Origin of the sequence: Chryseobacterium sp. JV274, from assembly GCF_903969135.1 — a bacterium.
In the GTDB taxonomy this organism is placed as follows: Bacteria; Bacteroidota; Bacteroidia; order Flavobacteriales; family Weeksellaceae; genus Chryseobacterium.
In genome coordinates this window covers 4701174-4758212 of record NZ_LR824569.1, presented here as the reverse complement: position 1 = coordinate 4758212, position 57039 = coordinate 4701174, and the positions used below count along the sequence as shown (strand labels likewise).

Sequence of the window (57039 nt, the reverse complement as noted above, 5' to 3'; positions counted from 1 at the left end):
AAAGGTGCTTGTATACTTCATTATATAGTTCTTTATCTTCACCCGGACAGATCTCGTCTCTGTTGAAGTAAACCTGGATTTTTCCTTTAGAATCCTGCAATTCTGCGAAAGAAGCCTTCCCCTGAATTCTGCGGGACATCAATCTACCAGCGATCTTTACCTGTTTACTTTCAGAAAAGTCCTGTTTTATAGATTCTGTAGTATCTGTAATGGTATACTCATCCGCAGGGAACGCATTAATCCCCATTTCAGTAAGCTTATTCAGCTTTTCTCTTCTAATGATTTCTTGTTCTGATAATTGCATTTCTTATTTTTCTAAAAGCGTACAAATTTAGGCATTTTTGACCTGACCGTCAATGGCTTTTTTAAGAAATTTTAAAAAGTGAAGAGGAATGGTGTTGAGATACGAGATTCGGGATATTGGGATATAAGATTCGGGATGCTGTCAATAGTGAATTTTGCTTCGCAAGTGAATGGTGAGTTTTGATGGAAAATCAAGACAATGATAACCAATGAAAACAGAAACCTTAAACTTTTATACAAACCACGTTCTCCTCTCCTTCTGAGGAATAAACGTCCAGGCAAGCATTCTGCTTACTTTCTGTCCTTGAGCCATATCAATGGTTTTCACCTCTACAGCGTTTACTTTCTTTAAAAGGTTGGTGAGTTTATTAAGATTGTCTTTTTTGGAAACCAGACACGTGAACCAAAGAACCTGTGATGAAAATAATGCACTTTCATGAATCACCTTAGTGATAAAAGCCAGTTCACCTCCTTCACACCAAAGTTCCGACTGTTGGCCACCAAAATTAAGTAAAGGCTGCTTGAATTTTGATATTTTAAGATTCTTTGTTTTCCTGATATTCCCTTTCATTGCAGCTTCTTCCGAATCATGAAAAGGAGGATTGCACATGGTAAAAGTAAACCTGTCTTCAGGACCAATAATATTTTTAAAGATATGATCAGCATCGGGCTGACTTTTCAACTGAATGGCAGATGAAAGTTCCGGATTTTGATCTAAAATATGCCGGGCATTGATCAAAGAATCCTGATTGATATCTGTTCCCAGCATGGCCCAACCATAAGATTGATGACTGATTAAAGGATACACAAGATTGGCTCCTGTTCCTATATCAAGCCCTTTTACAGGACTTCCTGTAGGAATTTTATCCAATTGTTCAGTTAAAAGATCGGCAATATAATGTACATAATCTGCACGTCCGGGAATGGGAGGACAAAGATTAGTGTCCGGAATATCCCAGCCTTTAATATGGTAAAAATGTAAGAGTAAGGCTTTGTTGAGCAGTTTCACCGCTTTTGGAATGCTGAAATTAATAGTTACCGTCTGATAAGCATTAACGAAAACAAAGTGTTTCAGTTCCGGCACACAAGAAATAAGCGCATCAAAATCATAGGGATTACGATGTAGATTTCTTGTGTGCAGACTGGATTTTTCAGCGGACATATTTTATTTCTTCTGACTTAAAATATATTCCACCATTTTTTTGGCATCTTCTTTAGATACCTGTGGATGGGCAGCCATAGGCACACTTCCCCATACTCCACTTCCGCCTTCTATAATTTTGGAAGCCAGCAGTTCTGTATCCTTTTCAGAGTACTTTCCTGCAATTTCCTTATAAGAAGGTCCTATCATTCTCTCATTCACAGAGTGGCATCCTGAGCAATCCAATGTTTCCATGATCTGATCACCTGAAAGATTAGCTGGTACCGGTTCTGAAACAGCAGCTGTCTCAGAAGAAGCTGCCACTTCTGCTGTATTTTCTTTTTTAGAACAGGAAACGATCATAAGACCCAATATTCCTGCCAAAAGTATTTTTTTCATTATTTCTTCGCTGTAGAATCTGTTTTAGCAGCTTCAGGAGCAGTGGTAGCCGGAGTTGCAGCAGCAGGAGCAGCAGTTTTAGCTGTAGAATCTACAACAGTTGTTGCTTCTGGCTCTTCCATCATCGTGTTGCTATCCTGTAAAGAGTGATCTGGCTTTTTTTTGCAGCTTGCTACTAATAAACCTCCGATAAATGCGATTGCTAATACTTTTTTCATTTTTTTCTAATTTGGAAGCAAAAATATAAAAAATAAAGTTTTAAACTTATGACAAATGTTTTCTTTGATAAATATTTTTTAAAGGTTTAATTATAATCAGATCAATAAAAAAATAACTCAAACACTAGGGAATTTTAAGTCGGCTTGTTATTTTTGTATTACGGATAATCCGAACCAAAAATCAATCTATTAATTGAAAAGTTTATGACTAAAAAAAATTTAATGGGTGCCGCTTTCTTTGCTGTACTCTCTTCCCTGCTTATTTCCTGTGATAATTCATCGAACGAGCCGCAATCAGAATATACTGATAAAATTGAATCAGTAACACTTTTAAAAACGACAAAGTCTTGGGATGGAACTGTATATCCGGCCTATCCCACAACACAGCCCGAAATATCGGTTCTGAAGATTGCAGTTCCTCCCAACAGAGCTCTGGACTGGCATAAACACCCTGTCATTAATGCAGCTTATGTAGAAAAAGGAGAAATACAGATCGAGAGAAAAGAAGACGGCAAAACACAATGGATAAGAAAAGGTCAGGTTCTTCCTGAAATGGTCAACATTGCCCACAGAGGAAAAACCGGAGATAAAGGAGCAACCCTGATTGTTTTCTACAGCGGGACTCCTGATATCCCTTTGTCTGAACCGGTAAAATAGTTGTTTTAAACGCTATGTTCGCAAGGGCACTTCGTTTAGCTAATAACAGCAGACCTTGCTAAGTGAAACGCCGTTGCGAGCATATTAATAATAATCTAATAGCATCCTTGCGATCTCAGCGTTTAAATTCTTTAAATTAACAACAATTTAAATTATCTGATGACTGTACATCTTACTGAATAAAAAGCCTTTGCAAACATATTATAATAATTTAATAACATCTTTACGATCTCAACGTTTAAATAAAATAATTATATTTAATGCATGGTTTTAATTTCAAAAATTCTGTTTTTCACCAGCCATCACGGTTTTTATACTGTGATTCTGTTGTTTGTGTTCTTTGGACTTCTCTCCTATCTGACAAAAAAAGCACGGTTCCTGATCCCGATCCTTCCTCTGGCTATATTAAATGGGTTTGGAGGTCAGTTTTTAAATGCATGGTTTTTAAACAAATACGGAGTGGAAAGTACCGCTATCATCACGTCTGATGTAGAAACCAATTCTACCCTGAACGACATGTATATCCACGATTATGAAGCTATTGTAAAGAAACAGGACGGGAAATACACCACTACTTTTTTCTCTACCACTTCTGCAGCAATCTATCCTATCAGAAATTCAATCAGAATACCGGGTGACAAGGATATTCCTGTAAAATACATTCCGGGATATGAAAAGAACATAGTCATCCTTTATGATCAGTCCAGAGAAGGAAAAATTTTAATCCAATACGAAAAGTTAGCTCCCGTCAATTCTGCAAAAACCAAGTATGAGGCAGACAAAACGAATAAAGAATTCATTGAAGAATATATCGCAGCATTGGAAGAGTATGTAAAATACTATGATGATGAAACCTACAAAGAGAAAATCAAAGAATTGCAACTTGAGCGTAAGCACCTTAAATAGGAGGTTATTATATTAAGTTTTTTTAATTTTTACTATTTTTTAGTTTTTGTATTAAAAAAATTTCTACATTTGTCCCATGTTTAAAATGAGCAACAATATTTGGTGGTGGCTTTCAAACTCTTCGTCGGGTCTGAAGGTATTGTCATGTTGCTAATCATACAGCAGAATAATCAAAAAACAATATATAGGCTTTGACGGATACCGTTGAAGCCTTTTTTTATTCCTCAACTTTATAAAAAATAAAAAAACAACAAGATGTTCACTGACACAATTAAAATAAAAACTGTTTCGAAAAAAACACTGGGAGATCTTCATACTCCCATGAATATTTACCTTAAGATCAGGGATAAATTCCGTGATACGATTCTTCTCGAAAGCTCGGATTCAAAAAGTATTGATAATAATTTTTCCTTCATCGCAGTGAATGCCATTGCAGGAATTGAAGTGAAAAACCTCAACGAATATGAAATCAAGCTTCCTGCTTCTGCTCCTGTAAAGCAATTCATGATGGAACGCAATATCACCGATATATTTGAAGAATTCAGGAAAATTTTTAAATGTGAAGAAACCAACGACCCTATAGAACAGACCGCTCAGAGCCTTTTTGGCTATACAAGTTTTGAGGCGGTACAGTTTTTCGAAAACATCAATCTTAAAGCACAAAGTAAGGAAGTTGAAATTCCTGTGCTGAGATACAGATTATATCAATACGTGATCGCTATCAACCATTTCAATGATGAAATGTATATTATTGAAAACTCTATTGATGGGGTAAAATCTGAATTTCATCTGTTGGAAAATCTTATTAAAAACCAGAATACTCCGGTGTATCCTTTCGAAAAAACAGATAAGGAAACTTCCAATATTACTGATGAAGACTATATCGAACTGGTAAAAACAGCCCAAAAGCACTGCATGCGCGGAGATGTCTTCCAGCTGGTTCTGAGCAGAAGATTTGAACAGAAATTCAAAGGTGATGAATTCAATGTATACCGTTCTTTAAGAAACATCAACCCTTCTCCATACCTTTTCTATTTTGATTACGGAAATTATAAATTATTCGGATCAAGCCCTGAAAGTCAATTAATCATCAAAAACAATAAAGCAATTATCCACCCAATTGCCGGAACATCTAAAAGAACAGGAAATCTGGAAACGGATCTTGAAGCTATCGAGGTTTTAAAAGCTGATCCTAAAGAAAATGCAGAACATACCATGCTGGTTGACCTGGCAAGAAATGACCTTGGAAAACTCGGAAAAAATGTAACGGTAAGCAAACTTAAAGAAATTCAGCTGTTCTCTCACGTTATTCATATGGTAAGTGAAGTGACTGCTGATGTGGCTGATGATATCAATCCTCTTGAAATGGTTTCCGCTACTTTCCCTCAGGGAACACTGAGTGGTGCACCGAAGCATAAAGCTCTTCAACTTATTAATCAATACGAAAAAGATTCCCGCGGATATTATGGCGGCTGTATAGGAATTATCGGATTGAACGGTACCTGCAATCAGGCCATTATGATCAGAACTTTCTTAAGTAAAAATAATACACTCTTTTACCAGGCTGGTGCCGGTATTGTAGCAAAATCAGTTCCGGAAAATGAACTGCAGGAAGTCAATAACAAGCTGAATGCCCTTAAAAAAGCAGTTGAAAAAGCAGAAAAAATAGTTGAAAAATAAAATAGTTCCAATCAACTAGCAACTAGCAACTAGCAACTAGCAACTAGCAACTAGCAACTAGCAAAAAAACAACCTAACAAAAAAGAAATGAACAACAATATAAACACTCAGCAGACTCTGCTTAAAGTTCTCGTTTTTGACAACTATGACAGCTTCACTTATAACCTGGTCCAGATTATTGAAAGAATTCTGAATCAAAAAGTAGATGTGGTAAGAAATGATAAAATTACCCTTGAAGAAATTGGAAAATATGACAAGATCATCCTCTCACCGGGACCTGGAATTCCTGAAGAAGCAGGTATTTTATTAGACCTTATTAAGGAATATGCCCCTACGAAAAGTATTCTTGGAGTATGTCTCGGACAACAGGCTATCGCTGAAGCTTTCGGAGGAAATCTTATTAACCTGACTGAAATTTTCCACGGGGTGGCAACGACTACTGAACTGGTAAAAGAGAATACAAAACTTTTCAAAAATTTAAGTTCAGGACTGGAAGTGGGCAGATACCACAGCTGGGCAGTAAATCCCGAAGGGTTTCCGGAAGAGCTGGAGATCACAGCCGTAGACAAAGACGGAATGATCATGGCTTTACAGCACAAAACCTATGATGTACACGGAGTACAGTTTCACCCTGAGAGTATTTTAACACCCGAAGGAGAAGTCATCATTAAAAACTTTCTTTTACCGTGAAAACATTAGAAATTCCATCAACAACAATAAAAACACCACAAATGAAAGAAATACTGCAATACCTGTTCAACCATAATACGCTTTCAAAATCAGAAGCTAAAGCTACTATGATTGAGATTGCCCAGAATAAGTTCAATGCCGCAGAAGTTACCGCCTTTATCAGTGTTTTCCTGATGAGAAATATTACCCTGAAAGAAGTGGAAGGTTTCAGAGAGGCTCTGCTTCAGATGGCTGCTCCTGCAGACATAGAGGCAAGTAATGCCATTGATATTGTGGGAACGGGAGGTGACGGAAAAGATACCATCAATATATCAACATTGGCCAGCTTTGTGGTGGCCGGAGCCGGACAGAAGGTAACCAAACATGGAAATTATGGTGCTTCCACTACCACAGGTTCATCCAATGTACTGGAAGAACTGGGATATCAGTTCAAAAACAACTCGGAACAATTGAATGAAGACCTTGAAAGAGCCAACATCTGCTTTTTACATGCTCCTTATTTTCATCCCGCGCTGCAATCGGTTGGATTATTGAGAAAATCTTTAGGATTAAGAACATTCTTTAATCTTTTGGGACCATTAGTGAATCCTGCAAAACCCAAATATTCAATGATTGGAGTGTACAACCTGGAAATAGCGAGAATTTATCAGTATCTCCTTCAAAAAGAGGAACGTGAGTTTATTCTGGTACACGGCCTTGACGGATATGATGAAATAAGTCTTACCGATGACAGTAAAATCATCACAAAAAACGGGGAGGAAATATATTCTGCAGAAGATTTAGGTTTCAATCCGGTAACGCTGGAAGATATTAAGGCTGGAAGTTCTATTCAGGAAACAGCAAAAATATTTATGAATATCCTGGAGGGAAAAGGTACAGAACAACAAAATTCTGTGATTCTGGCGAATGCTTCGGTAGCTCTTTACAACACGCACAGGTTTGGAACGTATGACAACTGTCTTCTTTTAGCCCAGGAAAGTCTGCAAAGCGGAAAAGCACTGAACAGTTTTAATCTTTTAATTAATTAGTCTTATTATTTTTTTTAACCGTTAAGAATTTTTAAGTGATGAAGAATAGTTAAGATCATAGCTAAAGCTATTTATTCAGCGACATCCTTCATTCTCCATCTTTGATGGAACTTAATTTATCTTATCATCTTAATATCCCTTAATGGTTTATCATTTTTATCATCTTATTAAATTCTGTATCAAATGACTATACTGGATAAAATTATTGAACAAAAAAAATTGGAGATTGCGGGAGCAAAATCACGTATATCTCTTGATCGATTAAAAAATACAGGCTTTTTTGGAAGAAAAACCTATTCTCTGAAAGAATCCATCAAAAATAAAAACGGGATTATCGCTGAATTTAAAAGACAATCTCCTTCAAAAGGGATTATCAACAATAGTGTAGAGCCTTTAGAAGTGGTTTCAGCTTACGAAAGCTTTGGAGCCAGCGGAATTTCTATCCTGACCGATCATGATTTTTTTGGAGGAAATTTAAATGATATTCTAAGTGTAAGAAATGATATTAAAATTCCGATCCTGCGAAAAGATTTTATGATTGATGAATACCAGTTCTATGAAGCCAAAAGTATAGGAGCAGATGTTATTTTACTGATTGCGTCTTGCCTTTCACCTGCTCAGGTAGATGAATTCACAGCACTTGCCCACGAACTGGAAATGGAAGTTTTATTGGAAATTCATACCGAAGATGAACTGAAACATTTTAATTCAAAAATTGATCTTGTGGGGATCAACAACAGAAACCTTAAGGATTTCAAAGTGGATCTTCAACATTCTGTTCAGTTGAAAAATCAGCTTCCCAAAGAAGTTTTATCTGTAGCGGAAAGCGGCATTTACAATCTTGAAGATTTTCAGTTTTTAAAAGAAAAAGGATTTGACGGCTTCCTGATGGGAGAATATTTTATGAAAAATACGAATCCTGCCAAAGCATTTGAAAATTTCTCAGTACAAATTTAATATATAAACCATACCTGATCATGAATCTGCAACCTTCCAGCACTCCAAAACTCAAAGTATGTGGTTTAACACAATTAAACCAGATTCAGGAGCTGATCGCTATGAACGTAGATTTCCTTGGCTTTATCTTCTATGCAAAATCACCAAGATATGTGTTGAATCATCTGAGCCTGGAAGAGATCTCTACTATTGATCATCACGGGAAAACAGGTGTTTTTGTGAATGAAGCCACGGATAACATTCTCAAAATTATTCAAAAAGCAGGATTACATTTTGTTCAGCTTCATGGTGACGAAAGTGATCGTTTCATTGCTGAATTAAGACAAAAACTGGATCCCGAAGTTAAGATCATTAAAGTGATAAGAATAGGAGAAAATGATTCAGATACCAAAAATAAAATATTGCAAACTTTTAACCTGCAACCAGCAACCTCGACTCTACAACCTATCTCCTATTACCTTTTCGATACAGATGGAAAAACATTCGGCGGAACGGGAAAACAGTTTGACTGGTCTTTATTGAAAGACCTTACTATTCCTCTGCCCTATTTTTTAAGTGGAGGTATTTCAGAGGAAAACATTGGAAATATCGAAGCATTACAACAAAAACCATATGCTTTAGATATCAATTCAAAATTTGAAACTGAACCAGGATATAAAGATATTGACCGCATAAAAAAGTTTAAAGACCTATATCAGTAAAAGATATAACAACTAAAAAAACACAATGATGAACATACACTTGCTAAAAAAGACATTTTATAAAACCTTATTTCCTCCTAAGTTCGGGAATGAAAAAATACAGTCTCTGTACCATTTTGTTGCTGAGAATGACAGTAATATCGAGCATTGGGAAGTTGGTGGATTATTGTCTGAGTTCATTGATATTATTAAAGATTTTCAGGAAACCGATATCCAGTATTTTTTTGAAAGAATCAGTTTATGGAACAGCTATTATCTTGTTATTATTTCAGATAAGTTTCTGGAAAACCATGTAAGATCAGTTATAAAATATGACTTAGGATTGATTTATGCTAAAATATTTCTGCTGTATGAAGATGCTGATTCTTATTATCTGATTGACAATCTGGAAATTGCAATTACCATGTATCAGTCACAAATAGATAAAGCAACTTTGATTGATTTGATGCATAAAATAGAATTATTACATTATAAAAAACTGATTACCAAACAACAACACGATTACCATCTTACATTTATTAATAGTTTGAATTCATGAAATATCAGATAAAAGAAACTAAGGATTTAACGGAAAGCGAGATAGAACATATCTTGCAGCTTTGGGATATTTCTGCCTGGAATACTATGAAACCTGCCTATTTCCGGACTTTTTTCAAAGATTCAGAATTTCATTTTATGCTGAATAGCGATGAGAATATACTGGCATTGATGCGTGTAAATTTTGATTTCACCTTAAAAATAACGGGCATTGACTATTCTTTTGGAGAAGCTGTAGGTCTCGTTTCTGCACATAAAAAGAAAGGATATGGAGCAGCTTTAGTCCATCATTTCGAAGAAAATGTCATTCAGAGAAATTTGGATACTATTGGTTTCTGTCATTCGGATCTTCGTCCTTTTTATGAAAAGTGTTCGATTGAAATTCTTCATGATAAAGCCAAAATGATCAAAGAAAGTATCGGTTCGGAATGGATAAACTCTGAAGATGATGATATTTTGATTTTTAATGTTTCAAAGGAAACAAAAGAACTGCTCAATCAGCTGAGCTCACAGAATAATGCTTATTTAATTAGTAAAGAATAAAAAAATGAATTATAAAAACCCCGATAAAAACGGATATTATGGAGAGTTTGGAGGTGCTTTTATCCCCGAAATGCTTTATCCTAATGTAGAAGAATTACAAAAAAACTATCTTGAAATTATAGAATCTGAAGATTTTCAGACTGAGTATCAGGATTTGCTGAAAAACTATGTAGGCCGTGCAACACCATTATATTTTGCTAAAAATCTAAGTCAGAAATACCAGACTCAGATTTATTTAAAACGTGAAGACCTCAACCATACCGGAGCTCACAAGATCAATAACGCTCTGGGACAGGTTTTATTGGCAAAACGTCTTGGAAAAACCAGGATTATTGCTGAAACCGGAGCCGGGCAGCATGGTGTTGCCACTGCTACAGCGTGTGCTTTACTTGGTTTGGAATGCATCGTTTATATGGGAGAAATTGACATCCAGAGACAGGCCCCGAATGTTGCAAGAATGAAAATGCTGGGTGCGGAAGTTGTGCCAGCTACTTCAGGATCAAAAACCCTTAAAGATGCCGTGAATGAAGCATTAAGAGACTGGATCAACAATTCTCAGACAACTCATTATGTAATCGGAAGCGTGGTAGGTCCTCATCCTTTCCCCGATCTTGTGGCAAGATTCCAAAGCATTATTTCAAAAGAGATTAAAGAACAACTTAAAGAAAAAATCGGTAGAGAAAATCCTGATTATGTGATTGCCTGTGTAGGTGGAGGAAGCAATGCTGCAGGAACTTTCTATCATTTTGCAGAAGAAAAAGAAGTAAAAATCATTGCTGCAGAAGCGGGAGGATTGGGAGTAGATTCAGGAAAATCTGCAGCTACTACATTTTTAGGAACTCTTGGTGTACTTCATGGAAGCAAAAGCCTTGTGATGCAGACGGAAGACGGCCAGGTGATAGAACCCCACTCTATCTCTGCAGGACTGGATTATCCGGGAATAGGGCCTTTTCATGCCCATTTATTTAAAGAAAAACGTGCTGAATTCTTTAGCATTAATGATGATGAAGCTTTAAAATGTGCTTTTGAACTGACCAGACTGGAAGGAATTATTCCGGCATTGGAAAGCTCCCATGCGCTTGCTGTTCTGGACAAGAAGAAATTTAATGAAAATGATGTTGTCGTTATTTGTCTGAGCGGCCGTGGAGATAAGGACATGGAAACGTATCTGAAAAACCTGTAGAATGTATTTCCCCGGCTGACATTCATTACATTATACTTTAATACCATAAAAAATGAAAAAACTAAATATATACTTCACCGCAGGAATTCCACAATTGGAAGATACCGCTGATATTATAAAACTGATTCAGGATTCCGGAGCAGATATGATCGAAATCGGAATGCCATATTCTGATCCTGTAGCAGACGGACCGGTGATTCAGAAGGCTCATGAACTGGCTTTACAAAACGGAATGACGATTGAAAAACTGTTGTCTCAATTAAAAGCGATCAAAAACAAAATCAGAATTCCGATTATTCTGATGGGTTATATCAACCCTGTATTGAGTTTCGGATTTGAGAGATTCTGTGCGGCATGCTCCGAAAGTGGTGTTTCAGGATTGATTCTTCCGGATCTTCCTCCAATCGAGTTTGAGAAAAATTATCAGCAGATTTTACAACAATATAACCTTAATTTTACCTTTCTGGTAACGCCGGAGACTTCTGATGAAAGGATGATCTATCTGGATTCTTTAAGTTCAGGTTTTCTGTATGCAGTAAGCTCTTCCTCCACAACAGGAAATGAAAATGCCGTTTTAAAAAATGAGAACTACCTTTCCAGAGTAGCATCCCTCCCGCTTAAAAATCCTGTGATGATTGGATTCGGAATCAAAACGAAAGAGGATTTTGAAAATGTAACGGAAAAAGCAGATGGCGGTATCATAGGAACAGCCTTTGTGAATATTTTGCTTCAGGATAAAGACTGGAAGAAAAGTGCCATAGATTTTATCCATTCAATCAAAGGGTAAAATTCACTAAATTTGTATATCAAAAATTGAAATGAATACAAATCAAAATAAATCAGTAGAATTTGAAGATTTAGGGGTCAAAGAATATCAGCCAGCCTGGGATTATCAGGAACAGCTGATGAAAAATATTATTGATACCAAAATAAAAAACAGGGATCTTCCTGCAGAACAACATAGTACTACTTCCAATCATCTTCTTTTTGTAGAGCATCCTCATGTTTATACTTTGGGAAAAAGCGGACATGAAGAAAATATGCTTGCCGGCATTGATAAACTGAAAGAGATTGATGCTACTTTCGTAAAGGTAAACCGCGGTGGAGATATTACGTATCACGGCTATGGACAGGTTGTAGGCTATCCTATCCTGGATCTTGAAAACTTTTTCACAGACATTCATTTATATATGAGAAATCTGGAAGAAGTGATCATCAGAACTATTGCCGAATATGGCATTAAGGGTGAACGTTCTCCGGGAGAAACAGGAGTATGGCTGGATGTAGGGAAACCTTACGCCAGAAAGATGTGTGCTATGGGGGTGAAAGCTTCCCGATGGGTTACCCTTCATGGTTTTGCCTTAAATGTAAATACGGATATGCGTTATTTTGAATATATCATTCCGTGTGGAATCAAAGATAAGCAGGTGACTTCTCTGAAAAGAGAACTTGAAAGAGAGCTGACATCCGAAGAAGTGGAAGAACTGAAAGCAAAAATCAGAAAACATTTTGCAGACGTTTTCCAAGCAGAATTGATCTACAAATAATCAAGACAGCTTAAGATATAATAAAAAACCAGTTTCAAATGTTGAAACTGGTTTTTTAGTTTAAATAATATCATATTATCAGAACATTTAGATTCCTACAGAATGACAAACTGTGGATAAAACTCCATTTCAATTGTGTCATTCTGTAGAAATCCAGACTTAATCAAAAAGAACTATTTCCCTCAATTACCACCATAATCATTAGTTTTTTGCCATTTTCAATATCATAAAATCAAAAATATAACAGGATAATGCGTTTTTTTGAAAAAAAATCTTGTATATATTTTAAATTTTATTATTTTTAATATCACAAAATAGTGAACTATTATCATTAGAAAGTTCACAGAAAATTAACCACCAAAATATAAAAACTATGAAAAAATTTCTGTTATCCATGATGGTTTTCGTAACGATGCTGTCATTCAACGCCTGTTCAGATTCAAATGCCAACCAGGACCCGAATCTTGTTGCCAAAGAGTCAAACGAAATTGCAATGAAAGATTTCGGCAAAACTGTTCCGGTAGGGATTGAAAAAGAAGATGGGAAATTTAAAATCTCATTTATGATTACTGCCCAGCCCTACTACATAAAGGACAGTAAAGAAAATGCAGGTTATATTTCCATGATCAGACAGGCAGTTGAAAATGAAACTCCTGTTCAGATTTTCCTTAAAACCAATACCAGCGAAATCGCAAAAGTAGACAAAGCAACAGATGAAGATATCCGTTATTTCAAATCTATCTTTACTAAAGATGTAAAAGAAGAAAGCAGAAAGGCTGTAAGTGTCATTCCTAACCTTGCCACTTTAAACAGTCTGTTTGCTCAGATTAAAAACCAGGCTTGCGGAACTTCTACAGCTTCTTCTCCGTGCATCACCTTCAGATATCCTGTTGACGGATGCTACGCAAGAGCTCACAAAATGAGACAAATACTATTGAATGCAGGATATGACTGTGAAAAACAGTTTGTATATGGTAACCTTAGAGCTTCTACAGGAACATGCTGCGTATCATGGGTATATCACGTAGCGATATTGGTAAGCTTTAAAAATGCTTCCGGAATTGTTGAAAAAAGAATCATTGATCCATCATTATTCTCCAGCGGACCTGTAACTGATGCTGCATGGAGAGCTGCATGTACCAATACAAGCTGTGGATCTGCTTCTGTATCTTCATATGCCAATACAGCAGGAAATGTATACTACAGAAGCCCGGCAGGATCTTTACTGTATGATAACAATTATGTAAATACCAATTGTGTATTGAATATCTTCTCATCCCTTTCAGGATGTTCTCCTTCTCCTGCACCTAGCGTAGGAAGCTGTGGATTTTAACTAATTTATATAGGGCTCCTGCATTTATTTTGATACATTGCAGGAGCTTTTTACTTAATACTTTTTGCTATGAAAGCCTGGTCCTATTTACTATTACTTTTTATTATGATTACATCCTGTTCCGGTAATTCCAGTTCACAAAAATTAACATGGTATAACAATTCCGCCATCACAAATATTACTGAAGATCCGGACAAACCTAATGAAGTGGTACGCGTTGCCATTGGAATCAGTGCGCAGGTTTTTTATATATCAAAGAAGTCACCGGATTACAAGAGTCTTATAGAAAAAGCTACACTGAGCTTTAAAGAAAGTAAGACCTATAATATTGGTATTGAAAATAAGACCAATATTATCAAAGAAATTAAAGAGGTTAAATAATCTTTACGCTCTCTGAAATTGTATGCCATTATCTGATCACAGAAATTCCGGCATCCACTTTTACTTCAGCTCCATGAATATAGGAGGCTTCCTCTGAAGCAAGAAACAGAACCACATTAGCTATTTCTGACGGTTCGCCCTGTCTTTTAAAAGGTATGGTAGGAATAATATCTTCAATGGCACTTTCAATCTGTTCTCCGGTTAAGCCTGTATTATTAAAAATGTTTGTTTTAATATGTCCGGGACTCACCCCGTTGACACGGATACCCCGTTCAGTAAGCTCTACCGCAAATGTTTTAATGAAAGACTGCACTGCTGATTTGGCCGCAGAATACACGGAAAAATTATGCATCGCAATATCTGTCGCCACAGAAGTATTAAAAATAACGGAGCTTCCGCTATTCATCAATGGCAATAGCTGCTGCACTGTAAAAAAAGGACCTTTTACCAGGAGATTAAAAAGTTCGTCAAACTGATTTTCATCCACATATTCTACAGGAGCAAATTTTCCATATCCTGCATTGGCAAAGACCAGATCAATATGTTCTGTATATTTTCTGACTTCCTGCCGGAGGTTCATCAGGTCTTTTATATTTCCTGCGTTGGATACGATTCTAAAAGCCTTTTCCCCCAGTTTTTCTAAAGCGATATTGACGGTCTCTTCACTTCTCCCTGTGATAATAACTTTTCCTCCTTCTTCGATGAATTTTTGAGCAGTAGCCAAACCCATCCCATTGGTTCCACCTGTAATCAAAGCGGTTTTGTTTTTAAATCTCTGCATTGTTTTTAGTTTAAATTTCTATTGCAAAGATTGGAATACAAAGGCTTTGAAAAAATCCGAATCATGCGGAAATGGATTAAAAGCAAATCGCTTATTTTCTGCTTATTTTAGTTCATCAATAATTGTCATCAATAAAATCTTTCAAAATTAAATTGCATGCAATTTAATTGCTTGTATATTTGCAGTGTTGCTTTACTTCAATATAAAAAAATCAGGAAGTTTAATAATCGCCAAGTAGTTTAATTTAAAACAAAGAAAAAATGTCATTAATAGAAAACCTAAACTGGAGACATGCTGTAAAAGCTTATGACCCGAACAAAAAAATTTCACAGGAAGACCTTACTACTATTTTAGAATCAGCAAGACTGGCTCCTACTTCATCCGGATTGCAGCCCTTCCGAATTATTGTAGTAGAAAATCAGGAGTTGAAAGAGAAAATGGTAGCCGGAGCTTTAAACCCTGAAGTAATGAGAGATTCTTCTCACGTTTTGGTATTTGCAGCATGGGACAGCTATTCTAATGAAAAAATTGACAAAGTTTACGATTATCATACGGATGTAAGAGATCTTCCGAGAGGACGTTTCGGAAGCTATACTGATACAATCAAGAAAATGTACGGAGCACAGACTCCTGAAGAACATTTTGCACATACTGCCCGCCAGACTTATATTGCCTTAGGAATTGCTCTTGCACAGGCGGCAGAACTTAAAATCGACAGTACTCCGGCAGAAGGATTCAACAATGCTGTAGTGGATGAAGTACTGGGATTAAAAGAACTGGGATTAAAAAGTGTAACTCTTTTATATCTTGGATACCGTGATGAAGCTAATGACTGGCTTTCTTCTATGAAAAAAGTCAGAATTCCAATGGATGAATTTATCATAAAAAAGTAATACCTTCATCGAATCTTTCGTACCAAAACTTATGGAAAATCCGAAAACACCTAAACTAGAAAACCAGATTTGCTTCCCGCTGTATGTTATTGCCAAGGAGATTACAGGACTTTATCGTCCTTTCCTCGATGAGCTTGACATGACGTATCCGCAATACCTTGTAATGATGGTATTATGGGAAGGTGACGGACTTACGGTAACGCATATCGGAGAAAAACTGTATCTGGATAGTGGAACTTTAACACCTCTTCTTAAAAGACTGGAGTCTAAAGGATTTATCAGCAGAAAAAGAAAAAAAGAGGACGAAAGAGTAGTTGAAGTATTTTTAGATGAGGCTGGCAAACAGCTTCAGAAAAAGGCATGTGAAATTCCGGGAAAAATTCAGGAAAAACTGGGTATACAGCCGGAAGAACTGCTGCATCTTAAAGACACAGTCCTAAAAATATTAAACAAAATAGAAAAATAAATGAAAACATTATATACAACTCAGGTAACTGCTCAAGGAGGCAGAAACGGACATGTAAAAAGTGAAAACGGAGTTTTGGATCTTGAAGTAAGAATGCCAAAAAATCTGGGAGGAGCCAATGATGATTTTGCCAATCCTGAAATGCTTTTTGCAGCTGGATATTCTGCATGTTTCGACAGTGCTCTGAACAGAGTAATCAGCCTTTCTAAAGTGAAAACCGGAGAAACAACTGTTACTGCACAAGTGAGCATTGGCCAACTTGAGAACGGAGGTTTCGGTCTGGCAGCAGAGCTTGACGTCAACATTCCCGGAGTTTCTATTGAGGAAGCACAGGCTCTGACAGAAAAGGCACACCAGATCTGCCCTTATTCTAATGCAACCAGAAATAATATGGAGGTGAAACTATCAGTAACCAACAACGATTAATCCAATTTTTTTTAAGCATAGTTATAACGAAATGAGCTGTTTCCATGGAAACAGCTCATTTCTATTTTATATTTTTAACCCCAGATTTCTCAGATGGACACAGATGATTGCGTTTATTTTAAAAGACTGATTCGGCTATTACTCTCTTAAAAATAGATTAATTTTGTATCATGGACATTATTACAGATATCGTTTGTCAGGTGTATGCAGGACAAAAATCAAGAAAGACAATCAATTTGGTATTGAATACATTTCTTCCCGGCTACGAAAAATTAAATCTTGATTATACTTATCCAAGACACGACAGGAATTATATTTTTAAAACGGAAGATGAAATGATTGGTTATTTCATTGAAACGCCTTCCATCACCCAGACTTTTTATTGGAATAAATATCATGATAATCCCAACAAAATCATGGTAGGTGCAGATATTACTGATGACGACAAACTTATTATGAGCCTGACCTTAAATGGCACCAAGGAAACTGAAAAAATGTATTTCGACCAGCTCAAAAGTATTTTACAATCTGATATTGGAGTGATTTCACACGTTGATCCCGCAGATTATGAAGATGGAGAAGATTTTATTTTGAAATATAGATAAACAAATTATAGCGCACTGACATAATTCATAACTCATCATCACCTCCTGTCTTTATTTACATCACTTTTCTGATAGGCATCTACCTTTTTATAAGAATCATTTTTTTCTTTTTCTTTTTTATCGGAAATCAGAATTCCGAAAAGATGGTCGATCTCATGTTGGAAAATTACCGCTGTAAAACCTTCTACAATTTCTGAATATTTCTGTCCTTTCAAATCAATATATTCCAGCTGAATCACTTTACTTCTGTAGAACTGATCTCTGAAATCGGGAATAGACAAATCTCCTTCAGGCCCAAGATTCTGCAGATCGGAATGCCAAGCAATGACAGGATTAATAAAATATTCCAAAGGAGTTCCTTCTTTGTCAAAACGTTGTACCCAGATAACTTTTCTGTTGATTCCCACCTGAGGCGCTGCAATTCCTACTCCGCCATCCGTAGAAAGAAGAGATTCTTTCATTCTTTTTACCAGAATAGCTGTATTCGGATCAAGGGGATCAATCTCTGAAGAAATACTCAATAGTGTTTTATGTTGATTGGTATCGGTAGTCTGATAGATGGGCAATGCAGTATTTGTATCACCTTGATTAATTAACGAAATTTCATTGGAAGTGAGTTTTTGGGCATTGATCAGTCCGATAAAAAAGATCAGCAGAATGGATATTTTTTTCATGTTTTTTGGAATGTTGTACAAAGGTAAAAATTGTGGAATAAAAATGATTATTCAATAATTAATTTTACGTTTTGGCTAAAGCCAATGGAAGTTTTGTTATAAAAAATAAACGGGCTAAAGCCCGTTCCTATTGAATTCAATGTAAGTAGTTTATTTTTGCCATTTTGAAAGGAATGCAATGCAGTGAAGAATCTCATAATTAATAGTAAGATTCTTCCTTCGTCAGAATGACACTTTTGTAAAAAAAATTAAAAAGTCTTAGTCATATCTCCCGGAATAATCAGATTGAAATCTGTCGGGATATAGTCTTTGGCCGGCACTTTCAGTTCAGGATCTCCTGATTCAAAAACAGAGATTACTGCCATTTTCAAATTAGGATTTTTCTGTTTGATATACCAATAGATTCCGCCAAATTCTTTGCTGTGATAGTTTCCGTTGTAATGGATAAATGTTTTTCCGGCCTGATAATTTTTCAGAATAGATTCTGCCATTGTAGCATCTTTCGTTGCCTGGGCTGAAATAAAATTCATTACTTTTGTTCCTTCTGCATGATCTCCCATCATCTTTTTCATTTCTGGATATCCTGGGGTGTCCAGCGTAACTTTGATAGGCAGCTGAGCAATGTATGTTTTCTCTTTTCCGCTTAATTTATTCAGGGATTCAAGACCTTCCTTCACGGTTTGAGAGGCATATTTCCTTGGGATATTGGTAGCAATAAAATTCAGTTTTTTATCTTTAGCAAAATCAACCAGAGGTTTATAATCTGTTGCATAATTGTTCCATAAACGGGCAGAGTCTTTCAATGTCTTAGCATCAAATTTCCCGTTTAAATACTGATTCAGCTGTGCCTGATTATCTCGTTCAAACATTTCTGCGCCTAAAATAAGCTGACCGTTCTTTTTTGCAAACAAGGCTTCTGTAATTTTAAGCTGAAGCCAGTGATTGATAGAACTGTTATGATTTTCTCCAAAAAAGACCACATCATAATCCGCTAGTTCTTTCACCAGTTTGTCAGTCTTTATTTCCTTTCCTTTCTTATCATAAAACTGGTAAGCTTTAAAGTCCTGGGCCTTCAATGAACAGAAACCGGCAAGCAATATCGCTATGAAAATATTTTTCATTTTATTTTATATTTAACCACAAATTACACAAATATTTTGGCAGTTATTGCACTGTAACAGCACATCTTCTTTATTTAAATCTTAAAATTATTTTTCGCCAAAACCTGAAATAAAAAAGACCGCTTTGAATTTCAAAAACAAAACGGTCTCATTCAAATCATCTAATTATTACTTTTCTAATGCTGCTACAAGGTCCTTCCACTCCTGAAGCTCAGGAATTCCAGGTTTCCTTTTTCCAAAGAACTGAACAATAAAGTCTCCTTCATTGTTGAATACTTCGATAGCTGTTACTTCTCCGTCCTCCGTTGGTTTTTTAACGATCCAAGCTTCTGCAATTTTCGTTACATCAAGGTGTAAATTGAAATCAGGATCCATTACGTTGAACCATTGCTGGTGCCAAAGTGTTTTCTTCACATTTCCTGTGTGAATCTGAATAATTCCTCTGTTTCCAACGAAAACCATGATCGGTGTATTTTTTTCAGAAGCATCTTCAAGGATGTTTACCACTTTTGCGTTATCGATTTTCTTAGCAAATCCTTCCGGAGCTAATCTTAATGCCTGTGTTCTGCTTACTCCATATTTTCTTGTCATCATGAAAAAATCATGTGTGTCTTTCAATTCTGTCCAAGCTTTTTTGAATCCTTCTACATCAATTTCAGAATCTGCTTTTTCTGGCTGTTTTGGAGCTACAGCTTCAAAAGCCAATACCTGATTCTGATCTTCTGCTTTGAATTTTTCTACAATCGCATCGAAACCAGCTTCATTGCTATTTTTAGTCAAATAAATCTTGTGAAGTGCCAAGCCGTCTTTCCCGAAAAACTGAAAGCTTTTCTTATCTCCTTCCAGTACTGCAAAAGCAAATTTCCAGTGGTTAAGGAAAATTCTAAGGTCGATATCTTCACCTACAAAAAGCTGTGCATGAGGGCTGCTGAAATCTCCGTTTAGATACGTTCCTTTTCTTTCATGAACACACTCATCGTTACGGGTAAGAGCCATTACTTTTCCTAACTGCTCAGCTTCTGTAAGGATTCCCTGGAAATCCGGGTTCAGGACAGTAACTCCTTCTCCAATGCTTGTTGCCAATAATTCGGCTTCACTTACTTCTAATTGTGCTGCTGCATTTCTTATTCTGATATGTGGATTTTCTGCTTTCAGAGCTTCCCATTTTTCCTTTAAATCATTAACTAATGTGCTCATTACTTTACTTTTTTATGGTTAAAATTGTATAAATTCTTTGTATTGTTTCGTTTCCTGTTTTACTTTTTATTTCTTCTTCTTTTTCAGAAGTTTTCATTCTTTTAAAATGACTTTTGGAGATCAGTTCTTCCATTTCACTGTTGTTGTACAGGATGAAGTCATATTCCGTAAACGGCAGTTTTTCCATGAATTCTCTTTGTCCGAATGTAAGAACGAATGTTCCGTCATCTTTTAAAACCCTGTATATCTCATTTAAAAATTCTACCGGATTTTCCCAGAAATAGACTGTATTGACTGTAAATATTTTATCAAAAGCTCTGTCCTGGAAAGGGAGTTTACTGCCTTCATACAAAACAAAATCTGCCTGGCTTTCAAATTCTTTATTGAGCCTTTTGGCTTCATTATGCATGGTTTCAGAAATATCAATCCCGGTATATCTGAGATTTTTGGCAAGACTTATTATACTTTTCAGGTGTGCGGCATTCCCGTGTCCTATTTCGAGGATTTGCTGATCATCATCTACCACCAGTGTTTTGATACTTTCTAACGTCATACTGATGTTAGTGGCATTCATCATTTCACCAATCTCGATGCCTTTTTCCCCCTGAGGATTGGCAAGATTCTGTGCAAGGATTTTGAGTTCTTCTTTTTCCATGGTTATCCAAAAATGATCATAGGGTTATTGGTAATTGGGTGTTCGCAAATGGTACAGGGAAAATTATAGGCATTGCTGATATTTTCTGCTGTAAAAACTTCCTGTGGAGTTCCATAGGCGGAAACCTGTCCTGATTTCATTAATAAAATTTTGTCTGCAAATTGTGCCGCAAGGTTGAGATCATGCAAAACAACAATGGCACTATTGGCTTTTTTTGTAAAATTTTTGATAATTTCCAACGCCTTATACTGATGTTTTATATCCAAATTGTTCAAAGGTTCATCCAGAAAAACCAGTTTGTGGGCAATTTCATTTTCAAGCTGTGCCATTACTCTTGAAAGATGTACACGCTGCTTTTCTCCTCCTGAAAGTGTATTGTATTCTCTTTCTTTAAGATGAAAAATATCAGTTTCGTACATCATATTGTTCATGGCTTCCAGATCTTCTTTTCCGGGCTGAGCATCAAAATACGGATATCTTCCCATCATGATCACATCTTTTACCTCAAGCGGAATATCATTGCTGTTGTGCTGTGAGAACTTTGCTTTATGTTTTGAAAGCTCTTTGATATTCCATTCTCTGATGGGTTTATCCTTAAATAAAACCTTATTATTTCCGGATTTCACTTCATCTGCCAATACGCTCAGAAGACTTGACTTTCCTGCTCCGTTAGGTCCTACAATAGCCAAAAATTCACCATACTCCAGAGAGACATCTACCCCGTCCAGAATTCGGAAATCTTTATGTTTATAATTAATCTGGTGTGCCTTGATCATTACAGTGACTTTTTAAATTTAACCAAAATAGCGATAAAAATAGGTCCTCCCATTAAGGCTGTTAAAATACCGATCGGCAGTTCTGACGGTGCTACAATACTTCTGCTGAAGGTATCTGCTGTCAACATTAAAATGCTTCCGCACATTGCCGATAATGGCAAAATAAAAGCATAATTGGATTTGAATAAGAGTCTTAAAATATAAGGTACAATAAGACCTACAAAACCTATAGTTCCTGAGAATGCCACACAGCTCCCTACCATTAAAGCTACAATAATAATAATCTGTTTTTTCAGCCTTTCCACATTGATTCCCAGATGGTGTGCATCTTTTTCTCCCAGCATCATTGCATTCAAAGCTTTACCTTTCGGCAATAAAATGATATAGGCAATGATCATAACAATGGCCAGAATGATATTCTTAGTCCATGTTGCTGCTGCCAAACTTCCTAAATTCCAAAAGGTAAGATCTCTAAGCTGCTCATCTTTTGAGATGTAGATCAGAAATCCGGTTACTGAAAAACCGATAGCCGTTATTGCGACTCCCGTAAGCAGCATCATGACCACATTTGTTTTTCCTCCGCTTGTTGAAATTCTGTAGACCAACATCATTGATAAAAAAGAACCGATAAACGCCGCGATTCCTACCAGTGAAAATTGTACAGCCTCAGGAAGATATTCTTTGAAATGTCCTCCTAAAACAATCGCAATTGCTGCCAGCAAAGTTGCTCCCGATGTAAGTCCTATTAAATCTCCCGTTGCCAAAGGATTCTTGAAAAGTCCCTGAAGACTTGTTCCTGAAACCGACAACATACTTCCTACTAAAATTGCCATGATAATTCTGGCTGCTCTTACGTCCCAGATTACATATTTATCACTCAATGATAAATTGGAATCTCCTTTTATAAATTGCCACAGTGCCATGAACGGAGAGTTTCCTCCAAAATCATAAACTCCTGTATTAAGTGACAGTACTGCTATAATAGTAAGCAGTACTGCACTTATAATAAGATAAAAGTATAGTTTACTTTGTGTTTTCAATTAAAAGTTTGTTTAATCCTACTGCTGCTTCTCCTAATCTCGGCCCGAAACCTGATACTAAACCTCCGTCCATTGCGATGATTTTTTTATTCTTCCCTGCATTCGTTTGGGAAACACCCGGCATTTTAAGAGCGCCTTCATTTCCTCCAGCTCCCTGTAAACCTGTTTCAAAGAAGAACAGTACATCAGGATTGGCTTTTACAACAGCTTCCGGGGTCAATGGTTTGAAATCTTCAAAATCAGTTACGGCATTTTCACCGCCTGCAAGGGTAATTAATGAAGCCATTGGTGTATTTTTACCACTCACCATCAGCATATTTCCTCTGGCATAGATGAACAATACTTTTGGCTTTTTAGCAATAGGCTGTACCTGTTTAAGATCTGCATCAATCTTGTCATTCAGTTTCTGGTAGTCTGTATTTCCGATAGCTTTTGCTACAGATTCAATCAACTTTTTAGTTCCTTCTACCGTATATTCCTGTTTGAATACTTCAGTTTTAATTCCTGAAGATTTTATTTTCCCCATCAATTCCGGGTTGATATCTTTATCAGAAGCTAAAATTAATGTTGGAGAGACTGCCATGATCGGCTCAATAGTCATTGATCTCATGTGGCCTAAATCTTTAGCTGTAGCTTTTAAAGATGCAGGATAAGTACTTGTAACATCCGTTCCTACGATTTCTTTTTCGTGGCCCAGGGCAGATACTATTTCAGTAATTCCTCCACTTAATGTTACTATTTTATTGTTGGTCTTTGGTGCTTCAGAAGTAGCTTCCGTTGTACTTTCTTTTGGTGATCCTTCTGCCTTTTTGCAAGAATACACTGCTACAAGTACAGAAGCTGCAAGAATGAATTTTTTCATGATATACTATTATTTGATTATTTTATAAAGGTTCAAATTCAAAATTGGTGTACCCCCGGTTTCCGTTTTCGTCTTTCATTTTGTTAAACCTCAGTTTAAAGTAGAACCCTTCAGCATCTTTCAATACAAAGAAACGGTCTGAATATACAAATGGAACCGGATTCGATGCCGTCCCCGTGGTTGTTCTCCACTTATCACCAATGGCTCTGTGATCATTAAATACAAATTTGGCGGGCTCAACATCTTTCAGTTTAAATGCAGTATAAGCCTGATCCAGACTTCCTGTAACACTTACCTGATAAGCGCCTACTCCATTTAAGGTATTGGTAGTTACAAAATCTGCATAGAAGTAGCTTCCCGCACTGGTTGTAGGTCCCATGAATACCTCATTGGTAAACGTTGTGAATGCTAAATCCCATCTTTTTTTCTTAGGCTGAATCTTTACCGGTGTACCCGTTTTCAGGTTAAAGAATGTGAAATTGTATTCAGTATCTTTTGTAATGATATATTCTTTAATATCTGTTCCTGTTGCATTCAAATCGGCATAGCGAATCTTGTATCCATTTTGAGCTCTCAGAATCTGAATTTTTTTCCATCCTCTCGGATCACCGGATAATGAAACGGAACCGGCCCCAATATTGGCTGCGGAAGGTATTTCTCTTCCCATATTGATTAGATAAACAGGATTATCAGCGTCATTTTCTTTGATGGCATCAATTCCGGAAGTCTGATTTAGGAAATCTCCATTCGGATTGTCAATATATTTCATATTGGCAGCATCAAATGTTCCTACCTGAGCAATTTCTTTCAAGCTTGCTGCATCAGCATCTTTTACTTTACTGATATCTGTAGCATCAGGTATTTTAATAACTGTCATAGCAAGAGATCCGTTCATAATCACACGAAATTCATCTCCTGTATAAAAACCAAGATCCCAATCTGTTCTGCTGTTGATAGCCGGATTGGTGTAATCACTCAGATCAATCCAAACCTGATTAGGTTCTGTAGGACCACCCACTTTTACATTAACTTCTGACCCAGTCATAGGTGGAACCGGAACCGGATCTTCATCTGCAGAAAGGCAAGACTGAGTGGCCACCATGACGGAAAGAATAGAAAATATTTTTAAATACTTCATAACAGTAACTTATTATTTAAAATTGAAACATTAATCGGGCAAAATAGCTTCTGCCGTAGTATAAATTAACAAAACCGTTCGCTGCTGTATGGGCTGAACCCGCAATTGCAGTAGAGTTTAACCTCGTCACATCAAATATATTTTTCACCCCCGCAGAAATTTCGAAATGCTTATTCCAGAAAGGCTGGCTTACGATGAAATCCATCATATGAAAACTGTCTACTTTTCCCAGGCGGAAACCACTTGCCCCGTCAGACACATAGATTCTGTCCGGACCTGTAAATTTGTAATAAAGGGCAAAATTGGTATCGGTATTTTTCAGTTTGTAAGTTGCCGAAGCTCCTGCCTGTACTAAATACTGGAAGTCTGTAGGAGAAGAGGATGTTAATTCATTCATTGATACCGATGTTCCGTTTACTGATCCTCTTAAAGACAAAGCAAACTGATCTTTTCTAAAATCTACATTGGCTGAGAATAATAGATTTTTATAGGTATTAAGATTCATGTATTTGTAGGTAGAAGGTTGTTTTACCACCACCATTTCAATCCTGTCACGTACATCCAGATATAATGCATCTACTCCGTAAGCTATTTTCCAGCCATTATTCACTGAAAAATTCTGATTCCAGAAAAGTCCTGCTGAGAATCCTTTTTCAGGATTTAAATCCGGATTTCCCTGTACATCATGGTTAAGATTTACAAAATAGGTGTACAGTTCGTCATATTTAGGAAAACGGTTTGCTGATCCTACGATCGCTCTAAGATTTGAATTCTCAGAAGTTTTATATCTTGCTGATAAGGAATAGTTGTATTGATTGTTAAAGTTTTCACTAAGGGAAAGTCTTACTCCCGGTCTTAATGAAAGTTTGTCTGAAACATTCCATTCTGCAGAAAGGAAGTTGGAATAGGTAAATATTTTTCTTTTTACGGCTTCTCCAAAGAAATCTCCTGCAATCAGTGCAGCATAACCATTAGTATAGTCTAATTCATATCCTAACTGAAAATCAAAAACTTTGCTATCCAGGAAGTTACTGAACATCCCTCTTGAGTAGATGACATCTGTCTTATAATAGGATTTTTCGTCCTGACGGCTCTTTATCGCTCTGTTTGGAATGTCGTAATTGTAGTCGTAATACTTTCTGTCCTGATTCTGATAGGAGAAGTCTCCCATGTACCGGATATGCCCCAGATTAGTTTGAATGTTAAACTGGTGTACCCAGCGGTCTGTATTGTACCTTCTGTCTCTACTTTCATAAGAAACTCCACCTACACCGTCATTAAGCGGGTTTCGGCTTACTTCCGGGTTGTAGAAGTTGAATTTCTCATTAAGATAGGACAGCTTGTAGAAGAATGTTGTTTTATTTTTCGTATATCTTAGCAATGCAGAAGCATCATACTGGTCTTTCGGATTCCATTCATATCCTCTCTGATTGTCCTGTCCGAAATATTTGTAACCTTTGCTTTCTCCTTCATATCCCATAAACTGGTTATGGTTGAAATTGATACTTGCAAACCATTCATTGCTGATGTTATAATCTATATTCAGGTTTTGAATATGTCTTCCGTTCCCTCTTTTCTTAAGATCGTAATTATCTCTTACGGTTTCTTCCTGTATTGAACCTCTTACACTTACTTTTTTTGTACTGGTTTTCTTGGTGATAATGTTGATTACCCCGGCAACAGCTCCATTTCCATATTCAACGCCCATACTTCCTTTTACAATTTCAATTCTTTCGATATTGCTTAAGGTAATTTTTGTAAGATCAATATTACTTCCCAATCCTGTATCTCCTACTACCGGAATATTGTCTATAAGGATTTTTACATAATCACCATTAAGTCCCATGATATTGGCAGTGGAATTTCCTGAACGGGTATCCGGAGTGATCTGTATGTTAAGACTTTGATTTAAAACCTCGGCAACATTAGTCGCCGCCATGTTTTTAATCTGTTCTGCATCAATAACCTCAACCTTATATATTGATTTGTTAATGGACTGCTGCATATACTGTCCTGTAATAACAACTTCTTCAATTTTCTTTTGATTAAGAGAATCCTTTTCTTGTGCATTCATCCATAAGGCTACAGATAATGATAGAACGGAAAGCACTTTCTTCTTCATAAGGGTACAAATTTTCGACAAATATAAAACTTTATTTAGACTCATTAAAAATAAATATATATTTTTGTGGAATAATTCTAAATAAAAATAATCTCATGAAATTAAAATTACTTTTAGGAACTCTGATGTTTACAGCCTTAACAGCAAATGCTCAGGTATCTAACATCAATGAAAATTTCAATAACTTTACTGCAGGTAATACTACTTTCCCTCAGTTTGGATGGGCTGCCATTGTTGCTCCAATAACCGGAGAATTTCCTCCCGTACCTCCGAGAATGATTGTAGCAGGTGATTCAAACAGGTTCGTTCAATCCTACGCAGGAAATAATGCGACAGGGTCTTCATATCTGATTTCACCACAAATTGAAACTCCAACCGGAAATAAAACATTGACTTTTGATACTACTTTAGTGTCTCCATCTCCTGGTCCGGGAAGTATTCAGATTGGAGTAGCATCCAATCCTGCGGATATGTCAACATTTGTTCCTGTCGGAAGCCCTATCAATGTATCAGTTATTGGTACAGTTCAGAATATCAGTGTAAATATTCCGGCATCTACAGGTTCATATATTGTATTTAAATTTACTCCTACAGCAACACACGTTGCGATCCAGGTTGATAATGTCGTTTATAACACAACAGCTTCTTTAGGAGTAAATGACAATAATAAAGTGACAGAAAACCTCAGATTTGCATTAAATTCTGATCAGACAGCATTGGAATTTAAATCAAAAAAAGATCTTAAAAATATCAGTATCTATTCTGCTGCAGGACAGAAAGCAGCAGAAGGAAAACCAAACGGACAGATATTTGATATCAGTACACTTCAGACAGGAGTATATTACATGAATATTGAAACTGCAGAAGGAAAACTTATCCAATCAAAATTTATCAAGAAATAAGGTTTATTAGACTATTATCTACCTTTTCAAAGCCGGCGGGACTATTCCTTCCGGCTTTTTTATTCTTATTTTTTACTTATCAAAAGTATGATTAAAATAAAAACACGATAAAAATCATGTTTTTATTTAGACTCATTAAAAATAATTATATAATTTTGTAGAATCATTCTAAATAAGGATTTAAAAAATAAGTTATGAAAACAAAACTATTATTGGCTTCAGTATTGGCAATGTCTGTTCAGCAGACTGTTTTGGCACAAACTGATGCATTTGGATACTCACAGGTAAATATGACAATGGGAAGCGGATATCAAAACAGAGTTTTTGTAAACCTTGCAGATGGTAATATGGTTTCTCAACCTGCCAATACCTGGGATGTTGCTTTTTATAGAAATTCAAACTATGCATTTGGATCAAGAATAAATGATGCAAAAGATATCGAAGTATTCACTGCTTCAACAAATCTAGCAGACTGGGATAACATCAGCATCAGCAATGAATCTTCATGGGGAGACCCTCTTTATAACCCGGATCAGACCACTGACTGGAGCCAGGGAGCTTTTGAACAGGGACCTGTGACATCTCCAAACCCCAATATCCCTTCAACAGGATGGGGAGTTTACAACCCGATAAATCACCATATCCAGGGGAAAGCTATTTTTGTGTTAAAATACCCTTCAGGAACATACATCAAATTTGCCATTGAAGATGCCTTTGCAGGATATACTTTTAAATATTCAAAATGGAACGGTACTGCATGGGGAGCTACAGAAACAAGAACAATCGCTAATGGAACGGATGATTCTTATTTTAATTATTTCTCATTTGATACAGGAGCAAAAGTTCCTAGTCTGGAACCATCAAGAACTGCATGGGATTTCATATTTACTAAATATTATACATTCTATATGGGGGTACAGATGTATCCACTTTCCGGAGCAATCCAGAGCCCAAACATTAAAGTAGCAATGGTACAGCCGGAAACTCAGGCCACAACAGCCTATACAATTCCTGCCACAGCAAGTTTCTCATCAGCTATTACTACTGTAGGACATTCTTGGAAAGGGATAGGAACCGTTAAAAATGATGTTGTCTACTACGTCAAAAAGGGAAATGATTACTATAGAATGTACTTTACTACAAACGGTGGAGCAAGTACAGGAAATATGTATTTTAAATACAAGAAGATTACTGAAACATTAGGTATTACAGAAGTTGGGAAAAAGGCTTCTTTTGGTATTTATCCTAACCCTGCACCAGCTGATAAAAAAATAACGGTTCTTTTTGATGTTAAAGAAAAAGCAAGCAACAAAGGAAATGTAGAAGTCTATGATCTTACCGGTAAAAAGGTATATTCTGCTGAACTTACGAATCAGGCAGGATTCTACAAACAGGATCTGAATCTTTCTACACTTACATCAGGGAATTACCTTGTAAAAATTACTTACGGAGGTCATTCGGAAACGAAAAAGCTTATCGTAAAATAAATATTTTATTTTAATACTTTCTATTTTTTCTAATAAAAAGGCGGTTTCAAGCTATTGAGACCGCCTTTTATTTTTTAAGGAAACCGAAAAAATCTTTAAGTCTTTATTCTTAAATCTTTCAATCCTCGATATTAATATATCTTAAATCCTTTATACACTTCTGCTGAGCTCTCCATGATCTTGGAAGCATCTTTACGGAAATCCAGAAGGTGATCCTGACCGTTGTGTCTGTTGTGGTGCTCTACACTTTCCCAAAGCTCAATCAGGAAGAAAGTTCCTTTATTATCTTTATCTTCAATAAGGTCATACTGCAGGCAGCCTTCTTCTTTTCTTGTTTCTTTCACAAGGTTCTGAAACAGCTCTACGGCATCCATCAGATAATTTTCATTAAACTTAAAAAGTGCAATGATATGTAAATTCATGTTCTAATATTTAGTGATGTAAAAGTAAAATATTTTCAAAACCGAATATCTTTTTAAGCTCTTTATTTTTCAATACAATGCATAATTTTTAATTAAAAACTGATTTATAAATAGTTATAGAACTCATCACAATCACCAATGTTCCGATAATCACAAACATTTTCTTCACAGGAAGCTTTGCAGTAAGCATCGCTGAAAAAGGAGCCGTAATAATTCCGCCAATCAAAAGGCCGAGAATGATATTCCAGTGCTGGATTCCCAGAGTAAAGAAAAAGGTAACAGCAGCCGTTATGGTAAGGATAAATTTGGCTACGGTAGAACTTCCTACTGCAAATCTTGGGGTAAAAGCATTTTTAATCAAAGTTCCGGTTACCAGAGGTCCCCACCCACCACCGGCAAAAGAATCTATAAAACCTCCTATCACTCCCAGTCTGGTAAGATTGGTTTTTCTTTTCAATGCTTTGCTCTGTTTTTCTTTAAAAGCATTCGATAAAATCTGAATTCCGAGATATAAAGTATAAAAAGCAATCAGTGTTTTGGTGATCTTCGCATAATATTCTCCAAGGTAAGTAAGGCTTACCGCACCAATAACTGCCCCGATAACTGCCGGCACTGCAAGCTTCTTCACTAAACTCTTACTGACATTCTTCAATCTGATATGGCTGAGACTTCCCGCTGCCGTTGTAAAACTTTCTGCCGAATGGATACTTGCACTCACAATATGAGGCGGAATATTCAGAAGCATAAGTGTGGTGGTACAGATCACTCCATACCCCATTCCCATTGATCCTGCAACAATTTCTGCAAAAACGCCTACCAGAAGCATCCAGTAAAAAATGTAATTATCTTTTGCCAGAATGGTCTGCAGCTCTTCCAGATATCCCAGCTCATACATTGAAAAAACAGCAATAGATACAATGACAGCCGTCACCAGAAGGACATTAAGCCTTACCTGAATTTTTCTTGAAATCACCATATCACAGAGTTGTTTTAGTACATATTACCTCATTACCTGCGGCTTCGATAACAAAAACATCTGATATCTGCCTGCATAAGATTTGTTTTCCGGATAAAGCAGATGCAACAGTTGAAGATACTGTCACGCTGGAAGAGGTAAACGTTTGTAATGGGTATGCTTCTTCTTTTGAAACCATAATTTATTCATTTGAAGTATTGCAAATATCTGATAAAAATATTTATTCTACAAAATAAGTAGACTAATAATTCAAAAAAAAGGATCAGGTCAGTCGACCAGATCCATTAAAGTTTTTTTCTCAAGAATATTCAGTGAAGCATCCCGAACTTCTATCAGTACATCATGAAGTCCGCAGTGATCTTCATTGCAGTCGTCACATTTTTGATAAAAATTCAGACTTACACAAGGAAGCATGGCAATAGGACCGTTTACAAGACGGATAATTTTGGCCAGTTTCACATTTTCAGGTTTTTCCTTCAGAAAATATCCTCCACCCTTTCCTTTTTTACTGTCAAGAATTTCCGCCTTTTTTAGTTCAAGCAGAATATTTTCCAAAAACTTTAAAGGAATTTTTTTGTGTTCCGCAATTTCGGAAATAAGAATCGGGCCTTCATTTCTTTTTTCTACAAGATATGAAAGCGCCTTAAACGCATATTGAGATTTTTTTGAAAGCATTACAGCAAAAATAAGAAAATTGTTTAACATTTGAAAAGAGCAGATAAAGGTGGACAGGTAAATTTGTAAATTTGAGGTATTCCATTACGTATTTTTGCGTATCCGGCTTATCCGTAATTTTACGGTTTCAGTACCACATTTTTGCCTTTCTCCTATTAAATCATTATGTTTGCTGTATGTTCAGTAAACAAGAAGCACAGCAGTTAAAAAAGGAATTTTGGACAGCTTTTGGAAGATCATTTCCCAGAAAATGGATTCTTTATGATACTAAAATCAAGGATATGGCATTTAAATTTTCTGCCGATAATAAAAAAGCAGAAGTTTCTCTGGATATAGAAATGAAAGACGAAATTTTCCGAAACGCCTATTACGAAAAGATCTGGTCATTGGAAGATATTTTAAAAGATTTCATTGGAGATTTTCAAAAAGAAGAATACTTCACCCTTGAAAACGGTAAGATTATCAGCAGGATATGGATAGAAAAACATGGTGTTTCCATTTTTAATAAAAATACATGGCAAGAAATTTTTGAGTTTTTTGTGGACAAAATGGACGGTTTCGAAAGGTTTTACTATGAATATGAGGATTTTATAAAGGATATATGAAATACTTACGAAATAAATACTGTTTCACACTTCAAGCTTAGATAAAAAAGAAAACTTATCTTTGTGATACCCACTTAAACTAATAGATGAAACTAAATAATATGATTAAAAATGAGAAAAGTGTACAAAAACATTTTTGGAGAAATTATCTCCAAAAGTAAAGCTGTGAAGCTAAACGAATATCATCTGTATTATTATGAGGAAGATTCTGATTTTCTAAAAGAAATCGAATTCATCAACGAGGACAGTGTTTACAATATCAATTATTTTCTAAGTGACGAAGAAGACGAAGCAAAGGTAGTAGATTATCTCAGGGAAAAATCTGACTTTTTTGATATTGAAAAAAAAGAGACAGGCGACGGATTTATTATTTCTACCAATAAATTGTATTCCTTATCAGTGGACGAGCTGCCCTTAATTTCTAAAACTGTTTTCAAAGCGGACGACCCTGAAAACTTTATCTGTTCTCAGGTCATCGATAACGAAACTTATGAACCACAGCTCGAAAGAACCGTAAAATGCTGGTATACACAGGACGAAAGCGGTGAAAAATATGCTGCTATAGAATGCAGCTATCAGGAAGACGGAAAGCTTGAACTGGCTGTAGACAAGACTCCTGATCCCGACAATGAAGAAAACTGGGTCCAGTATGATTATGATACCTTCCAGGATCTTCAGGCACAGATCTCTACCGATATCAGTTATTACAGAACTGCTGCTTTACTTCCAAAAGAAACCTATCAGCAATAATCTATAGTTTTTATCACCAATCTCAAACATTATTGAATATAGATGTGACCTCAACTTTTTTACCGCCCGGAAAATAACTGAAGTCCAGCTTACAAAACTGCAGGATTTAAAACAGATTTTCCTGCATTGAAGATTAATCTTTAGAAAAATAAATAGAGACTGTTTCAGGATTTGAGACAGTCTTTCTATTTTTTAACCTACTCAATCTGTAACAAAACTATTTCACCAGGTGTCTTATTATTAAAAAACATATGGGAAGGATTTTATTATCAATGGTAATTTCAGTGATGTTGATATCATGTCATTCGGTGAAGGAGGTTCGTCATGCTAATTATGATGTTAGAGATTCTCTGGATTCGGATGTCAATGCAATATACCAGCAAGGCTTATTCAACGGGTTTGCGGTTTCTGTTGTAAATGAAAAATCGACTTTATACCAAAAGGGATTTGGCTTTTCAGATGTGAAAGAAAAGAGATTGTATACTGAAAATACGATACAGAATATTGCATCTGTTTCCAAAACATTCGTTGGAATTGCCCTTCTTAAAGCTCAGGAACTCGGAAAATTGAATCTGGATGATCCTGTTCAAAAATATTTACCCTTTAAAGTGGTTAATCCTCATTTCCCACAAACTCCGATTACCATTCGACAGCTAGCAACCCATACCTCTTCTATTCTTGACAACGAATTTTATTTATCTAGAAATTACTTTCTGAAACCTGATCAGAACCTGAATGGAGTAAAGCTCAATTTTGATGATGAACAGGTATTCAACCCTGCAGATTCAATAATTTCAATGTCTGGTTTTTTAGAAAATGTACTGGCAGAAAACGGAAAATGGAATACAAACAGTTTCTCTGCCAACAAACCGGGATCAATCTATGAATATTCCAATGTAGGAACTGCTTTGGCAGCCTTTATTATTGAAAAAGCTACCGGACAAGCCTTCAATAATTTCACAAAAGAATACATCCTGAAACCTTTACATATGAAAGGTTCAGGCTGGTCATTTGAAGAAGTAAAGTTTTCTAAATTCTCCAGGCTGTATGAAAATCCCCAGACTCCACTTCCCTATTATCTATCTGCAACATATCCTGATGGTGGGTTTATTACAAGCATCAACGACCTGAGTAAATATTTAACCGAACTTATCAAAGGCTACAATGGAAAGGGAACCATTCTGACTCAGAAAAGCTATAAAGAATATTTTACCCAGCAGCTTACGGCTTCCAACTTCACGGAACGAAATGATAAAAATCCCTACAGCGAATCTTATAATGTGGGAATATTTATGGGTTTTGGTTATACAGGATATATTGGCCATACCGGAGGTGATCCGGGAGTAATGTCTATGCTGTTTTTTGATCCGAAAAATAATCTGGGAAGGATTATGATTTTTAATACAAATTTCTCGGATAAGAAAGGGAATGATGCTTTTTATGGAATCTGGAATGTACTGGAGAAGTACCAATTGAAACTATAAGCCAGCCGAGTTACAATCGATTATTAATAACAATTCTGCGAACAATTCATTAAACTGAATTGATTCTAAACAGGATTGAATCATATTACAATAAAAAGTCCGGAAGATTTTTTCTCCCGGACTTTTATATTTTATCCAAATTTCTTTTTCCTCAACCAGAAGAACAATCCTCCGATAAGGCCGATAATCGCCAGTGGAAGCAGTAAATTCAGCCACTGCCATGTGGATTTCTCTTCAGTAATTCGTTGTCTGTCAAGAAGTCTTTCTTCGATATTTCTGTTTCTAAGCTCCATCAGGTTACTGTCATCCAACAGATAATCCAAGGCGTTTCTAAGGAACTGTTCGTTTCCAAATTGCTCGTTCGTAAGCAAATCTACCCCTAGTGGAAGCGGTTTTCCTTTGATCACCTTATTTCTTCCTACATCACCGTCTGCAATAACGATCATTTTGTTTTCCGGGCTGGATGCTTTGAATCCGGGATAGGATTTTCTTTCAATTCTTGATGCATAAGCAGAATTAAATTTCCCTTCCAATGCTACCGCAAAGATTTTCGGTGTACTTGGTTTTTCCATTTGTCCAAGGCTGTCTACGCTTGCAACCTCTTTCAGATCCACATAGTTTGGAACCTGTTTCAATAATGTCCTTTCACTGGATTCGAAAAGAACTTTTGTTTTGATATTCTTTCTTCCTCCTAAAGTATCAATAGAAGTTGGAAATTCAAATTTTACAGGGTTAATATTTTTTGTAACCGGATTATTGTTTTCGGCTATTCCAAGCGGAAAATATGGCCAGGGTAAGCTTGTATATTGAGGATTTCCACTCACTTCTCCTGTCACTAATCTTAACAGGGCAAACTTCTTAACGTCTTTTACCAAAGCAGGATTAATTCTCAGCCCATAATTGAAAAAGAAGTCTGTCATGTTGATATCTACAGGGAAAGGCATTACTTTTTTGGATCTTGTTAAGGTATCCATTTCAGCATTTACGGCATCAATCATCCAAAGGGTTTTCCCTCCGTTCATAATGTACTGATCAAGAATTACTTTTTCATTATCTGTAAATGCTTTTCTCGGTTTTGCAATCACCAAAGCACTCATCTGCTTCAATAACGGGATATCTTCCAACGAAAGTTCAGTTTGATTTTTAGGAATAATAGGCCCTGCATCATAGTTTTCCATTGCCAGCTGTACAAATCCCTGGAATTCGTCCGGACTCAATTCATCCTGATTAACCAAAATCCCAATTTTCTTTCTTTTTGCTGCTGCAATATTTTTAATGTTGGAAACAAGGTTATATTCCAATCCTTCAATAGATCTTGTCAACTGCTGATCGGCATCAATTCCTGCCTGTTGTACCACCAATGGTATAGAAACGCCATCATTTCCATGCTTGATCACAGCATATGGGAAAAGCGTGATCTGTGAAATCTTCCCGTCTTTTACATCCGGAAGAATAGACGGCTGCATCCCCATCGCCATCAAAGTGTCCTGAGACATTTTTGTTTTAATCGGATCGATGAATTTAAAATCAATCTTCGGATTAATTTTTCTGAATTCTTCCAGCATGAATTTCGTTTCACTTTGCAGCTGTTTGAAACTTGCCGGAAAATCACCTTCCAGATACACTTCAACAGTCAGAGTTTTTTTTACGGACTCCAGTACTTTGATTGTGCTATCAGAAAGGGTATATCTTTTTTCTTTTGTTAAGTCTAATCTTATGCCCGAATAGGTCAGGATAATTACCAATGGAACAATTGCAAATAAGAAAATTCCCAGTGGAGATTTAGCATTGATCTTCTTCATAACTCTACTTCTTTTTGTTTATAAAATGATTGGACAATACTAATGAAGCACCAATAACAAGAACAAAATACGCTATATCTTTAAAATCAATAAGCCCTCTTGTAAAACCTAAGAAATGCTGATAAAAACCAATATTCTGAAGGATAAAGTCTGCTCCTCCCAAAAGTTTATAACTTGCTAATTGCTCGATTCCGAAATACATAATAAAGCACATGAAAACACCCAACAGATAAGCCATAATCTGATTCTGAGATAATGAAGAAGCCAAAATTCCCACTGCAGCAAATGCCGCAATTAAAATAATCAATCCAAGGTAACTCCCAAAGGTCATTCCAAGGTCTATATTTCCTGCAGGAACTCCCAGCACATATACTGTATAAAGGTAAATCAATGAAGGAATAAGGCATAGAATCCCAACAATCCATACGGAAAGGAATTTTCCGGTTACGAGTTCAGAAACTTTTAACGGCTGTGAAAAAAGCCAGTTTAATGTTCCTGTTTGCTGTTCTTCCGCAAAAGTTTTCATAGAAAGGGCCGGAATGATAAACATCAGCAGCCATGGAACCAATACGAAATAGCTCTGAAGCGAGGCCATTCCGATCTCAAAAATATTAGAATCGTTGTCGAAAAAGAACAGGAAAAGAGTTGCTATCAAACTGAAAGCGGCAATGATCACCCATGCACTCCAGTTTCCAAAGTAACTCCAAAGTTCTTTCTTTAAAATTGCAATCATAGTTTTTTTGTAAGATGTAAAAAGGATGAATGTACTCAGACATGCGCCCTACTCCACAATTATTTGTTTTTTTTATTTTTATTAACCAGTTTCACTGTCATCATGATCAGAAATACAAGAACGAAAAATCCTGCAATTAATTGCCACCAGTATTCGATCACCATTGATTTTAAAATCACCGTAAATACGACTAGAAACAGAATGAAGGTAGCAATTTCATTGGCCTGTCTCAGTTTTATATTGGCAATTGGCAGTGTATTTCCATGTAATTCCTTTAAATGAAGGACTTTTTTCCAGCACCAGTAATGGTAAATGGCAAGCCCGATCAGGAAGGTCAGTTTTAAGTGAAACCATCCCATTTTCATCAAACCGGTATTTAAAAAAATCATGACCAATCCACATACTGTCATGATTACCCCCGCAGGTACGGTAATAATATTCCACAGTCTTCTGGCCATAAAGGTGTACTGCTCTCTCAGAATTTTCTTTTTCTCTTCAGGAAATTCATCAGTATCCTTATAGTAAACGAAAATCCTCACGAGATAAAAAATTCCCGCAAAGTAGCTTACCATGAAGATAATATGTAAAGCTTTGATGATGGTATACAGCATCCTAAAAATTTGTTTGCAAAGATAGTTTATTTCGGAAAAAAAGAGAATTTAATCTAAAATCTTTAGCTTAAAATAATAAAGATTAAATATTTTTTAGAATTTAAAAATGAATTTCATATCAACATTAAAATTGAGACTCAAATTGGAACCCTGCCGATTTGAATGATAGTCAAAGGGAAGACCATCTACAGGAGCATAGTCTTCTTCCTTTCCTGTCATATTAGTATAAGAAATATTTTTTTGTCTGATACCAAAGCCAATTTTAGGCATAAAGCCAAACCATGAAGACTCTTTATGAATCAAAATGCTGTAGTTAATATTTAAGCCATATTTAGTTCTTTTATAGTCTGCTGAGCTAAAAGAATAATAAACATCATTTTCGTCATAATATTTTCCTGAAATATTTTTTCCTATCTGATTTAAATAGAAAGCTTCTGCTGATACAAAATGTTTTAATCTTGATTGAGGCGCCAGGCTGTAAAAAATTTCCGGTTTTATCTCAAAAACCCTATTTTTCCCCTCAAAATTGCCAATATTTACGGGTGTTATTTTGTCGGTTCCGTATGCCAATTCGCTTCCCACTCACCATCTTTCATTTATTTTCCGCATATAACCTATATTATAGCGTTGGTCACGAAAAGGAGCAAAAGCACTTACAGTAAGTATTGATTTGTAATCATCAGATTGAGCATAAATTGTTTTGAAAAAGCTAAAAAAAACAAAAAGAAATAAATATTTTTTCACAAAATGGTTATTAGAATTAGTGTTCCAAATATATTATATTAACGTCTATTCAGCAATAGCATTTTATGATGATTAATGTAGTACTGAAGATTTTTCATAAAAAAACAGGATTTCTCTAAATATAAGAAATCCTGTTTTCATTCTACAAACGTAGAACTTTTTATATTAAGAAATCACGCCTAATTCTTTCCCAACTTTTTCAAAAGCAGCAATCGCTTTATCTAAATGTTCTTTAGTATGAGCAGCAGATAACTGTACTCTGATTCTCGCTTTTCCTTTCGGTACTACCGGATAGAAGAATCCGATTACGTAAACACCTTCATCCATAAGCTTTTCAGCCATTTTCTGAGAAAGAGGTGCATCGTAAAGCATTACCGGAACAATCGCAGCATCTCCGTCCGGAATATCAAAACCTTTCGCTTTCATTTCCGTTCTGAAATATTCTGCATTTTCCATTACCTGATCACGAAGGGAAGTGTTATCAGAAATCATATCCAATACTTTCAGAGCAGCTCCTACGATTCCAGGCGCTAAAGAGTTGGAGAATAAATAAGGTCTTGAACGCTGTCTCAGCATATCAATGATTTCTTTTTTACCGGAAGTAAAACCTCCTAAAGCACCTCCTAAAGCTTTTCCTAAAGTAGAAGTGATGATATCTACTCTACCCATTACTTCATTAGCTTCGTGAGTTCCACGGCCTGTTTTTCCGATGAAACCTGTTGCGTGAGAGTCATCTACCATTACCAAAGCATCATATTTATCAGCAAGGTCGCACACTCCTTTTAGGTCTGCAACAATACCGTCCATTGAGAATACTCCGTCTGTTACGATAATTTTGAAACGATGGTTCTTTTCAGAAGCAGCAATTAACTGAGCTTCAAGATCCGCCATATTATTGTTTTTATATCTGTATCTCGCTGCTTTACAAAGACGAACACCATCAATGATAGAGGCATGATTCAATTCATCTGAAATAATAGCATCTTCTTCCGTAAACAATGGTTCAAAAACACCACCGTTTGCATCAAATGCTGCTGCATAAAGGATGGTATCTTCAAGACCTAAAAAGTCAGCGATTTTTTTCTCCAAATCCTTGTGAATATCCTGTGTTCCGCAGATAAAACGCACTGATGACATCCCATATCCATGAGATTGAATCATTTCCTGAGACGCTTTCATTACTTCCGGGTTGTTGGATAATCCCAGATAATTATTCGCGCAGAAGTTCAAAAGCTTTTTTCCGTTAGCTTCTATTTCTGCACTTTGCTGAGAGGTGATTATTCTTTCTCTTTTGTAAAGTCCGTCATTCTCAATATTCTGAAGTTCGTTCTGTAAATGTTGAAGGTATTTTTCAGAGATCATTTTTGGTAATTTTTTAGATGTGCTAATTTACTAAAAAGGCAGTAAAATAAAACCTTTTATATGTTTAATTCTAAAAAATCAATTCAGGTTTAAGTTTTAACATTATTAGTCTATAAATTTAGTAGGATAATATTTATATTTGTTTAAAATTTGAGAGCATGAGATTAAAGCCGGTACAAAAAATAAAGACAATCAATTCAGAAACCTTTATTAATAACCATATGAAGCCGAGAATTCCAATTATTATTGAAGATTTTATACATCCGGAAAGCCCTGCCTTCAAAAAGTGGAATTATGACTATTTCAAAGAAATTGCAGGAGATCATAAGGTAAACATTTACGGTAGTGAACTTGATTCCCTTGATAGAGTGGCAAGTGATCCTATAGCCCAAAGCACATTTTCAGAATATCTGAATCTTATACAGTCTGCTCCTACTGAACACCGCCTTTTTTTATTTAATTTATTGAAAATAAAACCCGAACTTAAAAATGATCTTATCTACAATGATGTTACGAGTGGTAAAATACTGAAATGGCTGCCTTTTATGTTTTTTGGAGGTGAAGGTTCTGTAACCAGAAACCACATTGATATTGATATGTCACATGTCTTCATTACCCAGTTTCAGGGAACCAAAAGAATCTGGCTCTTCCCGTGGGAACAGTCCGATTTAATGTATAAACTCCCCTACAATTTTCACAGCCTGGCTCAGATTAAAAATCCAGATTACAGAAAATATCCGGCTCTACGTTATTTAAGTGGTTATGAAGCAGTCATTCATCCCGGAGAGACACTTTATATTCCTTCCGGATGGTGGCACTATATCCAGTATGATACGGAGGGATATTCTATCTCAGTAAGAGCGCTTCCATCAAGCCCTCTCGAAAAATGGAGAGGATTTAAAAATTTAGTCATCACCAGACATTTTGATAATTTCATGCGTAAATTATTCAAAGAAAAATGGTTTGAGTACAAAATAAAGACAGCCCGAAAAAGAGGAGCTAAAGCGGCCAGAAAACAAAGAAGCTTTCAAATCTGAAAGCTTCCTGTTATTTTATCGTTAATGACAAGTAAAATACTTATTGATATTTTACAGTTTTTAATTTTAATGTTTAATGAATTTGATGCTCTTTTCATCAATCGTAATGAAGTAAGTTCCTGGAATCAGTTCTGAAATTCCAATCGCTTTACCTGGCTGATACGTTCCTTTTCCTACCAGTTTTCCATCTACAGCATGAATCGTAAAATCTGAAGCTCTGTTTATTCCTTTCAGATTAATTTCATTTTTTGCAGGATTTGGATATAGACCAAAACCTTCCTTCTCAACAGAAGAAACACTTAAAGTATTATCCTGGGTAACAGTAGAGTTTTTCTCCAGAATCTGGTACTCATAATTGAACTGAACACTAGCAATAGGGAATGTTACAGATTCTAAAAAACTTTGGTTATTTGTAGTATTGTTAAGAACCAGATACGCAGTCTGCCCTGAAGTTCCGGTTACTTTTATAGGTAAAGGCATTTCAAAAAAGCTTACGGCAGAGCTGCTTTGTGTCTGAGAAACTTTAAATAAAGCCTGATTACCGCCCTGCATCCATTTTATAGTATACGTAGGATATCCTTCCCCATACACCCAGTCATTGAAAAATCCTGTAAAATCTGTCCCGGTAGACTGAAGCAAAGAAGCATTAAAATCTGCAGTACGCGCATAGCTGTAAGCCAGATTCGGTCTTGCGTGATAATCTTTAAGCACCTGATAAAAAACAGCATCACCTAAAATCCACTTCAACATTCTCAATACATATCCTCCTTTGGAATAAGACAGTCTGCTGTCAAATATTCTGTTGATACTTGAAAGTCCGGTATCCGGTACATACACCGTTCCTGTTGTACTTGCTGTAATATAACTGGATTGACCTTGCAGATAATTCAGAAACTCTGTATTGGTCATCAGTAGTTTTTCATTGGCAAGATGTTCTCCAAAAGTAGCAAAACCTTCATTCAGCCAGATATCATTCCATGCACCACAAGTTACCTTATCTCCAAACCATTGGTGAGTAAGCTCATGGGCAATAAGCTGCTTGCTCCAACCTCCCATAGAAGACATTGTCTGATGCTCCATTCCTCCTCCATACATAAATTCCATATGTCCGTATTTTTCATTTCGGAAAGGATAAGAACCAAAATAGGTTTCAAAAGTATTCATCACTTGTTTCGTCCATTCAATATTATTCAGACTGGTTTGATTTGAATTGGTGGAAGGATAAATATAGTTGACAAAAGGAAACGGAGGGTTTCCGATGGTATCAGTAAGCTTGACAAAATTAGTAATGGAAAGTGCAATCAGATAAGCCGGCGTAGGATACATTGTTCTCCAGAAAGTAAGCTTCGTAGATCCTGTAGGAAAAGTTTCGGACATTAGTTTTCCATTGGCAGCAACGCTGTAATTGGATGGCGTTGTAATTTTGAAATCAAATCTTTCAATTTTATCATTCAAACTTTGTTTTGTTGGAAACCAGTCTTGTGCACCATAAGGTTCGTTTAACGTAGAAAGTACCGGAACTCCGCCCTGAGTAGCTGTTGTGAAGGCTCCATTGGCACTAGGCGGCGTACCTGAATAGTGAATCGTCAGAGAATCCAGTGTATTGGCAGTGAGCGGAGCTTGAAAATCAATTTTCACTTCGTTGGAAGGAAGTTGTTGAAAAGTAAGGTTGTTCCCATGATATTTAACCTGAGAAACCGTTAAAGAAGTTGTCAGATCAAAATAAATACTGCCTATATTCTGAGTAGGCTTAAAATGAGAAGTTACCGATCCGGAAATAGTATTGGAAGCCGGATTAAGAGTAACATCCATTCTTTGATACTTTAAATCGTAATTCAGAGTATTGGGATTTGTATTCCCGATATTCATTTTTTGCGTAAAGGATTTTTTCTCTTTTTCGATCAATCCTTTCATATCGATGTTTTGCTCATGCTTCTGGCTATAGAATTGCTGGGAAATTAAAAATCCCAACACCAAAAGGTACAATTTTGTCATGTTTAGAAAAATTTAATCAAATATAAAAAAAACCTTTTAATCAATGATTAAAAGGCTGTTATAATATATAAAATAAAAAATATTTAAAGATCCAGTGCAGGTTCAAGAATTTTCTCCATTCTCTTTTTCACCATATCTACCGATCCGGAATAGTTATTCACCATTAAAGAGAACACCAATGTTTTCCCGGAATTCGTCTTCAGATAACCTGCTAATGTTTTTACTTTATTCAACGTTCCTGTTTTCGCAAAAACCTGTCCGTTACCTTCTCCAATGAACATTCTTTTTAAAGTACCGGATTGTCCTCCGATCGGTAAAGAAGTAAGATAGGATCTGTAATATTTCTGATCCATCAAAGAAGTAAGAAACTTCGCTTGGGAAATAGGAGTTACATTATTGCTTCTTGAAAGTCCGCTTCCATCCATATAATTAAGACCAACCATATCAAAACCGGCATCTTTCAGGTGATTAGTCACCACAATTCTTCCTGATTCTGAGGTCTGGTCACCCATTTTCTGATAACCAACAGTTCTTAGCAACGCTTCAGCCAATGAATTATCACTGTGTTGATTGGTATAATAAATAATATCACCTAAAGTTGGGGATTTATAAGCTGAAAGCATTTTTCTTCCTTCCGGAGCTGTATCTGTCATTTTTGGACTTACTTTTCCGGTAACAGGAATTCCGCTTTTTACCAATGTTGTTCTGAAAGAGTTCGCAAGGTATGCAGGAGCATCAGGAAGTTTGGTTGTTAAAACTCCATTTCCTTCATATTTATCAGCATACACCATCTGATGAGCGTAAGGAGAAACATAGAAAAATTTCTTTTCCGTTGAGAAACCTCCTTTTTTAACGATCAATTTTTCGTTAGCTGGGTTGATATCACGGGTACTTCCTGCAGGCAGATAATAATTATTGTTTTCCAACCATACAACATTTTCCGGAAGCATTGAAATATTGCCTTTGAAAAGCGCTGTCTGAATGATAATATCACCATTTACCTTTTTGATTCCCTCTCTTGAAACTCCGCCTACGAAATCTGAAATAATATCTCTGTAAGATGATGCACCCGCTTTGTTTGTTCCCAAAGAAGGGTCACCGCTTCCTATCACATAAAGATTTCCATTTAAAACTCCATTTTCATCTATAGTTCCTGAATATTCAAGCTGAGTCATCCAACGGTAGTTTTCACCCAGCAGGTTTAATGCTGTTTCCGTCGTAAGCAGCTTTGTAGTAGAAGCAGGTACTAAAGGAGTATTTTCATTGTACGAAGAAATTACCTTCTTCGTTTTCGGATCGTACACTACGAATCCCCAGCTTGCATTTTTCAGCACAGGATCCGCCATCATTGTGTTCACATTAATATCTACAAGTTCTTTTGCTGACAACACAGTTTTCTCCACCATCGTACTAACGGGTGAAGGCAGGTTTAGACTGCTTTTCTGACTGTCATAATTCTGAGAATAAAGAACGGTAGAAACGGTAGATTGAGCCAGGAAAAGACCAGAAGCCAACACCGCCGCACTTGAAATATATTTTCTGAAATTTACCATCTATCTTCTTTTTGTTCTATAGTTTTGACTCTATAAAAAATGAAAGGTTAAATCATTCAATAAAAGAGCCAAACACTTAATCAACGTCCAAAAGTAGAAATTATTGTTATATAACGGACCACTGACCCATTATAAAAGAGTGTAAAGTTTGTTAAAAATTGTTAAAAATCCACAAAAACATCTTTTTTAATGCTTTGATATGCAGTGATTTCATCAAATTCTTTTAAACTTATCAAAACCAGGCTTTTGAATTTCTCATAGTTTTTCCCACGGGGAAGCTTAAGCATAATCTGGAACTGGTACAGATTATTAAGCCTTGCAATCTGAGCTCTTTCAGGGCCTAAAACACAATCTTCAGGAAGGTATTTTCTGAGAATAGAACCCAGAAACTGAGAAGCTCGGTCCACTTTATCCTCCTTTCTGTGTTTCATTTCAATCATAATCAGCTTGGTAAATGGCGGATAATGGAATTTCTGGCGCTCAGTAAGGATATATTTATAGATCTTTGCAGGATTGTTCATCTTGATCAGCTGGAATACAGAATGATCAGGATTGAAAGTCTGAATGAGGATTCTTCCCTTTCCGGAAACTCTTCCGGCTCTTCCTGAAACCTGTGTGATCAATTGATAAGCTCTTTCTTCTGCTCTGAAATCCTGCACATATAATAAGGAATCCGCTTTTGGAATTGTAACGAGTTCTATATGATCAAAATCAAGTCCTTTGGAAATCATTTGAGTTCCTACGATGATATCTGTTTCTCCGTCTTCAATCTTTTCATACAGCTTTTCGTAGGCAAATTTCTTACGCATAGAATCTACATCCATTCTGTCCACTTCGTTTTCAGGGAACAGTTTGGAAACCTCTTCATGAATCTGCTCTACCCCTACTCCTCTTTCGTTCAGCTTTTCGGAATTGCATTTCGGGCAGGTTCTTGGCTTGGAAGCTCTTTGTCCGCAGTAATGGCATTTCATTTCATTCGCTGCCTTGTGATAGGTCATTACCACATCACAATTGGAACAGTAGTTGACATACCCACAGCTCTCACATTCTATTACATTGGAATAGCCACGACGGTTGTGCAGAACAATCGCCTGCTTTTTTTCATCCACCGTTTTCTTAATCTCTTCAACGAGTTTCAGAGAGAAATTTCCGGAAACTTTTTTAGATTCCAGGGCTTCTTTGAAATTGATCAGTTCATATTCCGGCAGATTTACATTCCCGAATCTTTCATTCAGGAAAATATATTTCATTTTATCTTTTCTGGCTCTGTAGTAGCTTTCAACAGAAGGTGTTGCAGATCCCAGGATCACTCCCGCATTATAAAATCCACCCAATACCAACGATGCATCTTTAGCGTTAAAATAAGGGGTCACTTCTCTTGGTCTGTAGGCAGAATCATGCTCTTCATCTACCACAATAAGTCCCAGGTTCTGATAAGGTAAAAACAAAGCATTCCGGGTTCCGATCAGAATGCGGATATCATTCTGCCTGATTCTTCTCCAGACTTCGACCCTTTCAAAATCGGTCAGTTTCTGGTGATAAAATCCTAGTTGCCGGCCGTATTTTTTTTCTAATCTCTGGGTAATTTGTTTGGTCAGGGAAATTTCAGGAAGTAAAAACAAAACATTCTTTCCTTCTTTGATACATTCTTCAATTTTTTCTAAATAAATATGTGTTTTCCCGGATGAAGTTACCCCATGAAGCAGGACATTTTTCCCTTCTTCAAATGCTTCATCAATCTCAGATTTAGCAATTTTCTGCTGTTCTGAAAGCTCTTCCAGTTCTTCAATCTCTCCTTCATAGCTTTCAATTCTGTCTTTCTGCATGTAGTATTCCTCCACCAGACCTTTATCTGCTAAAGGCTTAAAGTGTGAACTTCCGAAATAACCATCCTCAAACAGCTCAGATTTTTTGATAGGAGCATCAGGATTTTCTGTCTGTTTTTCTAAAATAAGAAGGAACAGATCTTTCTGCTTTTGGGCTCTGTTTAGTTTTAAAAGTATATCCGTAAGGTTCTGATTGGCCAAAACCTCATCCTTAATTCTTACGTAAGCTACTTCTTTGGCTTTATATTTTTCAGCAATTTTCTCGTCAATCTCAATATACTGAAGATCAATCAATGAATTGACAGTCTTGATGATATCTTTTTTAGGAATAAAAGCCTCAATATCCGTCAGATTGATCAGCTGCCGAACTTCCAGTGCCTGAATCAGGTACATTTCGTTGACATCAAGATTTTCAAAATCTACAACGACTCCAGGTTTTAATTTTAAATAGGTTTCACTCTCCAGTTTTAATGAAGAAGGGAATGAAAACCTGTAGATTTCTCCCAGACTGCACATGTAATATTCCGATAGCCAATTCCAGAAATCAATCTGCTCTTGAGGCATAATCGGTTTATCATCCAGCATGCTGATGACTTCCTTTGCTACAAAGTTTTCCGGTGCGTTATTATGAAGCTCAAATACAAGTCCTGTATAGATTTTCTTTCCTCCAAACGGTACCAGAACACGCATTCCGGACTGAATTTCGGACATCATTTCTTCGGGAACTTTATACGTGAAAGATCCTTTGAGGTTCAGTGGTAAAACAATTTGAGCGTATTGCAAGGGAAATATTTAAAGTGTAAAATTAGATTTTTCTTCAGAGAACTGCAACTTTGCAGAAATTCTTTGATGCTCTTTAACAAACCTTAGAATCCTACTTAAGAATTATGAGGTATATTCCCACCTTTCATTTTGCCATAGAAATCGGAATGACAATTGGTTTGATATACTTCAGGAATACAACCTGTTCAATCAGCGAAATTTGCAAAAAAAATCAATAATAATTCAATAGGAACGGACTTTAGTCCGTTTGATAAAAATTAAAATTTCAATTGGCTTTAGCCAAAACCTAGATTACAACGCAATATTCGCAAAGGTATTATTAATTGGTTTAATTCGTTCGCAAAGGCGTTTCACTTAGCTAAGATATTCCTACGGAATGACAAATAACATGTATAAAACCGATATCAATTGACAGTATTGAGAAAGAGCCATCTTATCGTTAAAAAAAGTATTCGGTCATCTCATACCAAAATACAGAAGTAAAAAATCCTACAATGATACTGACTCCAATGATCAGGTTGGTCAGTTTTGTATTCAGCCTGAACTGTTCTGCAATGATACTCGAGGTAACCAATGTTGGCATTGCTGCTTCAAATACAGTAATTTTAGCTAAATCTCCTTTTATTCCCAATAATAAAGCCATCCCAAGAACAATTGCCGGTGCCAGAATAAGCTTATAAAGCATTGACATCGACATCTGCGGAATGAGTTTTCTCCATCCGTTAAATTTCAGCTGTAGTCCAACCGAAAACAGGGCTAATGGACTTACCGTAGCTGCAAGCTTATCAAAAAACGGTTCTGCAACGGTAAAATCAATGAACTGCGATAATACTAAAGCGGAGATACAGCCAATTAATGGTGGAAACGTAATAAGCCTTTTTAAAATAAATACTGCACTTACTTTTCCTGATCTGCTTCCTCCTTTCACTGCAGCAATAATTCCGAGGGTTGAAAGGGCAAAGAACATTGTTTGATCACAAATAATGGCAATACTCAGGAGACCTTCTCCATAAAAAGCACTGATTAAGGGAAATCCTATGAATGATGTATTGCTGTAACCGCTTGCCAGTTCCAAAGTACTTCTTGAACGCCTTGAATATCCCCTGCTCTTGCTGTAAAACATCATAAAGAAAAAGCAGAACACAGAAATTAAAAATGTGGCTGCAATCGGAAACAACATTTCTGTTGTCCATTTTACTTTAGGCAGATATTTAAACGAAACTGCCGGAAGAGCAAGATAAAGAATCCAGGTATTGATACCCTTGTGGGCATCGGGGTGGATAGATTTTGTTGCTTTGAATATCATTCCTGCAATGATACACACTGCAATCAGAACAAAATTTACCATAATTATAAAGAAATATGATGCAAATTTACGGCTGATTTTTGAGTTGGAAGGGTAAAATTTATATTTTTTTAGGTATAAACCATGTCAAGGTTTAGAACCTTGACATGGTTTGACTACTTGAGAGCGTTAGAAAAACATTAGTCCTTCATCATATCCCAAAGACTCATGACTTCAATTTTTTCCAAAGGTTTGGAAAGGGTAATTCTTTTTGAAGTTCCTGGTAACAGATCAAAGAAATTATCACTGAAATGAGTATCTCCGATCAGATAGATATCTTTTGCCAAGACATCTGTTGACATTTCAATTTCAGTGGGTGATATTTTTCTGATTTTAATCTCAGGTTTTGGGAGCTTTATATCTTTTGGTTTATTGAAAAAGAACAGTTTTTGAAGTGCTGCATCTTTTTCGGAACTGATCTTTAAAACAGTTTCAGACAGATTAAACTGAGCCAATTCTGATTTGTTAATGCTTCTAATTTTCTTACTTACATCGGCATTTACAACATCTGAGTGATTGGCTTTCCAAAGTGTTTTTCCTTTGAAGTCAATGAGTTCAAACTTTATATCTGTTTTCAGTTCTTTCAACAGATCGCTTATCAGATAAATATCATAGTTTTTTTCGGTCTCTACAACTGATACCAATACAGGTTCAAAGCTTCTTTTTGCCTGATAATGGAAGGCTTTCCAGTTTCCAAGATAATCTATAGACGACCATGAAACTACAGGCCAGCAGTCGTTAAGCTGCCAATACAGTGTTCCCATATTATAAGGTTTTGCACGGCGGTGAGCTTCAATCGCGATCTGCATTCCTCTTGCCTGCAATAGCTGTGAAACATAATTGTATTGTGTAAAATCTGCAGGAATTTTATAATCGCGTTTCAGGTATTCATTAATAATATCCCAGCCACGGGCATGCTTTTCATGCGCTTTGATGGTTGAGTTTTGTAGATTTAAATCCGGAGTTCCTGAAAACATGGATTTTGTAGTTTCAAGGCTGGGTGTTCCCTGAAAACCATATTCAGACATGAAACGCCCTACTTTTTCGTTGTAAATTTCAAATGGCTGCTCACCCCACCAAACTCCCCAATAATGAGAATCTCCTTCTGTAAGGCTTTCTTTATGTCCCCAGCCAATGGACGGCGAACTCGGCCAATATATATTTTTATCTGACTTCAGGCTTTCTGCCAATGCATTGGGAATCACATCATGGAATAACTTTTTATAGTCTTTCCAAACCTGCAGCGAATCGTTTTTTGAATATTTAAACTGTTTCTGATATCCCCAGTTGACAATAGCTTCATCAATTTCATTATTCCCGCACCACAAAGCAATCGAAGGATGATTCTGAAGTCTGCTGACCTGGTCTTTTACTTCTTCTTTTACATTGTTCAAGAATGCTTCGTCTGCAGGGTAGAAACTTCCTGCAAACATAAAATCCTGCCAGACTAAAATCCCGTTTTCATCGCATGCTTTATAAAACTCATCGTCTTCATAAATACCTCCGCCCCAGATACGGATCATATTCATATTGGCGTCTTTGGTATCTTTGATCAGCTGATGGTATTTTTCTTTGGTCATTCTAGGTGAAAAACTGTCTCCCGGAATCCAGTTGGTTCCTTTAATATATAACGGATGTCCATTCACTTTAAAATAGAACGACTTTCCTTTTTCATCTTTTTCCTGTACCAATTCAACCGTTCTTAATCCTATCCTGATATTTTTACCATCAATATTCTTAAGATCTTTTGAAAGTTTTATTTTAAAATCATAAAGATTAGCATCACCACGTCCGTTAGGTTGCCAAAGCTTCATTCCTTTTGTTTCGTAAGGAACCGAAATTGTATTGATTCCTTTTTTTAAAGATATTTTTTGGTGAATTTTATTAAGATCTAAGGTGTAATCACCTGTATTTTCAGCATAAATTTCTATGTCAAAACGTAAATCATTAATAGTTTTAGAAGTTTTGTTCTGAATATCTTTAACGGTAATAATTTTAGCATTATTCCAGAATTCTAATTGAACATCCTTCCAGATTCCTGCAGTAACAAGCCTTGGTCCCCAATCCCAGCCAAACTGATATTGTGCTTTTCTCACAAAGCTTCTTGGTGATTCCGGCATCGTAAACGAGACTTTTTTAGCCAGTTCTTTTCCGGTATTGACGGCAGATTGAAACTTTACCTGTACGATATTATTACCTGCTTTTAAATATTGTTTTACAGGAATATTCCACTTCCTGAACATATTATCCGTTTTTTTTAAGAGCTTTCCATTAAGATAAACTTCAGAAAATGTATCCAGACCATTAAAAACCAAATCAATATTATCATTTTTCAATTCCTGAGATGAAACCGTAAATTGAGTCTGATAATCCCAATTTTCATTTTCTATCCATTGTACTTTTTTTTCATTTTCATCTTTAAAAGGATCAGGAATAATCTTGTTATTCATCAGATCCAAATGAACTGTTCCCGGTACTTTCGCAGGAAGCCAGTTTTGATCTTTTGAATTTTTAAACTGCCAGTTTTCGGAAGATAAACTTCTCTGGGAAAACTGTGCAGAAAGGATATTCTGCGTGAAAAGAAAAGCAAAAAGGATCGTTCTATTCATCAATAAATTTGTTTTGTATCATTACAATACCAGTGATTTTGTCATTCCGAGGAACGAAGGAATCTCTACTCTAAGAATTTAGATTCCTGCTGCGCTTGGAATGACAAACTGAGCGTATATCATTTATTATTTACTCTTCAATGCAGCCACCTCATCCGGATTGGCAAAAGCCCCGCCATCAGTAATTGCAGAAGAATGGAAGTAATCTGCATTTGTAGTTGCTCTTATTTCTTCAATATTGGATGAACGAAGTCCACCTCCTATAAGTATTTCTATTCTTCCATCGGAAAGTTCAACCAGCTTTTTCAGATTTTCTTTTCCTTCTGATACATTGGGTTTCTGGCCGGAAGTAAGAATGGTTGTAAAGCCGCATTCAATTACTTTTTCTAACGATTCTTCCAGGCTTGCAGCACGGTCAAAGGCACGGTGGAAAGTACATGGAAGCGGTGCAGCCAGTTCTACTAATGTTTTATTCTGTTCAATATTAACCTCATCATTTTCGTCGAGAATACCGAATACAAAGCCATCTGCCTTTAAAGATTTCAAATAAACCAAATCATTTTTCATCTGTCCAAATTCTGAATCAGAATAAGTAAAATCTCCTCCTCTAGGACGGATCATTACAAAAATTGGGATATTAATTTTTTCACGAAGCTTTTCCATGGTTTCAAAATCCGGGGTTGTACCACCTTCACTGAGACCGTCACATAATTCTATTCTGTCAGCTCCGTTTTCAAAAGCAATCATTGCTGATTCAGGATTAAAACACGCTATTTCTATCTTTGACATTGTATTATATCTGTTTAATTCTATTTTGGTTCGTCCTGCAATACATCTGCAATGAGAAAGGAACCGTTTTCTTTTACTACTTTTATTACTGAAGGATATTTCGCTTTAAAACCATCATCAACCAACACTACATTAAAGGTATATTCATCTTTTGAGGAAGATTTTAAATCACAGCTTCCGACTTCAATCTTATTCCAATCCTGAGCCGTAATTAAGAAACCTACTCCAATCCCTGATTTACTCGTATCAAATTTCGATTTCCACTTATCCTGAAACTCTTTTTCTGTAAGGCTTCCATCTACATCCATATCTACATTTGTTGCATCCGTTTTATAATCGAAATAATCTTTGGTTGTGATCTTCTGCATACTCTTTTCTTCACTTCCGATATCAGCTTTAAAATAATCAACAATGCTCTTTTCCAACCATTTTTTTGCATCTTCTACTTCATTGGATTCATTATTTAAAACTACTTTTTTTTCTGTCTGCTGTGGTTCTATGGCTGTTTTCATCTCCTTCTTTTCTTCTTTGCATGCAATAATCAGAAATAAAGAAGCGATAATCGTTCTTTTCATATTTGTTGTATGTTTTGGCTAAAGCTCATTCCTATTGAATTTTTAAATTATTTCAAAGCAAATTCCGGTTTCTCAAGGCGGTTTCCTTTCTGATCATAAACGGCAAAGTTGAATCCGTCCTGAATACAGTAAGAACCATATTCTCCCTGTTTATTAATCGCAATAAAGCCTACCTGAATGTCTTTTAGGTTTTTGTTTCTTCGCTGTGCGATTTTTACAATTCTGTCTACTGCTTCTTTGCAGGCTTCCTGTGGATTTCTACCCTGTCTCATTAGTTCAACCACAAGATGGGTTCCTACCGTTCTTATCACTTCTTCGCCATGACCGGTTGCAGTAGCTGCTCCTACTTCATTATCTACAAACAGGCCTGCTCCGATAATTGGGGAATCTCCTACTCTTCCATGCATTTTAAAAGCCATTCCGCTGGTTGTACATGCTCCGGAAAGGTTTCCCTGGGCATCCAACGCGATCATTCCTATGGTATCGTGATTTTCAATATTGGCAATGGGTTTATACTGGCTGGTTTTTAACCATTCTTTCCATTCTTTTTCAGATTCCGGAGTGAGAAGATTTTCTTTTTTAAATCCTTGTGAAAGGGCAAACTGCAATGCTCCGTCACCTACCAGCATAACATGGGGTGTTTTTTCCATAACTGCTCTGGCAACGGAAATAGGGTTTTTCACATGCTCCAGACATGCTACTGAACCAATATTATAATTTTCATCCATGATACAGGCATCCAGCGTTACTCTTCCATCTCTGTCCGGACGGCCTCCATACCCCACACTTCTTTCTTTAGGATCTAATTCTACAAGACGAACTCCTTTTTCTACTGCATCCAAAGCCTTTCCTCCTTTTCCAAGGATCGTCCATGCTTCTTCGTTAGCTTTTAATCCGAAATTCCAGGTAGAAAGGACAATCGGTTTATTTACAGCTGTGACAATAGGTTCAGGTAATTCGGCAGCCATTAGATCCAGTGGGTTTACGGCAAGTGCGGCTGTTGCAATTCCCAGTTTTTTAATAAAACTTCTTCGGTTATTGTTCATGGTATCTCAAATTGTATAATACCCACAAATCTAAAAAAAACTTCTATGAAATCCTCATGGCGACTCAACGAATATCCGTGTATTATTTTTATTTATCTTTACTGCTGTAATGGACTCATTTAAAACTTTCAGAAATATCTCTTTTTTTCAGGAACTTTCTGATGAAGAAATTACTATTTTGGTTAATATCAGTACCCCAAAATTGCTTCAAAGAAAAGAAAAGCTTACAGAACCCGGCAAGTCTTTTAATCAATTATTCATTCTTTCCCATGGATTATTAAGGTTTTTCTTTGATGATGAAGACGGCGTTGAAAGCAATCTTTTTCTCCCTTCTGAAAAGGAAGCTGCCATTATGGAAAGCCCGGAGTCATATGCTAATAAAAATGAAGGAAAATATACTATAGAAGCCGTATTGGAAAGTCAGATTTTCCTTTTCAACAAGAATGAATTTGAAGAAGCTGCATTTCAGAACAGAGGGATTTATAATGTATATCTCAAATCTTTGAAACAGATCATCAGTATATTAAAAGTACGTACAGAACAGTTTTGTTCTACTTCCCCGCATTCCCGGTATGAAGAGTTTCTGGAAACCCGTCCTTTTACTTCACAGAATGCCAACAGAAAGTATATTGCTAATTTTCTGGGTATCACTCCCAACTCACTTTCAAGAATGACAGCCCGTATCCATAAAAAAAGGAACGAAAGAAAAAAATAACTTAGGAATACTTTTTCTCACTTTATTCATTCTATTTTTGCTTACTCAAAACACTATTATACCATTAATTAAAAAGCAAAATGAGAAAAATATCACCTAAAAAAACGACTTATTATTGAATTACCTTTAATATTTCTTAAGATTCACAGTAATCGGCAGGTTAAATACTGACCGCCAGGTTACAACCTTGTTTACATTTTATTATTACCTCATACAATTATTTTATGCAAAGAATATCCTTACTTCTTTGCCTGTTATTATCATGCAATTTTGTTCAGGCATCAACAGGCAGCTTAGAAGATAATATAGCAAATTCTGCTTCTTGGTTAATTTTACTTGTTTTACCTATTGCAGGAATTTATCTTTTCTGGAAAGTTCATATCTATCCGGAAAAAGTAGCTGAGAAAAAAAAACATCCTCAGCTGAACGCCATAAAAAGTATGTGCCTCCTTTCCCTTGTTTTCGGAGGCCTTTTATGGCCGATTGCGTTAATCTGGGCCAACTATGATTACGGAAACCCAGAACCCCCTAAAAAAGACATGGATAACACAGATTCTACTGAAGAAGAATTTAAAACCCTCGAAAATTAACAAATATGCTGGAACTACTCGTCGCAATATATGCCGGAATATGCTGGCTCCTTATTAAAAAATTAAAACTGATCCCTTGGACATTTACCACACAGGTGGTGGTATATTCATTACCTATCTTCGGATCTATTGCTTTGATATTAAGCTTAAATTACTACTGTCCTATCACTTCTGATGTAAAGGTGGGAAACAGGAGTGTGGATATTACCACTCAGGTTTTAGGGAAAGTGAAAAAAGTATATGTCACCACTAATCAGGAAGTAAAAAAGGGAGACACTTTATTTGTACTGGACAGAGAGCCTTATGTACAGGAAATCAAATCTCTGGAAGCTAAACTAAGCAATATGAAAGCTACTGTAAGTTCTTATAATACAGACATCTCAGCTTCCAGGAAAAATATTGCAGGTTTACAGTCACAGCTGGATCTAGCTAATAAAAGAGCAGTTCAGTATAAGGAATTGGTGGAAGCAGGAGCGGCTAATAAATTTGATCTTGAGCAGGCAGTCACCAATGTACAGGATCTGCAGTCCAGAATCAGTGCTGCACAGTCACAGCAACAATCTTTGGAGACTAAATCCAATGCTTCTTATGGTGGAGAAAATTCATCGGTATCTGAAATTCAGGCAAAGCTGGATCAGGCAAAATGGAATCTTTCCCAAACCGTTGTTCTGGCTCCCACCGATGGAGTAATTCCCAATGTTCAGTTGAATGAAGGAGCAATCATGGCACCTTTTAAATCTGCTTTCGTTCTGATTCAGAAGCAACAGTCAGTGATTGGATTTTTTGCCCAGAACGAACTGGAAACGGTAAAAAACGGTGATGAAGTGGAGCTGGCTCTTAAAACAGAACCGGGAAAAGTAGTGAAGGCCAGACTTGAATACGTGATTGATGCTACCAGCCAGGGAATTATGAATAATGCAGGAGGAATGTTGGGAGGAAACGGTTCTACAGCGGGGCTTCCTGATACTGCGAGACAATTACCGGAAACTGATGGGAAACTTATCGCCAAGTTTGTATTGGAAGATAGCCAGAAACAGCTTACCGTCGGGGCAAGGGGAACGGCTGTCATTTATTCTGACCATATCAAACCGCTTCATCTTATCCGAAAAGTAATGGTACGTGTCAGCAGTAAAATCAACTATCTGATTCCTAAACTTCATTAACATGTACAAGAAATTAATTTTATTGGGTGTACTTTCCGTAAGTTTAAGTTCATGCCTTGGCTATAAAGAGCCAACTAAGGAAAATATAAACCAGCTTAAAGAAAAGAGTGAAATTGCTTCTCATATAGAAATCCCGGATGAATGGATCTTCGACAGAAAAGCGAACTCCAGATCCATTTCCTATGACTGGATCAATGATCTTAAAACACCTCAACTGGAAACCCTGATTAATGAAGGAATGGTATACAATGCTGATCTGATTATTGCAAAGGAAAAACTGAATCAGATTGAACTGGCAATGGAAATTGCAGGAAGTGATCTTTATCCCAGTGTAAGCGCAGTAGCCAATACTTCTAATAATTTAGTAAGTGACAGCCAGATCAGGCGTCTTGCATTAAAAGCTAATTGGGAGATTGATCTTTGGGGGAAAAACAAATCTTCACAGATGGCAAGCACCAGCAATTATTTTTCTGCAAAACATCAGAATACCTTGCTGCATCAATCTATCGCCGGGATGATTGCTAAAGCTTATTTTCTGAATATCGCAGGAAATATTCAGGAAGATAAGATTGAAAGTTACATTCAGAAATCTAAAGACCTGGAAAAGCTATATGTTATTCAAAAGAAGGTTGGAACAGCAAATGCTTTGGATATCTCTAATATAACAGGAGAGATTATTTCCCTGCAAGGCTATCTGGAAAAGGTAAAAAATGCGAATGCACAATCCAGAAGATCACTGGAACTGCTCACCGGAAAATATCCGGAAGGGAAACTGGCAACCCAAAACTTTTTTAATCCTGCCGGGAATAGTATTCCTGAGTCTTTTCCTCTTGAACTTTTGGAAAACAGATCAGACATACAGGCCAGTCATTTTCAGATTGAAAAGGCTTTTTATGAAGTACAGCAGGCAAAGGCAGCAAGACTTCCTTCATTGAACATAACTTCATCTCTTGGATCTGCCGGAAGTAATGTGGAATCTATCAATTCTTTATTTTCAAGTCCCTTATTAAAAGTGGGTGGCGGATTGGTTTCTCCGCTATTCAACAGCGGAAAATTAAAAAAGAATGTGGAAATAAAAACTTCCCAGCAGAAACAGGTTGTTGAAGAATATTCAAAAGCTGTTCTGAATGCTTTGAACGAAGTGGAGTCTTCTTTGGCCAATCTCCGTTCTATTGAAAAACAGATTACTTTTACTACTAAGGCCGTCAATGAGCTGAAAAATAATATTACGCTCACCGAGAAACAAATAAAAGTAGGCACAAACAACAGTTTTGTATTGATCCGTAAACAGAGGGATCTCCTGAAAAACGAAATGAACCTCATCAGTCTGGAGCTTCAGTACAGAATAGAGCGCATTAATCTTTATATGGCTTTAGGCGCAGAGAACTTCATTTATTCATAATTTTATACTTAAAAGACAGCAGATTATTTTCTACAGTCTTTTTTAAGATATTAATGGGGTAATCTGTCTCTGAAATATCCATATACCCATGTTCCTGC

The 57039-nt window shown here is 36.3% G+C and carries 60 protein-coding genes (2 of these 60 running past the window's edge); 29 read left to right on the top strand and 31 right to left on the bottom strand.

Annotated elements, in window-relative coordinates:
* From lysS to CHRYMOREF3P_RS21935, 4 genes are all read right to left on the bottom strand, one after another.
* Positions 1 to 304 carry the 5' portion of a lysine--tRNA ligase gene (lysS, locus tag CHRYMOREF3P_RS21950; RefSeq protein WP_077415123.1) on the bottom strand. Its footprint begins 1394 nt before the window's first position, so the window shows 304 of its 1698 coding nt (coding positions 1-304); the start codon lies at positions 302 to 304; the stop codon falls past the left edge of the window.
* Between the two features lie 231 nt (positions 305 to 535).
* Positions 536 to 1465, bottom strand: coding sequence for a 23S rRNA (adenine(1618)-N(6))-methyltransferase RlmF (gene rlmF / locus CHRYMOREF3P_RS21945; RefSeq protein ID WP_180565524.1), 930 nt, complete (start codon positions 1463 to 1465; stop codon positions 536 to 538).
* Between the two features lie 3 nt (positions 1466 to 1468).
* Positions 1469 to 1843, bottom strand: a complete 375-nt coding sequence (locus tag CHRYMOREF3P_RS21940) for a c-type cytochrome (protein ID WP_077415127.1) — start codon at positions 1841 to 1843, stop codon at positions 1469 to 1471.
* The gene (locus tag CHRYMOREF3P_RS21935; RefSeq protein ID WP_047383346.1) at positions 1843 to 2061 is read right to left on the bottom strand and encodes a hypothetical protein; all 219 of its coding nucleotides are present in this window, start codon (positions 2059 to 2061) and stop codon (positions 1843 to 1845) included. The genes CHRYMOREF3P_RS21940 and CHRYMOREF3P_RS21935 overlap by 1 nt, the downstream gene beginning before the upstream one ends.
* A 204-nt stretch (positions 2062 to 2265) precedes the next feature.
* Here CHRYMOREF3P_RS21935 and CHRYMOREF3P_RS21930 point away from each other — a divergent pair, with 204 nt between their 5' ends.
* The 14 genes from CHRYMOREF3P_RS21930 to CHRYMOREF3P_RS21865 all read left to right on the top strand — a co-directional run bounded on the left by CHRYMOREF3P_RS21930 (position 2266) and on the right by CHRYMOREF3P_RS21865 (position 14204).
* Positions 2266 to 2718, top strand: coding sequence for a cupin domain-containing protein (locus CHRYMOREF3P_RS21930; RefSeq protein WP_180565523.1), 453 nt, complete (start codon positions 2266 to 2268; stop codon positions 2716 to 2718).
* 264 nt (positions 2719 to 2982) lie between these two features.
* On the top strand, positions 2983 to 3624 hold the full coding sequence (locus CHRYMOREF3P_RS21925) for a hypothetical protein (protein ID WP_077415131.1): 642 nt from the start codon (positions 2983 to 2985) through the stop codon (positions 3622 to 3624).
* Between the two features lie 255 nt (positions 3625 to 3879).
* Positions 3880 to 5304 carry an anthranilate synthase component I family protein gene (locus CHRYMOREF3P_RS21920; RefSeq protein WP_180565522.1) on the top strand — a complete coding sequence of 475 codons (1425 nt, stop codon included), beginning with the start codon at positions 3880 to 3882 and terminating at the stop codon, positions 5302 to 5304.
* 87 nt (positions 5305 to 5391) lie between these two features.
* Positions 5392 to 5994 (top strand): anthranilate synthase component II, encoded by a 603-nt coding sequence (locus CHRYMOREF3P_RS21915; RefSeq protein WP_077415135.1) that lies wholly within the window; start codon positions 5392 to 5394, stop codon positions 5992 to 5994.
* 41 nt (positions 5995 to 6035) lie between these two features.
* Positions 6036 to 7022 (top strand): anthranilate phosphoribosyltransferase, encoded by a 987-nt coding sequence (trpD, locus tag CHRYMOREF3P_RS21910; RefSeq protein ID WP_077415137.1) that lies wholly within the window; start codon positions 6036 to 6038, stop codon positions 7020 to 7022.
* Positions 7023 to 7205: 183 nt separating this feature from the next.
* The gene (gene trpC, locus CHRYMOREF3P_RS21905) at positions 7206 to 7979 is read left to right on the top strand and encodes an indole-3-glycerol phosphate synthase TrpC (protein WP_077415139.1); all 774 of its coding nucleotides are present in this window, start codon (positions 7206 to 7208) and stop codon (positions 7977 to 7979) included.
* Between the two features lie 20 nt (positions 7980 to 7999).
* On the top strand, positions 8000 to 8680 hold the full coding sequence (locus CHRYMOREF3P_RS21900; protein WP_175627213.1) for a phosphoribosylanthranilate isomerase: 681 nt from the start codon (positions 8000 to 8002) through the stop codon (positions 8678 to 8680).
* A 25-nt stretch (positions 8681 to 8705) separates the two neighbouring features.
* Positions 8706 to 9218: a hypothetical protein gene (locus CHRYMOREF3P_RS21895; protein ID WP_077415141.1), complete on the top strand. Its 513-nt coding sequence runs from the start codon at positions 8706 to 8708 to the stop codon at positions 9216 to 9218.
* Positions 9215 to 9760: a GNAT family N-acetyltransferase gene (locus CHRYMOREF3P_RS21890; RefSeq protein ID WP_077415143.1), complete on the top strand. Its 546-nt coding sequence runs from the start codon at positions 9215 to 9217 to the stop codon at positions 9758 to 9760. The genes CHRYMOREF3P_RS21895 and CHRYMOREF3P_RS21890 overlap by 4 nt, the downstream gene beginning before the upstream one ends.
* A gap of 4 nt (positions 9761 to 9764) precedes the next feature.
* Complete coding sequence (trpB, locus tag CHRYMOREF3P_RS21885) at positions 9765 to 10943, top strand: tryptophan synthase subunit beta (RefSeq protein WP_180565521.1); 1179 nt, start codon at positions 9765 to 9767, stop codon at positions 10941 to 10943.
* A gap of 52 nt (positions 10944 to 10995) precedes the next feature.
* The gene (trpA, locus tag CHRYMOREF3P_RS21880; protein WP_180565520.1) at positions 10996 to 11730 is read left to right on the top strand and encodes a tryptophan synthase subunit alpha; all 735 of its coding nucleotides are present in this window, start codon (positions 10996 to 10998) and stop codon (positions 11728 to 11730) included.
* Between the two features lie 31 nt (positions 11731 to 11761).
* Positions 11762 to 12490: a lipoyl(octanoyl) transferase LipB gene (gene lipB, locus CHRYMOREF3P_RS21875; RefSeq protein ID WP_077415149.1), complete on the top strand. Its 729-nt coding sequence runs from the start codon at positions 11762 to 11764 to the stop codon at positions 12488 to 12490.
* 373 nt (positions 12491 to 12863) lie between these two features.
* Positions 12864 to 13823 carry a protein-glutamine glutaminase gene (locus tag CHRYMOREF3P_RS21870; protein WP_139348487.1) on the top strand — a complete coding sequence of 320 codons (960 nt, stop codon included), beginning with the start codon at positions 12864 to 12866 and terminating at the stop codon, positions 13821 to 13823.
* A 69-nt stretch (positions 13824 to 13892) separates the two neighbouring features.
* Positions 13893 to 14204, top strand: a complete 312-nt coding sequence (locus CHRYMOREF3P_RS21865; RefSeq protein ID WP_139348488.1) for a hypothetical protein — start codon at positions 13893 to 13895, stop codon at positions 14202 to 14204.
* Between the two features lie 28 nt (positions 14205 to 14232).
* Here the strand turns inward: CHRYMOREF3P_RS21865 and CHRYMOREF3P_RS21860 are convergent, their stop codons facing one another.
* A complete protein-coding gene (locus tag CHRYMOREF3P_RS21860; RefSeq protein ID WP_180565519.1) occupies positions 14233 to 14985 on the bottom strand; it encodes an SDR family oxidoreductase in 753 nt (250 codons plus the stop codon).
* A 260-nt stretch (positions 14986 to 15245) separates the two neighbouring features.
* On the opposite strand from CHRYMOREF3P_RS21860, the gene CHRYMOREF3P_RS21855 reads away from it, so the two are divergent.
* From CHRYMOREF3P_RS21855 to CHRYMOREF3P_RS21840, 4 genes are all read left to right on the top strand, one after another.
* Positions 15246 to 15878, top strand: a complete 633-nt coding sequence (locus CHRYMOREF3P_RS21855; RefSeq protein WP_047383317.1) for an NAD(P)H-dependent oxidoreductase — start codon at positions 15246 to 15248, stop codon at positions 15876 to 15878.
* 31 nt (positions 15879 to 15909) lie between these two features.
* Positions 15910 to 16344, top strand: coding sequence for a MarR family winged helix-turn-helix transcriptional regulator (locus tag CHRYMOREF3P_RS21850; RefSeq protein WP_077415157.1), 435 nt, complete (start codon positions 15910 to 15912; stop codon positions 16342 to 16344).
* A complete protein-coding gene (locus CHRYMOREF3P_RS21845; protein ID WP_077415159.1) occupies positions 16345 to 16770 on the top strand; it encodes an organic hydroperoxide resistance protein in 426 nt (141 codons plus the stop codon).
* Positions 16771 to 16940: 170 nt separating this feature from the next.
* Complete coding sequence (locus CHRYMOREF3P_RS21840; RefSeq protein WP_077415161.1) at positions 16941 to 17375, top strand: hypothetical protein; 435 nt, start codon at positions 16941 to 16943, stop codon at positions 17373 to 17375.
* A 38-nt stretch (positions 17376 to 17413) separates the two neighbouring features.
* Here the strand turns inward: CHRYMOREF3P_RS21840 and CHRYMOREF3P_RS21835 are convergent, their stop codons facing one another.
* The 9 genes from CHRYMOREF3P_RS21835 to CHRYMOREF3P_RS21795 all read right to left on the bottom strand — a co-directional run bounded on the left by CHRYMOREF3P_RS21835 (position 17414) and on the right by CHRYMOREF3P_RS21795 (position 26960).
* Entirely contained in the window at positions 17414 to 18049 is a 636-nt protein-coding gene (locus tag CHRYMOREF3P_RS21835) for a peptide deformylase (RefSeq protein ID WP_180565518.1), read from the bottom strand.
* 248 nt (positions 18050 to 18297) lie between these two features.
* On the bottom strand, positions 18298 to 19170 hold the full coding sequence (locus CHRYMOREF3P_RS21830) for a ChaN family lipoprotein (protein ID WP_180565517.1): 873 nt from the start codon (positions 19168 to 19170) through the stop codon (positions 18298 to 18300).
* A gap of 168 nt (positions 19171 to 19338) precedes the next feature.
* Positions 19339 to 20367 carry a hemin-degrading factor gene (locus tag CHRYMOREF3P_RS21825; protein WP_180565516.1) on the bottom strand — a complete coding sequence of 343 codons (1029 nt, stop codon included), beginning with the start codon at positions 20365 to 20367 and terminating at the stop codon, positions 19339 to 19341.
* 4 nt (positions 20368 to 20371) lie between these two features.
* Entirely contained in the window at positions 20372 to 21022 is a 651-nt protein-coding gene (locus CHRYMOREF3P_RS21820; protein ID WP_077415169.1) for a class I SAM-dependent methyltransferase, read from the bottom strand.
* A 2-nt stretch (positions 21023 to 21024) separates the two neighbouring features.
* Positions 21025 to 21798, bottom strand: coding sequence for a heme ABC transporter ATP-binding protein (locus tag CHRYMOREF3P_RS21815; protein ID WP_180565515.1), 774 nt, complete (start codon positions 21796 to 21798; stop codon positions 21025 to 21027).
* Positions 21798 to 22838 carry a FecCD family ABC transporter permease gene (locus CHRYMOREF3P_RS21810; RefSeq protein WP_077415173.1) on the bottom strand — a complete coding sequence of 347 codons (1041 nt, stop codon included), beginning with the start codon at positions 22836 to 22838 and terminating at the stop codon, positions 21798 to 21800. The genes CHRYMOREF3P_RS21815 and CHRYMOREF3P_RS21810 overlap by 1 nt, the downstream gene beginning before the upstream one ends.
* Complete coding sequence (locus CHRYMOREF3P_RS21805) at positions 22822 to 23700, bottom strand: hemin ABC transporter substrate-binding protein (RefSeq protein WP_077415175.1); 879 nt, start codon at positions 23698 to 23700, stop codon at positions 22822 to 22824. Before CHRYMOREF3P_RS21805 ends, CHRYMOREF3P_RS21810 begins: the two co-directional genes overlap by 17 nt.
* A 22-nt stretch (positions 23701 to 23722) precedes the next feature.
* Entirely contained in the window at positions 23723 to 24838 is a 1116-nt protein-coding gene (locus CHRYMOREF3P_RS21800; RefSeq protein ID WP_077415177.1) for an HmuY family protein, read from the bottom strand.
* Positions 24839 to 24854: 16 nt separating this feature from the next.
* Complete coding sequence (locus CHRYMOREF3P_RS21795; RefSeq protein WP_180565514.1) at positions 24855 to 26960, bottom strand: TonB-dependent receptor plug domain-containing protein; 2106 nt, start codon at positions 26958 to 26960, stop codon at positions 24855 to 24857.
* 95 nt (positions 26961 to 27055) lie between these two features.
* Between CHRYMOREF3P_RS21795 and CHRYMOREF3P_RS21790 the strand changes: the two genes are divergently transcribed.
* The gene (locus CHRYMOREF3P_RS21790) at positions 27056 to 27862 is read left to right on the top strand and encodes a T9SS-dependent choice-of-anchor J family protein (protein ID WP_077415180.1); all 807 of its coding nucleotides are present in this window, start codon (positions 27056 to 27058) and stop codon (positions 27860 to 27862) included.
* A 194-nt stretch (positions 27863 to 28056) separates the two neighbouring features.
* Complete coding sequence (locus tag CHRYMOREF3P_RS21785) at positions 28057 to 29349, top strand: T9SS type A sorting domain-containing protein (RefSeq protein WP_077415182.1); 1293 nt, start codon at positions 28057 to 28059, stop codon at positions 29347 to 29349.
* 131 nt (positions 29350 to 29480) lie between these two features.
* Here the strand turns inward: CHRYMOREF3P_RS21785 and CHRYMOREF3P_RS21780 are convergent, their stop codons facing one another.
* Positions 29481 to 29771, bottom strand: a complete 291-nt coding sequence (locus CHRYMOREF3P_RS21780; RefSeq protein WP_047376912.1) for a putative quinol monooxygenase — start codon at positions 29769 to 29771, stop codon at positions 29481 to 29483.
* An 88-nt stretch (positions 29772 to 29859) separates the two neighbouring features.
* Positions 29860 to 30747, bottom strand: coding sequence for a sulfite exporter TauE/SafE family protein (locus tag CHRYMOREF3P_RS21775; protein ID WP_077415184.1), 888 nt, complete (start codon positions 30745 to 30747; stop codon positions 29860 to 29862).
* Here CHRYMOREF3P_RS21775 and CHRYMOREF3P_RS21770 point away from each other — a divergent pair.
* Positions 30735 to 30983, top strand: a complete 249-nt coding sequence (locus CHRYMOREF3P_RS21770) for a hypothetical protein (protein ID WP_139348489.1) — start codon at positions 30735 to 30737, stop codon at positions 30981 to 30983. The two genes, CHRYMOREF3P_RS21775 and CHRYMOREF3P_RS21770, sit on opposite strands and share 13 nt — an antisense overlap.
* Before the next feature lie 31 nt (positions 30984 to 31014).
* On the opposite strand, the gene CHRYMOREF3P_RS21765 is transcribed toward CHRYMOREF3P_RS21770, so the two are convergent.
* Positions 31015 to 31422 carry an RrF2 family transcriptional regulator gene (locus CHRYMOREF3P_RS21765; protein WP_077415878.1) on the bottom strand — a complete coding sequence of 136 codons (408 nt, stop codon included), beginning with the start codon at positions 31420 to 31422 and terminating at the stop codon, positions 31015 to 31017.
* Between the two features lie 176 nt (positions 31423 to 31598).
* On the opposite strand from CHRYMOREF3P_RS21765, the gene CHRYMOREF3P_RS21760 reads away from it, so the two are divergent.
* From CHRYMOREF3P_RS21760 to CHRYMOREF3P_RS21750, 3 genes are all read left to right on the top strand, one after another.
* A complete protein-coding gene (locus CHRYMOREF3P_RS21760; protein WP_077415186.1) occupies positions 31599 to 32027 on the top strand; it encodes a DUF4268 domain-containing protein in 429 nt (142 codons plus the stop codon).
* A 120-nt stretch (positions 32028 to 32147) separates the two neighbouring features.
* Complete coding sequence (locus CHRYMOREF3P_RS21755) at positions 32148 to 32777, top strand: hypothetical protein (protein WP_180565513.1); 630 nt, start codon at positions 32148 to 32150, stop codon at positions 32775 to 32777.
* Positions 32778 to 33028: 251 nt separating this feature from the next.
* Complete coding sequence (locus CHRYMOREF3P_RS21750) at positions 33029 to 34261, top strand: serine hydrolase domain-containing protein (protein ID WP_180565512.1); 1233 nt, start codon at positions 33029 to 33031, stop codon at positions 34259 to 34261.
* Between the two features lie 131 nt (positions 34262 to 34392).
* Here CHRYMOREF3P_RS21750 and gldG read toward each other — a convergent pair whose 3' ends face one another.
* From gldG to kbl, 5 genes are all read right to left on the bottom strand, one after another.
* Positions 34393 to 36063, bottom strand: coding sequence for a gliding motility-associated ABC transporter substrate-binding protein GldG (gene gldG, locus CHRYMOREF3P_RS21745; RefSeq protein ID WP_180565511.1), 1671 nt, complete (start codon positions 36061 to 36063; stop codon positions 34393 to 34395).
* Between the two features lie 4 nt (positions 36064 to 36067).
* Positions 36068 to 36796: an ABC transporter permease gene (locus CHRYMOREF3P_RS21740; protein ID WP_047376920.1), complete on the bottom strand. Its 729-nt coding sequence runs from the start codon at positions 36794 to 36796 to the stop codon at positions 36068 to 36070.
* A 59-nt stretch (positions 36797 to 36855) separates the two neighbouring features.
* Entirely contained in the window at positions 36856 to 37407 is a 552-nt protein-coding gene (locus CHRYMOREF3P_RS21735; protein ID WP_077415194.1) for a CopD family protein, read from the bottom strand.
* A 93-nt stretch (positions 37408 to 37500) separates the two neighbouring features.
* Entirely contained in the window at positions 37501 to 37989 is a 489-nt protein-coding gene (locus CHRYMOREF3P_RS21730) for a hypothetical protein (protein ID WP_180565510.1), read from the bottom strand.
* Between the two features lie 327 nt (positions 37990 to 38316).
* Positions 38317 to 39513, bottom strand: coding sequence for a glycine C-acetyltransferase (gene kbl / locus CHRYMOREF3P_RS21725; protein ID WP_180565509.1), 1197 nt, complete (start codon positions 39511 to 39513; stop codon positions 38317 to 38319).
* A gap of 158 nt (positions 39514 to 39671) precedes the next feature.
* On the opposite strand from kbl, the gene CHRYMOREF3P_RS21720 reads away from it, so the two are divergent.
* On the top strand, positions 39672 to 40550 hold the full coding sequence (locus tag CHRYMOREF3P_RS21720; RefSeq protein ID WP_077415200.1) for a cupin-like domain-containing protein: 879 nt from the start codon (positions 39672 to 39674) through the stop codon (positions 40548 to 40550).
* 66 nt (positions 40551 to 40616) lie between these two features.
* Here the strand turns inward: CHRYMOREF3P_RS21720 and CHRYMOREF3P_RS21715 are convergent, their stop codons facing one another.
* From CHRYMOREF3P_RS21715 to CHRYMOREF3P_RS21680, 8 genes are all read right to left on the bottom strand, one after another.
* The gene (locus CHRYMOREF3P_RS21715; RefSeq protein ID WP_180565508.1) at positions 40617 to 42545 is read right to left on the bottom strand and encodes a M1 family aminopeptidase; all 1929 of its coding nucleotides are present in this window, start codon (positions 42543 to 42545) and stop codon (positions 40617 to 40619) included.
* A gap of 83 nt (positions 42546 to 42628) precedes the next feature.
* A complete protein-coding gene (gene dacB / locus CHRYMOREF3P_RS21710; RefSeq protein ID WP_077415204.1) occupies positions 42629 to 44098 on the bottom strand; it encodes a D-alanyl-D-alanine carboxypeptidase/D-alanyl-D-alanine-endopeptidase in 1470 nt (489 codons plus the stop codon).
* A 161-nt stretch (positions 44099 to 44259) separates the two neighbouring features.
* Positions 44260 to 46707: a primosomal protein N' gene (gene priA, locus CHRYMOREF3P_RS21705; protein ID WP_180565507.1), complete on the bottom strand. Its 2448-nt coding sequence runs from the start codon at positions 46705 to 46707 to the stop codon at positions 44260 to 44262.
* A 439-nt stretch (positions 46708 to 47146) separates the two neighbouring features.
* Complete coding sequence (locus CHRYMOREF3P_RS21700) at positions 47147 to 48055, bottom strand: AEC family transporter (protein WP_077415208.1); 909 nt, start codon at positions 48053 to 48055, stop codon at positions 47147 to 47149.
* Between the two features lie 137 nt (positions 48056 to 48192).
* The gene (locus CHRYMOREF3P_RS21695; RefSeq protein ID WP_180565506.1) at positions 48193 to 50661 is read right to left on the bottom strand and encodes a beta-mannosidase; all 2469 of its coding nucleotides are present in this window, start codon (positions 50659 to 50661) and stop codon (positions 48193 to 48195) included.
* A 126-nt stretch (positions 50662 to 50787) separates the two neighbouring features.
* On the bottom strand, positions 50788 to 51450 hold the full coding sequence (locus CHRYMOREF3P_RS21690) for a copper homeostasis protein CutC (RefSeq protein ID WP_180565505.1): 663 nt from the start codon (positions 51448 to 51450) through the stop codon (positions 50788 to 50790).
* A 20-nt stretch (positions 51451 to 51470) separates the two neighbouring features.
* Positions 51471 to 52025, bottom strand: coding sequence for a hypothetical protein (locus CHRYMOREF3P_RS21685; RefSeq protein ID WP_180565504.1), 555 nt, complete (start codon positions 52023 to 52025; stop codon positions 51471 to 51473).
* Between the two features lie 47 nt (positions 52026 to 52072).
* The gene (locus CHRYMOREF3P_RS21680) at positions 52073 to 53071 is read right to left on the bottom strand and encodes an isoaspartyl peptidase/L-asparaginase family protein (protein WP_077415216.1); all 999 of its coding nucleotides are present in this window, start codon (positions 53069 to 53071) and stop codon (positions 52073 to 52075) included.
* Between the two features lie 109 nt (positions 53072 to 53180).
* On the opposite strand from CHRYMOREF3P_RS21680, the gene CHRYMOREF3P_RS21675 reads away from it, so the two are divergent.
* From CHRYMOREF3P_RS21675 to CHRYMOREF3P_RS21660, 4 genes are all read left to right on the top strand, one after another.
* Entirely contained in the window at positions 53181 to 53786 is a 606-nt protein-coding gene (locus CHRYMOREF3P_RS21675) for a Crp/Fnr family transcriptional regulator (RefSeq protein WP_077415218.1), read from the top strand.
* Positions 53787 to 54010: 224 nt separating this feature from the next.
* On the top strand, positions 54011 to 54376 hold the full coding sequence (locus tag CHRYMOREF3P_RS21670; RefSeq protein WP_077415220.1) for a DUF3302 domain-containing protein: 366 nt from the start codon (positions 54011 to 54013) through the stop codon (positions 54374 to 54376).
* Positions 54377 to 54381: 5 nt separating this feature from the next.
* Entirely contained in the window at positions 54382 to 55539 is a 1158-nt protein-coding gene (locus CHRYMOREF3P_RS21665; protein WP_077415222.1) for an HlyD family secretion protein, read from the top strand.
* A 1-nt stretch (position 55540) separates the two neighbouring features.
* On the top strand, positions 55541 to 56941 hold the full coding sequence (locus CHRYMOREF3P_RS21660) for a TolC family protein (protein ID WP_180565503.1): 1401 nt from the start codon (positions 55541 to 55543) through the stop codon (positions 56939 to 56941).
* A gap of 50 nt (positions 56942 to 56991) precedes the next feature.
* Here the strand turns inward: CHRYMOREF3P_RS21660 and CHRYMOREF3P_RS21655 are convergent, their stop codons facing one another.
* A protein-coding gene (locus CHRYMOREF3P_RS21655) for a DUF6691 family protein (RefSeq protein WP_077415226.1) crosses the window boundary here: on the bottom strand, positions 56992 to 57039 show its 3' end. It continues 435 nt past the right edge of the window; 48 of the gene's 483 nt are visible here — the last part of the coding sequence; its start codon lies beyond the right edge, outside the window — the gene reads right to left on this strand; its stop codon occupies positions 56992 to 56994.

What these genes read in the sequence shown, in the direction of transcription:
- rlmF (WP_180565524.1), bottom strand. Translation starts at nt 1,465, where the DNA reads ATGTCCGCTGAAAAATCCAGTCTGCACACAAGAAATCTACATCGTAAT.
- CHRYMOREF3P_RS21940 (WP_077415127.1), bottom strand. Translation starts at nt 1,843, where the DNA reads ATGAAAAAAATACTTTTGGCAGGAATATTGGGTCTTATGATCGTTTCC.
- CHRYMOREF3P_RS21935 (WP_047383346.1), bottom strand. Translation starts at nt 2,061, where the DNA reads ATGAAAAAAGTATTAGCAATCGCATTTATCGGAGGTTTATTAGTAGCA.
- CHRYMOREF3P_RS21930 (WP_180565523.1), top strand. Translation starts at nt 2,266, where the DNA reads ATGACTAAAAAAAATTTAATGGGTGCCGCTTTCTTTGCTGTACTCTCT.
- CHRYMOREF3P_RS21925 (WP_077415131.1), top strand. Translation starts at nt 2,983, where the DNA reads ATGGTTTTAATTTCAAAAATTCTGTTTTTCACCAGCCATCACGGTTTT.
- CHRYMOREF3P_RS21920 (WP_180565522.1), top strand. Translation starts at nt 3,880, where the DNA reads ATGTTCACTGACACAATTAAAATAAAAACTGTTTCGAAAAAAACACTG.
- CHRYMOREF3P_RS21915 (WP_077415135.1), top strand. Translation starts at nt 5,392, where the DNA reads ATGAACAACAATATAAACACTCAGCAGACTCTGCTTAAAGTTCTCGTT.
- trpD (WP_077415137.1), top strand. Translation starts at nt 6,036, where the DNA reads ATGAAAGAAATACTGCAATACCTGTTCAACCATAATACGCTTTCAAAA.
- trpC (WP_077415139.1), top strand. Translation starts at nt 7,206, where the DNA reads ATGACTATACTGGATAAAATTATTGAACAAAAAAAATTGGAGATTGCG.
- CHRYMOREF3P_RS21900 (WP_175627213.1), top strand. Translation starts at nt 8,000, where the DNA reads ATGAATCTGCAACCTTCCAGCACTCCAAAACTCAAAGTATGTGGTTTA.
- CHRYMOREF3P_RS21895 (WP_077415141.1), top strand. Translation starts at nt 8,706, where the DNA reads ATGATGAACATACACTTGCTAAAAAAGACATTTTATAAAACCTTATTT.
- CHRYMOREF3P_RS21890 (WP_077415143.1), top strand. Translation starts at nt 9,215, where the DNA reads ATGAAATATCAGATAAAAGAAACTAAGGATTTAACGGAAAGCGAGATA.
- trpB (WP_180565521.1), top strand. Translation starts at nt 9,765, where the DNA reads ATGAATTATAAAAACCCCGATAAAAACGGATATTATGGAGAGTTTGGA.
- trpA (WP_180565520.1), top strand. Translation starts at nt 10,996, where the DNA reads ATGAAAAAACTAAATATATACTTCACCGCAGGAATTCCACAATTGGAA.
- lipB (WP_077415149.1), top strand. Translation starts at nt 11,762, where the DNA reads ATGAATACAAATCAAAATAAATCAGTAGAATTTGAAGATTTAGGGGTC.
- CHRYMOREF3P_RS21870 (WP_139348487.1), top strand. Translation starts at nt 12,864, where the DNA reads ATGAAAAAATTTCTGTTATCCATGATGGTTTTCGTAACGATGCTGTCA.
- CHRYMOREF3P_RS21865 (WP_139348488.1), top strand. Translation starts at nt 13,893, where the DNA reads ATGAAAGCCTGGTCCTATTTACTATTACTTTTTATTATGATTACATCC.
- CHRYMOREF3P_RS21860 (WP_180565519.1), bottom strand. Translation starts at nt 14,985, where the DNA reads ATGCAGAGATTTAAAAACAAAACCGCTTTGATTACAGGTGGAACCAAT.
- CHRYMOREF3P_RS21855 (WP_047383317.1), top strand. Translation starts at nt 15,246, where the DNA reads ATGTCATTAATAGAAAACCTAAACTGGAGACATGCTGTAAAAGCTTAT.
- CHRYMOREF3P_RS21850 (WP_077415157.1), top strand. Translation starts at nt 15,910, where the DNA reads ATGGAAAATCCGAAAACACCTAAACTAGAAAACCAGATTTGCTTCCCG.
- CHRYMOREF3P_RS21845 (WP_077415159.1), top strand. Translation starts at nt 16,345, where the DNA reads ATGAAAACATTATATACAACTCAGGTAACTGCTCAAGGAGGCAGAAAC.
- CHRYMOREF3P_RS21840 (WP_077415161.1), top strand. Translation starts at nt 16,941, where the DNA reads ATGGACATTATTACAGATATCGTTTGTCAGGTGTATGCAGGACAAAAA.
- CHRYMOREF3P_RS21835 (WP_180565518.1), bottom strand. Translation starts at nt 18,049, where the DNA reads ATGAAAAAAATATCCATTCTGCTGATCTTTTTTATCGGACTGATCAAT.
- CHRYMOREF3P_RS21830 (WP_180565517.1), bottom strand. Translation starts at nt 19,170, where the DNA reads ATGAAAAATATTTTCATAGCGATATTGCTTGCCGGTTTCTGTTCATTG.
- CHRYMOREF3P_RS21825 (WP_180565516.1), bottom strand. Translation starts at nt 20,367, where the DNA reads ATGAGCACATTAGTTAATGATTTAAAGGAAAAATGGGAAGCTCTGAAA.
- CHRYMOREF3P_RS21820 (WP_077415169.1), bottom strand. Translation starts at nt 21,022, where the DNA reads ATGGAAAAAGAAGAACTCAAAATCCTTGCACAGAATCTTGCCAATCCT.
- CHRYMOREF3P_RS21815 (WP_180565515.1), bottom strand. Translation starts at nt 21,798, where the DNA reads ATGATCAAGGCACACCAGATTAATTATAAACATAAAGATTTCCGAATT.
- CHRYMOREF3P_RS21805 (WP_077415175.1), bottom strand. Translation starts at nt 23,700, where the DNA reads ATGAAAAAATTCATTCTTGCAGCTTCTGTACTTGTAGCAGTGTATTCT.
- CHRYMOREF3P_RS21800 (WP_077415177.1), bottom strand. Translation starts at nt 24,838, where the DNA reads ATGAAGTATTTAAAAATATTTTCTATTCTTTCCGTCATGGTGGCCACT.
- CHRYMOREF3P_RS21795 (WP_180565514.1), bottom strand. Translation starts at nt 26,960, where the DNA reads ATGAAGAAGAAAGTGCTTTCCGTTCTATCATTATCTGTAGCCTTATGG.
- CHRYMOREF3P_RS21790 (WP_077415180.1), top strand. Translation starts at nt 27,056, where the DNA reads ATGAAATTAAAATTACTTTTAGGAACTCTGATGTTTACAGCCTTAACA.
- CHRYMOREF3P_RS21785 (WP_077415182.1), top strand. Translation starts at nt 28,057, where the DNA reads ATGAAAACAAAACTATTATTGGCTTCAGTATTGGCAATGTCTGTTCAG.
- CHRYMOREF3P_RS21780 (WP_047376912.1), bottom strand. Translation starts at nt 29,771, where the DNA reads ATGAATTTACATATCATTGCACTTTTTAAGTTTAATGAAAATTATCTG.
- CHRYMOREF3P_RS21775 (WP_077415184.1), bottom strand. Translation starts at nt 30,747, where the DNA reads ATGGTGATTTCAAGAAAAATTCAGGTAAGGCTTAATGTCCTTCTGGTG.
- CHRYMOREF3P_RS21765 (WP_077415878.1), bottom strand. Translation starts at nt 31,422, where the DNA reads ATGCTTTCAAAAAAATCTCAATATGCGTTTAAGGCGCTTTCATATCTT.
- CHRYMOREF3P_RS21760 (WP_077415186.1), top strand. Translation starts at nt 31,599, where the DNA reads ATGTTCAGTAAACAAGAAGCACAGCAGTTAAAAAAGGAATTTTGGACA.
- CHRYMOREF3P_RS21750 (WP_180565512.1), top strand. Translation starts at nt 33,029, where the DNA reads ATGGGAAGGATTTTATTATCAATGGTAATTTCAGTGATGTTGATATCA.
- gldG (WP_180565511.1), bottom strand. Translation starts at nt 36,063, where the DNA reads ATGAAGAAGATCAATGCTAAATCTCCACTGGGAATTTTCTTATTTGCA.
- CHRYMOREF3P_RS21740 (WP_047376920.1), bottom strand. Translation starts at nt 36,796, where the DNA reads ATGATTGCAATTTTAAAGAAAGAACTTTGGAGTTACTTTGGAAACTGG.
- CHRYMOREF3P_RS21735 (WP_077415194.1), bottom strand. Translation starts at nt 37,407, where the DNA reads ATGCTGTATACCATCATCAAAGCTTTACATATTATCTTCATGGTAAGC.
- kbl (WP_180565509.1), bottom strand. Translation starts at nt 39,513, where the DNA reads ATGATCTCTGAAAAATACCTTCAACATTTACAGAACGAACTTCAGAAT.
- CHRYMOREF3P_RS21720 (WP_077415200.1), top strand. Translation starts at nt 39,672, where the DNA reads ATGAGATTAAAGCCGGTACAAAAAATAAAGACAATCAATTCAGAAACC.
- CHRYMOREF3P_RS21715 (WP_180565508.1), bottom strand. Translation starts at nt 42,545, where the DNA reads ATGACAAAATTGTACCTTTTGGTGTTGGGATTTTTAATTTCCCAGCAA.
- dacB (WP_077415204.1), bottom strand. Translation starts at nt 44,098, where the DNA reads ATGGTAAATTTCAGAAAATATATTTCAAGTGCGGCGGTGTTGGCTTCT.
- CHRYMOREF3P_RS21700 (WP_077415208.1), bottom strand. Translation starts at nt 48,055, where the DNA reads ATGGTAAATTTTGTTCTGATTGCAGTGTGTATCATTGCAGGAATGATA.
- CHRYMOREF3P_RS21695 (WP_180565506.1), bottom strand. Translation starts at nt 50,661, where the DNA reads ATGAATAGAACGATCCTTTTTGCTTTTCTTTTCACGCAGAATATCCTT.
- CHRYMOREF3P_RS21690 (WP_180565505.1), bottom strand. Translation starts at nt 51,450, where the DNA reads ATGTCAAAGATAGAAATAGCGTGTTTTAATCCTGAATCAGCAATGATT.
- CHRYMOREF3P_RS21685 (WP_180565504.1), bottom strand. Translation starts at nt 52,025, where the DNA reads ATGAAAAGAACGATTATCGCTTCTTTATTTCTGATTATTGCATGCAAA.
- CHRYMOREF3P_RS21680 (WP_077415216.1), bottom strand. Translation starts at nt 53,071, where the DNA reads ATGAACAATAACCGAAGAAGTTTTATTAAAAAACTGGGAATTGCAACA.
- CHRYMOREF3P_RS21675 (WP_077415218.1), top strand. Translation starts at nt 53,181, where the DNA reads ATGGACTCATTTAAAACTTTCAGAAATATCTCTTTTTTTCAGGAACTT.
- CHRYMOREF3P_RS21670 (WP_077415220.1), top strand. Translation starts at nt 54,011, where the DNA reads ATGCAAAGAATATCCTTACTTCTTTGCCTGTTATTATCATGCAATTTT.
- CHRYMOREF3P_RS21665 (WP_077415222.1), top strand. Translation starts at nt 54,382, where the DNA reads ATGCTGGAACTACTCGTCGCAATATATGCCGGAATATGCTGGCTCCTT.
- CHRYMOREF3P_RS21660 (WP_180565503.1), top strand. Translation starts at nt 55,541, where the DNA reads ATGTACAAGAAATTAATTTTATTGGGTGTACTTTCCGTAAGTTTAAGT.